The sequence below is a fragment of the Lentzea xinjiangensis genome, from assembly GCF_900110955.1.
GTDB classification, from domain to species: Bacteria; Actinomycetota; Actinomycetes; order Mycobacteriales; family Pseudonocardiaceae; genus Lentzea; species Lentzea xinjiangensis.
Window position 1 is genome coordinate 14671 of sequence record NZ_FOFR01000026.1, and the last position, 57671, is coordinate 72341.

47 protein-coding genes and 3 pseudogenes (1 of these 50 running past the window's edge) are annotated in these 57671 nt (G+C 71.8%); 22 read left to right on the forward strand and 28 right to left on the reverse strand.

Annotation, left to right across the window (positions count from 1 at the left end):
• Window positions 1-186 precede the first annotated feature (186 nt).
• From BMW88_RS35705 to BMW88_RS35730, 6 genes are all read right to left on the reverse strand, one after another.
• The gene (locus BMW88_RS35705; protein WP_245778283.1) at window positions 187-2097 is read right to left on the reverse strand and encodes an immunoglobulin-like domain-containing protein; all 1911 of its coding nucleotides are present in this window, start codon (window positions 2095-2097) and stop codon (window positions 187-189) included.
• A 66-nt stretch (window positions 2098-2163) separates the two neighbouring features.
• Window positions 2164-3378 (reverse strand): multiple monosaccharide ABC transporter permease, encoded by a 1215-nt coding sequence (gene mmsB / locus BMW88_RS35710; RefSeq protein ID WP_089959859.1) that lies wholly within the window; start codon window positions 3376-3378, stop codon window positions 2164-2166.
• Window positions 3375-4880, reverse strand: a complete 1506-nt coding sequence (gene mmsA, locus BMW88_RS35715) for a multiple monosaccharide ABC transporter ATP-binding protein (RefSeq protein ID WP_089960108.1) — start codon at window positions 4878-4880, stop codon at window positions 3375-3377. Before mmsA ends, mmsB begins: the two co-directional genes overlap by 4 nt.
• Window positions 4881-4906: 26 nt before the next feature.
• Window positions 4907-5992, reverse strand: coding sequence for a multiple monosaccharide ABC transporter substrate-binding protein (gene chvE, locus BMW88_RS35720; RefSeq protein ID WP_089959860.1), 1086 nt, complete (start codon window positions 5990-5992; stop codon window positions 4907-4909).
• A 201-nt stretch (window positions 5993-6193) separates the two neighbouring features.
• Complete coding sequence (locus tag BMW88_RS35725) at window positions 6194-8782, reverse strand: glycoside hydrolase family 9 protein (protein WP_177221580.1); 2589 nt, start codon at window positions 8780-8782, stop codon at window positions 6194-6196.
• A gap of 184 nt (window positions 8783-8966) precedes the next feature.
• Window positions 8967-9566, reverse strand: coding sequence for a TetR/AcrR family transcriptional regulator (locus tag BMW88_RS35730; protein WP_089959863.1), 600 nt, complete (start codon window positions 9564-9566; stop codon window positions 8967-8969).
• Window positions 9567-9655: 89 nt separating this feature from the next.
• Between BMW88_RS35730 and BMW88_RS35735 the strand changes: the two genes are divergently transcribed.
• Window positions 9656-10213: an NADPH-dependent FMN reductase gene (locus tag BMW88_RS35735; RefSeq protein WP_089959866.1), complete on the forward strand. Its 558-nt coding sequence runs from the start codon at window positions 9656-9658 to the stop codon at window positions 10211-10213.
• Window positions 10214-10285: 72 nt separating this feature from the next.
• Here the strand turns inward: BMW88_RS35735 and BMW88_RS35740 are convergent, their stop codons facing one another.
• From BMW88_RS35740 to BMW88_RS35770, 7 genes are all read right to left on the reverse strand, one after another.
• Window positions 10286-11305, reverse strand: a complete 1020-nt coding sequence (locus BMW88_RS35740) for a LacI family DNA-binding transcriptional regulator (RefSeq protein WP_089959869.1) — start codon at window positions 11303-11305, stop codon at window positions 10286-10288.
• The gene (locus BMW88_RS35745) at window positions 11302-12681 is read right to left on the reverse strand and encodes a GH1 family beta-glucosidase (protein ID WP_089959871.1); all 1380 of its coding nucleotides are present in this window, start codon (window positions 12679-12681) and stop codon (window positions 11302-11304) included. Before BMW88_RS35745 ends, BMW88_RS35740 begins: the two co-directional genes overlap by 4 nt.
• A 2-nt stretch (window positions 12682-12683) precedes the next feature.
• A complete protein-coding gene (locus tag BMW88_RS35750; protein WP_089959874.1) occupies window positions 12684-13499 on the reverse strand; it encodes a carbohydrate ABC transporter permease in 816 nt (271 codons plus the stop codon).
• Complete coding sequence (locus BMW88_RS35755; protein ID WP_245778285.1) at window positions 13496-14434, reverse strand: carbohydrate ABC transporter permease; 939 nt, start codon at window positions 14432-14434, stop codon at window positions 13496-13498. The genes BMW88_RS35750 and BMW88_RS35755 overlap by 4 nt, the downstream gene beginning before the upstream one ends.
• Before the next feature lie 20 nt (window positions 14435-14454).
• Window positions 14455-15735 (reverse strand): ABC transporter substrate-binding protein, encoded by a 1281-nt coding sequence (locus tag BMW88_RS35760; RefSeq protein ID WP_089959879.1) that lies wholly within the window; start codon window positions 15733-15735, stop codon window positions 14455-14457.
• A gap of 239 nt (window positions 15736-15974) precedes the next feature.
• A complete protein-coding gene (locus tag BMW88_RS35765) occupies window positions 15975-16997 on the reverse strand; it encodes a LacI family DNA-binding transcriptional regulator (protein WP_425434723.1) in 1023 nt (340 codons plus the stop codon).
• A gap of 179 nt (window positions 16998-17176) precedes the next feature.
• On the reverse strand, window positions 17177-19807 hold the full coding sequence (locus tag BMW88_RS35770) for a glycoside hydrolase family 9 protein (RefSeq protein WP_245778286.1): 2631 nt from the start codon (window positions 19805-19807) through the stop codon (window positions 17177-17179).
• A gap of 452 nt (window positions 19808-20259) precedes the next feature.
• On the opposite strand from BMW88_RS35770, the gene BMW88_RS35775 reads away from it, so the two are divergent.
• A complete protein-coding gene (locus BMW88_RS35775; protein ID WP_089959884.1) occupies window positions 20260-22317 on the forward strand; it encodes a cellulase family glycosylhydrolase in 2058 nt (685 codons plus the stop codon).
• Here the strand turns inward: BMW88_RS35775 and BMW88_RS35780 are convergent.
• On the reverse strand, window positions 22301-23260 hold the full coding sequence (locus tag BMW88_RS35780) for an alpha/beta hydrolase (protein WP_089959887.1): 960 nt from the start codon (window positions 23258-23260) through the stop codon (window positions 22301-22303). The genes BMW88_RS35775 and BMW88_RS35780 overlap by 17 nt on opposite strands.
• A gap of 138 nt (window positions 23261-23398) precedes the next feature.
• On the opposite strand from BMW88_RS35780, the gene BMW88_RS35785 reads away from it, so the two are divergent.
• Complete coding sequence (locus BMW88_RS35785; protein WP_089960118.1) at window positions 23399-24397, forward strand: helix-turn-helix domain-containing protein; 999 nt, start codon at window positions 23399-23401, stop codon at window positions 24395-24397.
• 58 nt (window positions 24398-24455) lie between these two features.
• On the opposite strand, the gene BMW88_RS35790 is transcribed toward BMW88_RS35785, so the two are convergent.
• The gene (locus BMW88_RS35790) at window positions 24456-25121 is read right to left on the reverse strand and encodes a TetR/AcrR family transcriptional regulator (protein ID WP_089959891.1); all 666 of its coding nucleotides are present in this window, start codon (window positions 25119-25121) and stop codon (window positions 24456-24458) included.
• Between the two features lie 161 nt (window positions 25122-25282).
• On the opposite strand from BMW88_RS35790, the gene BMW88_RS35795 reads away from it, so the two are divergent.
• Window positions 25283-26596, forward strand: coding sequence for an MFS transporter (locus BMW88_RS35795; protein WP_089960120.1), 1314 nt, complete (start codon window positions 25283-25285; stop codon window positions 26594-26596).
• A gap of 31 nt (window positions 26597-26627) precedes the next feature.
• On the opposite strand, the gene BMW88_RS35800 is transcribed toward BMW88_RS35795, so the two are convergent.
• The 6 genes and pseudogenes from BMW88_RS35800 to BMW88_RS44380 form a co-directional block, all read right to left on the reverse strand.
• Window positions 26628-27101, reverse strand: coding sequence for a GNAT family N-acetyltransferase (locus BMW88_RS35800; RefSeq protein ID WP_089959894.1), 474 nt, complete (start codon window positions 27099-27101; stop codon window positions 26628-26630).
• Window positions 27098-27949 carry an NAD(+)/NADH kinase gene (locus BMW88_RS35805; protein ID WP_089959897.1) on the reverse strand — a complete coding sequence of 284 codons (852 nt, stop codon included), beginning with the start codon at window positions 27947-27949 and terminating at the stop codon, window positions 27098-27100. The genes BMW88_RS35800 and BMW88_RS35805 overlap by 4 nt, the downstream gene beginning before the upstream one ends.
• A gap of 1 nt (window position 27950) precedes the next feature.
• Window positions 27951-28262: pseudogene (locus BMW88_RS44545) on the reverse strand (M20/M25/M40 family metallo-hydrolase); the annotation flags it as partial.
• A 52-nt stretch (window positions 28263-28314) separates the two neighbouring features.
• Window positions 28315-28416 (reverse strand): annotated as a pseudogene (locus BMW88_RS44550) (M20/M25/M40 family metallo-hydrolase); the annotation flags it as partial.
• A gap of 253 nt (window positions 28417-28669) precedes the next feature.
• A pseudogene (locus tag BMW88_RS44555) lies at window positions 28670-28855 on the reverse strand (PLP-dependent lyase/thiolase); the annotation flags it as partial.
• Window positions 28840-29535 carry a pyridoxal-phosphate dependent enzyme gene (locus tag BMW88_RS44380; RefSeq protein WP_342715326.1) on the reverse strand — a complete coding sequence of 232 codons (696 nt, stop codon included), beginning with the start codon at window positions 29533-29535 and terminating at the stop codon, window positions 28840-28842. The gene BMW88_RS44380 and the pseudogene BMW88_RS44555, both read right to left, overlap by 16 nt.
• Before the next feature lie 97 nt (window positions 29536-29632).
• Here BMW88_RS44380 and BMW88_RS35815 point away from each other — a divergent pair, with 97 nt between their 5' ends.
• From BMW88_RS35815 to BMW88_RS35825, 3 genes are all read left to right on the forward strand, one after another.
• Window positions 29633-29863 carry a hypothetical protein gene (locus tag BMW88_RS35815; RefSeq protein WP_089960123.1) on the forward strand — a complete coding sequence of 77 codons (231 nt, stop codon included), beginning with the start codon at window positions 29633-29635 and terminating at the stop codon, window positions 29861-29863.
• Window positions 29864-29968: 105 nt separating this feature from the next.
• Window positions 29969-31963: an NAD-dependent DNA ligase LigA gene (gene ligA, locus BMW88_RS35820; protein ID WP_089959899.1), complete on the forward strand. Its 1995-nt coding sequence runs from the start codon at window positions 29969-29971 to the stop codon at window positions 31961-31963.
• Window positions 31964-32700: 737 nt separating this feature from the next.
• On the forward strand, window positions 32701-32865 hold the full coding sequence (locus BMW88_RS35825) for a zinc-binding dehydrogenase (protein WP_089959902.1): 165 nt from the start codon (window positions 32701-32703) through the stop codon (window positions 32863-32865).
• 361 nt (window positions 32866-33226) lie between these two features.
• On the opposite strand, the gene BMW88_RS35830 is transcribed toward BMW88_RS35825, so the two are convergent.
• Together BMW88_RS35830 and BMW88_RS35835 are read right to left on the reverse strand one after the other, a co-directional pair.
• Entirely contained in the window at window positions 33227-33892 is a 666-nt protein-coding gene (locus BMW88_RS35830; RefSeq protein ID WP_089959906.1) for a response regulator, read from the reverse strand.
• Window positions 33889-34971, reverse strand: a complete 1083-nt coding sequence (locus BMW88_RS35835) for a sensor histidine kinase (RefSeq protein WP_089959908.1) — start codon at window positions 34969-34971, stop codon at window positions 33889-33891. Before BMW88_RS35835 ends, BMW88_RS35830 begins: the two co-directional genes overlap by 4 nt.
• Before the next feature lie 133 nt (window positions 34972-35104).
• On the opposite strand from BMW88_RS35835, the gene BMW88_RS35840 reads away from it, so the two are divergent.
• On the forward strand, window positions 35105-35416 hold the full coding sequence (locus BMW88_RS35840; protein WP_089959911.1) for a DUF6223 family protein: 312 nt from the start codon (window positions 35105-35107) through the stop codon (window positions 35414-35416).
• Here the strand turns inward: BMW88_RS35840 and BMW88_RS35845 are convergent.
• The 4 genes from BMW88_RS35845 to BMW88_RS35860 all read right to left on the reverse strand — a co-directional run bounded on the left by BMW88_RS35845 (window position 35349) and on the right by BMW88_RS35860 (window position 40440).
• Window positions 35349-36512 carry an ROK family protein gene (locus tag BMW88_RS35845; protein ID WP_089959914.1) on the reverse strand — a complete coding sequence of 388 codons (1164 nt, stop codon included), beginning with the start codon at window positions 36510-36512 and terminating at the stop codon, window positions 35349-35351. The two genes, BMW88_RS35840 and BMW88_RS35845, sit on opposite strands and share 68 nt — an antisense overlap.
• 730 nt (window positions 36513-37242) lie before the next feature.
• Entirely contained in the window at window positions 37243-38622 is a 1380-nt protein-coding gene (xylB, locus tag BMW88_RS35850) for a xylulokinase (RefSeq protein ID WP_089959917.1), read from the reverse strand.
• Between the two features lies 1 nt (window position 38623).
• Window positions 38624-39775 (reverse strand): xylose isomerase, encoded by a 1152-nt coding sequence (gene xylA, locus BMW88_RS35855; RefSeq protein WP_089960125.1) that lies wholly within the window; start codon window positions 39773-39775, stop codon window positions 38624-38626.
• A gap of 68 nt (window positions 39776-39843) precedes the next feature.
• The gene (locus BMW88_RS35860) at window positions 39844-40440 is read right to left on the reverse strand and encodes an SGNH/GDSL hydrolase family protein (protein WP_089959919.1); all 597 of its coding nucleotides are present in this window, start codon (window positions 40438-40440) and stop codon (window positions 39844-39846) included.
• A gap of 295 nt (window positions 40441-40735) precedes the next feature.
• On the opposite strand from BMW88_RS35860, the gene fusA reads away from it, so the two are divergent.
• The 10 genes from fusA (at window position 40736) to BMW88_RS35910 (ending at window position 53703) form a co-directional block, all read left to right on the forward strand.
• Entirely contained in the window at window positions 40736-42715 is a 1980-nt protein-coding gene (fusA, locus tag BMW88_RS35865; protein ID WP_089959922.1) for an elongation factor G, read from the forward strand.
• Between the two features lie 121 nt (window positions 42716-42836).
• On the forward strand, window positions 42837-43604 hold the full coding sequence (locus BMW88_RS35870) for an endonuclease/exonuclease/phosphatase family protein (RefSeq protein ID WP_245778288.1): 768 nt from the start codon (window positions 42837-42839) through the stop codon (window positions 43602-43604).
• A gap of 56 nt (window positions 43605-43660) precedes the next feature.
• The gene (locus tag BMW88_RS35875) at window positions 43661-44269 is read left to right on the forward strand and encodes a hypothetical protein (protein WP_245778289.1); all 609 of its coding nucleotides are present in this window, start codon (window positions 43661-43663) and stop codon (window positions 44267-44269) included.
• A gap of 21 nt (window positions 44270-44290) precedes the next feature.
• Window positions 44291-46576 carry a GH92 family glycosyl hydrolase gene (locus BMW88_RS35880; RefSeq protein ID WP_218148337.1) on the forward strand — a complete coding sequence of 762 codons (2286 nt, stop codon included), beginning with the start codon at window positions 44291-44293 and terminating at the stop codon, window positions 46574-46576.
• Between the two features lie 520 nt (window positions 46577-47096).
• Window positions 47097-48230: a zinc-dependent alcohol dehydrogenase gene (locus BMW88_RS35885; protein WP_089959931.1), complete on the forward strand. Its 1134-nt coding sequence runs from the start codon at window positions 47097-47099 to the stop codon at window positions 48228-48230.
• On the forward strand, window positions 48220-49137 hold the full coding sequence (locus tag BMW88_RS35890) for a UDP-glucuronic acid decarboxylase family protein (protein ID WP_089959934.1): 918 nt from the start codon (window positions 48220-48222) through the stop codon (window positions 49135-49137). The genes BMW88_RS35885 and BMW88_RS35890 overlap by 11 nt, the downstream gene beginning before the upstream one ends.
• 9 nt (window positions 49138-49146) lie before the next feature.
• A complete protein-coding gene (locus BMW88_RS35895) occupies window positions 49147-50742 on the forward strand; it encodes a carbamoyltransferase family protein (protein WP_089959937.1) in 1596 nt (531 codons plus the stop codon).
• Window positions 50739-51638: a glycosyltransferase family 2 protein gene (locus BMW88_RS35900; RefSeq protein WP_089959940.1), complete on the forward strand. Its 900-nt coding sequence runs from the start codon at window positions 50739-50741 to the stop codon at window positions 51636-51638. Before BMW88_RS35895 ends, BMW88_RS35900 begins: the two co-directional genes overlap by 4 nt.
• Window positions 51635-52525 carry a glycosyltransferase family 9 protein gene (locus BMW88_RS35905; protein WP_218148338.1) on the forward strand — a complete coding sequence of 297 codons (891 nt, stop codon included), beginning with the start codon at window positions 51635-51637 and terminating at the stop codon, window positions 52523-52525. Before BMW88_RS35900 ends, BMW88_RS35905 begins: the two co-directional genes overlap by 4 nt.
• Window positions 52486-53703, forward strand: coding sequence for a UDP-glucose dehydrogenase family protein (locus BMW88_RS35910; protein ID WP_089959943.1), 1218 nt, complete (start codon window positions 52486-52488; stop codon window positions 53701-53703). The genes BMW88_RS35905 and BMW88_RS35910 overlap by 40 nt, the downstream gene beginning before the upstream one ends.
• Here the strand turns inward: BMW88_RS35910 and BMW88_RS35915 are convergent.
• Window positions 53687-55039: an aldehyde dehydrogenase family protein gene (locus BMW88_RS35915; protein ID WP_089959946.1), complete on the reverse strand. Its 1353-nt coding sequence runs from the start codon at window positions 55037-55039 to the stop codon at window positions 53687-53689. The two genes, BMW88_RS35910 and BMW88_RS35915, sit on opposite strands and share 17 nt — an antisense overlap.
• Window positions 55040-55087: 48 nt before the next feature.
• Here BMW88_RS35915 and BMW88_RS35920 point away from each other — a divergent pair, with 48 nt between their 5' ends.
• The 4 genes in view from BMW88_RS35920 to BMW88_RS35935 are tightly spaced (at most 52 nt apart) and all read left to right on the forward strand, a layout consistent with a single transcriptional unit that may run on beyond the window.
• A complete protein-coding gene (locus BMW88_RS35920) occupies window positions 55088-55483 on the forward strand; it encodes a ChaB family protein (RefSeq protein ID WP_089959949.1) in 396 nt (131 codons plus the stop codon).
• Window positions 55480-56472 carry an NAD-dependent epimerase/dehydratase family protein gene (locus BMW88_RS35925; RefSeq protein WP_089959955.1) on the forward strand — a complete coding sequence of 331 codons (993 nt, stop codon included), beginning with the start codon at window positions 55480-55482 and terminating at the stop codon, window positions 56470-56472. The genes BMW88_RS35920 and BMW88_RS35925 overlap by 4 nt, the downstream gene beginning before the upstream one ends.
• 52 nt (window positions 56473-56524) lie before the next feature.
• Window positions 56525-57040: a D-glycero-alpha-D-manno-heptose-1,7-bisphosphate 7-phosphatase gene (locus BMW88_RS35930; protein WP_089959958.1), complete on the forward strand. Its 516-nt coding sequence runs from the start codon at window positions 56525-56527 to the stop codon at window positions 57038-57040.
• Window positions 57037-57671, forward strand: the 5' portion of a protein-coding gene (locus tag BMW88_RS35935; protein ID WP_089959962.1) for a glycosyltransferase family 9 protein. The gene runs 349 nt beyond the window's last position; 635 of the gene's 984 nt are visible here — the first part of the coding sequence; the start codon lies at window positions 57037-57039; the stop codon falls past the right edge of the window. Before BMW88_RS35930 ends, BMW88_RS35935 begins: the two co-directional genes overlap by 4 nt.

A 57671-nucleotide genomic window follows, 5' to 3' on the forward strand; every position in this document is an offset into this window, starting at 1 on the left:
GACCGCGGGTTCCCGGCCGCCCGTGGCGGGATGGGGGAGTGGCGGTGCGCGAGATGCCGGCCACGGGTTCCCGGCCGCTCGCGCCGGGGTTGGCGGAGTGCCGGTGCGCGAGGCCCCGCCCACGGGTTCCCACCCACCCGCGGCGTCCCGCTCCGACCGTCCACTCGCGACCGGTGCATCCCGGCCTCATCGCGGACCTGCGGTGCCGCTCAGCGCCGCCACCTCGGCGCCGGAGAGCGCGCGGTTGTGGAGGCGGACGTTCTTCATCCTGCCCAGGAACGGCTTGTCCGCCGCGTAGACCGATCTGCCGAGCTGGTTGGCCGTGGTGATGCCGCCGCCGAGGTCGGACGGCTTGGTGGTGACGCCGGTCTTGCGGGCGACCTCCACGCCGTCGAGGTAGAGCACCTCCACGCCGTTGCCGAGGGTCAGCGCCACGTTCTTCCAGACGCCGCGGGGCAGCGCACGGCCGGAGTTCACGCCCTGCTCGGTCGCCCAGTTGCCGGTGGCTATCGCGCCGCGGTAGCTGTCGCCGGTGCTGAACAGGTAGCCGTCGCCCGTCCCGTCCGGCGCGGTGTTGCCGAAACCGTAGAGGAAGTACGGCGTCTGCTGGCCGGGATCCACCAGCACGTCGGCGGAGACGGTGGCGGCCGCGGCGCCGGTCAGCAGGTTGTTCGGAAGCTGGACGTGCCCGCCCCGCAACAACAGCGATCCGTCGGACCACGTGGCGTTGCCGGCGAGCGCGCCGTCGTAGCCGTGACCGGTCGCGTCGGCCGCGGAACCGTTGAGCGGCCAGTGCGCGACGAGTCCCCGGCTGTCCGCCCTGACCGGCGCAGGAGGGGCGGTGAGGCGGTTCAGCTCGGCCTGGGTCACCGGGAGGACCGTGCCGTGCCTCGGTGAGGCGGGCAGCCTGGCGCCGGTCGACATCGTCCACTTCCCGGAGGCGAGGTCGGTGGTCTCGAACGGCACGTAGCCGCGGCCGCCGTACTCGTCGATGAACAGGTACCACTTGTTCTCGGTGTTGGACTTGAACCCGGTCGGGCCCTCGCCCGCGGAGAGGCCGGGGCTGGTCGAGGTGCCCTTGCCGATGCACTCGGCGACGAAGTCGTAGTCCGGGTCGAGCAGGTCGGTCGACTTCTCCGCCGTGATGAACTTGCTGCACGGCGAGGTCGACGAGTTGTTCCGCTCGTCCTTGGTGTAGCGGTAGTAGGTGCCGTTGTGCTCGATCACCGTCGAGTCGATGACCGAGTAGCCCGGGTCGATCCACACCTTCGCCGGGCTGAACGTCACGAAGTCACGCGTGGTCGCGTACATCATCCGGTTGTAGCTGTTGCCGGTGTGGCCGGGATCGTTCTCCGCGTACAGCTTCGATGCCCAGTACACGACGTAGCTGCCGCGCTTCGCGTCCCAGAAGGCCTCCGGGGCCCAGGTGTTGCCCGCCGTCGGAGGTGACACCTGGACGCTGCGCTGGCGCGACCAGTTCCTCAGGTCGGCCGACTCCCACACCATGATCGACCGGCTGCCGGTGCGCTGCGCCGCGTCCCAGCCCCGGCCGCCGTTGATCTTGAGATCGGTGGCGAGCAGGTAGAACCTGTCGCCGCCGGGGGACCGCAGGATGAACGGGTCGCGCACGCCCAGCTCGCCGAGGCTGGACCTGAGGATCGGGCGGCCGTTGTTGACCTCGGAGAAGTCCAGCGGGTTGTCGCCGTTGCTCGCGGCGGCGTAGATCTGCTCGCCGATCGCGCTGCTCTCACCGGTGAAGTAGAAGAAGCCGTAGCCCGCCAAGGGTTCCTCGACGGGCAACGGGGCGACGGTCGCGACGAACGCGCGGGTGGTGCTCCGGTGCCCGCGGCTCACCTCGGCCGTCAGCACGACCTTGGCGGGCTTGCCGCCCGCGGGCGGGCGGCTCACCTCACCGGTGGGGGTGATCACGTGGCTGTCGGAGGACCGCCACGTGATCGTCGTGCCGTTCTCGCCGGCGGTGGGCAGGGTGAGGTGGCCGCGGACGTCGCCGATGTTCGGCACGACCACCGCGTTCGCCGCGGTCCGCACGAGCGGTTCGGCGGCGGCAGGGGGAACTGGGAGCAGGGTGGCCGTCACGGCCAGGACGACACCGACAGCACGCAGGGATGGCAACACCGTTGTCCGCCTTCCGGGTGGGAGACCTCAGGCGCGTCGCTTGGTCCAGACGTCGTACGCGACCGCCGCGAGCAGGACGAGACCCTTCACGAGCATCACGCGTTCGCTGGGCGCGCCGATCAACGACATGCCGTTGTTGATCACGCCCATGATCAGGCCACCGGTGATGGCGCCGACCACCTTGCCGACCCCGCCCTGCACCGCGGCACCGCCGATGAACGCGGCCGCGATGGCGTCGAGCTCGAAGGCCGTGCCCGCGGTCGGACCCGCCTGGTTGAGCCGCCCGGCGAAGATCACGCCGGCCAGGCCGGCCAGCACGCCCATGTTGACGAAGACCCAGAACGTGACGGCCTTGACCTTCACACCGGATAGCGTGGCGGCCTGCAGGTTGCCGCCGATCGAGTAGATGTGCCGTCCGAACACGGAGTTGTTCGCCATCAGCGAGTAGCCGAGCGCGAGCGCCGCGAGCAGCACGAGCACCCACGGCAGGTTGCGGAACCGGGCGAGCTGCACCACGACCGCCATCACGACGACGGCCACACCCACGATCTTCAGCACGAAGACGGGCATCGGGTCGACGGTCTGGCCGTAGCCGAGCCGGGCAGCGCGCTTGCGCCACTGCGAGAGCCCGAACCCGGCCACGCACGCGACCCCGGCGAGCAGGCTCACCAGGTCGGCGCCACCGAGCGGGCCGAGGCCGATGTTGCCGAGGTAGCCGCCCGTGAACCCGTTCGACAGCGATCGGATCTCCTCGGGGAACGGCCCGATGCCCTGGTTGCCCAGCGTGGTGAGGGTGAGCGCCCGGAACACCAGCATGCCGGCCAGCGTCACGATGAACGCCGGGATGCCGAAGTAGGCGATCCAGTAGCCCTGCGCCGCACCGATGAGCGCGCCCGAGAGCAGCGTCAGCAGCACGGCCACCGGCCAGGGCAGTCCCCATTGGACGGTCAGCACCGCGCAGATGGCGCCGGTCAGCGCCACGGTCGAGCCGACCGAGAGGTCGATGTGCCCGCCGATGATCACCAGGATCATGCCGATCGCGAGGATCAGCACGTAGGAGTTCTGCACGATGATGTTGGAGATGTTCTGCGGCTGCAGCAGGGCGCCGTCGGTCAGCACCGTGAACAGCACGACGATCAGCGCGAACGCGACGTAGATGCCCGACTGCCGCATGTTGATCGAGAACCGTCGGGACGGAGCCGGGGGAGCGGCGGCCGGGGCTGGCGCGGTCTTCGTGGTCATGAGCTCTGTCCTCGCGTCATGTATTGCATCAAGCGTTCCTGCGTGGCCTCTGCACGGCTCACCTCGCCGGTGATGCGGCCTTCCGACAGCGCGTACACGCGGTCGCACAGGCCGAGGAGCTCCGGCAGCTCGGAGGAGATGACCAGCACGGCCCTGCCCTGGGCGGCGAGCTCGTTGATGATCGAGTAGATCTCGTACTTGGCGCCGACGTCGATGCCGCGCGTCGGCTCGTCGAGGATCAGCACGTCGGGGTCGGTGAACATCCACTTCGCCAGCACGACCTTCTGCTGGTTGCCGCCCGAGAGCGTGCCGGTCGGCGTCGACACGGTGGAGGTCCTGATGCCCATCGAGCGCCGGAACCGCTCCGCGACGGTGTACTCCTCGTTCTCGTTGACCCAGCCGCGGGTGGAGAGCTTGCCCAGCGCCGCCGCGGAGACGTTGCGCTGCACCCCCTCGATCAGGTTGAGCCCGTACCGCTTGCGGTCCTCGCTCACGTACGCGAGTCCGTTGCGGATCGCGGCGCGCACCGAGCGCGTGTCGATCTCCCGGCCGTCCTTGACCACCCGCCCGGAGATGCCGACGCCGTAGGAGCGGCCGAACACGCTCATCGCGAGCTCCGTGCGGCCGGCGCCCATCAGCCCGGCGAGACCGACGATCTCCCCGCGCCGCAACGACAGCGTGGCGTTGTCGACGACCTTGCGGTCCGGCTGGGCCGGGCTGTGCACGGTCCAGCCCTCGATGCGCAGCACCTCGTCGCCGATGTCGGGCGTGCGCGGCGGGAACCGGTGTTCCAGGTCGCGCCCGACCATGCCGGCGATGATGCGTTCCTCGCTGAGCCCGCGCGCGGGCAGCGTCTCGATCGTCTTGCCGTCGCGCAGCACCGTGACGGTGTCGGCGATCCTGGTGACCTCGCCCAGCTTGTGGGAGATGATCACCGAGGTGATGCCCTCCGCGCGCAGGCCGTCGAGCAGGTCGAGCAGGTGCTGCGAGTCGTCGTCGTTGAGCGCGGCCGTCGGCTCGTCCAGGATCAGGAGGCTGACCTCCTTGGACAACGCCTTGGCGATCTCGACGAGCTGCTGCTTGCCGACGCCGAGGTCGTCGACGGGGGTCGTCGGGTTCTCGCGCAGCCCCACGCGGTCGAGCAGCGCCTGGGCCTCGTGGTTCGTGCGGTTCCAGTCGATGAACCCGCGCCGCGCCCGCTCGTTGCCCAGGAACAGGTTCTCCGCGATGGAGAGCTGGCCGCACAGCGCCAGCTCCTGGTGGATGATCACGATGCCGCGCCGCTCGCTGTCGCGCACACCGTGGAACACGCACGGCTCGCCCTCGAAGAGGATCTCGCCGTCGTACGTGCCGTGCGGGTGCACCCCGGACAGCACCTTCATCAGCGTGGACTTGCCCGCGCCGTTCTCGCCGCAGATCGCGTGGATCTCACCGCGCCGCACGGTCAACGAGACCTCGTGCAGCGCGGTGACACCCGCGAACCTCTTGGTGATGCCGCGCATCACCAGGACGTCGTCGGACACCGGGCCTACCTGAGCTGGTCGGCGGTGTAGTAGCCGGAGTCGACCAGTTCCTTCTGGTAGTTCGACTTGTCCACGGTGACCGGCTGGAGCAGGAACGCCGGCACGACCTTGTTGCCGTTGTCGTAGTCCTTGGTGTTGTTGACCTCGGGCTTGCCGCCCTTGAGCACCGCGTCGGCCATCTTCACGGTGACCTCGGCGAGCTGGCGGGTGTCCTTGTGGATCGTGGAGTACTGCTCACCGGCGATGATCGACTTCACCGAGGCGACCTCGGCGTCCTGACCGGTCACGATCGGGTAGGCCTGGGCGGGGGTGCCGTAGCCGCTGCTCTTGAGCGCGGACAGGATGCCGATCGACAGGCCGTCGTAGGGGGAGAGGACTCCGTCGACCTTGGTGCCGCCGTAGGTCGAGGTGAGCAGGTCCTCCATCCGCTTCTGCGCGGTCGCCGGGTCCCAGCGCAGGATCGCGACGGTCCGGAAGTCCTTCTGGCCCGACTTCACCACGAGCTTGCCCTGGTCGATCAGCGGCTGCAGCACCGACATCGCGCCGTTGAAGAAGAAGGTGGCGTTGTTGTCGTCCGGCGACCCGGCGAACAGCTCGATGTTGAACGGGCCCTCGCCGCGCGTCTTCAGCCCGGCCAGCAGCGAGTTCGCCTGCTCCACGCCGACCTTGAAGTTGTCGAACGTCGCGTAGTAGTCGACGTTCGGGCTCTTGCGGATCAGGCGGTCGTAGGCGATCACCGGGATCTTCGCGTCGGCGGCCTGCTGGAGCTGCGAGGTGATCGCGGTGCCGTCGATCGAGGCGACGATCAGCAGCTTGGCGCCCCTGGTGATCTGGTTCTCGATCTGGTTGGCCTGGGTCGGGATGTCGTTCTCCGCGTACTGGAGGTCGACCTTGTAGCCCTTGCCCTCGAGCGCCTTCTTGATGTTGTCGCCGTCGTGGATCCAGCGCTCCGACGACCGGGTCGGCATGGTGACACCCACGACCGCGCCCTCGCTCGAACTGGTCTGCTGGTCGACCGTCTTCTCCGCCGAACCGCAGGCGGCGAGGGTGACGGCGAGTGCGGTGGTGACCGCGATCCGGGCAAGCCTCATCAGTTCTCCTCGATGTCACCGACAGGCAACAGTGCTGTAGGCGGCGAGTGTTATCGCTAACAACTTTCGCGTCAAGTTTCATCTGGATAACGCCAGGTAGTTCCTGTTAGCGCTCACAGGTCGAGGTCGGCGAGGCCGGAACGCAGGAGCGCCCGCCGCCACTGTCGTGGCGGCGGGCGCATCCCTGGTGCGGCCGGGTGGTCAGCCGGTCTTGCAGGTCCTGCCGTTCACGGTGAAGGCGGTCGGGTCGGTCCCGGCGCCGGAGGCGTTGAATCCGATGTAGACGGACTTGCCCGCCCCGACCTCGCTGTTCCAGGACGCGCTGGCCGCCGTCACGTCCTGCCCGGTCTGGCTCCAGGTCGCCGACCAGCCGGAGGTGACCCGCTGGGTGCCGGGCAGCGCGAACGCGAGCTTCCACGCGGGCCACGCGGCCGTGCCGGTGTTGGTGATCTTCACCTGCGCCGACATCCCGTTCTGCCACCGGTTGGCGGTGAAGCCGACCTGGCAGTCCGAGGCCGGGACGGAGGTCCCCGACTTCTCCGCGGCCCAGCCGGAGACCCACGCGAGAGCGGAGTTCCAGTTGATCGCCACCTCGTTCAGCGAGTAGGCGCCGATGTCGTCCACCCAGCACTTCTGCTGCGGGCAGCCGGCGAGCAGGCGCTGGGCCACCGGGTCCTGCAGGGCGCTGTTCGGGCCGCCGGACAGCGATCCGGGCGGCGCGATCGGCAGGGACGGGTCGTTCTGGTTCGCCCAGAACCGGTGGTGGGCGTTGCGCATCGCCTGCTCGCCGTAACCCGCCACGTACGAGGTGCTGAGCGGGTTGCGGCCGAGCACGTAGTGCAACGCCTCGAACACGCCGTCGCGGTACTTCGCCGCACCGGTGAAGTCGTGGGCGAGGGCGAGCACCTGCGCGTTGTTGAGGACCGCGGAGTTCGATCCCCAGACGTACCCGTCGACGCTGTTGTCGTACGGCGCCGCGTAGCCCATCTGCCCCATGGCCGCGAGGTGCTGGTCCGCGACCGTGGCGAACGCCGACTTGATCGCCGCCACGTCCGCCGCGGGCAGGCCGTTGGGCGCCAGGGCGAGCGTGATGTCACCCAGCGGCGCCGTGCCGCCCCAGTAGAAGCCGGCCCGGCTCAGCCCGGCCGCCCGGTAGTGCGGCGAGGCGGTCACGTCGGTCCGGTAGGCGGTGTCGCCGGTGGTCGCGTACAGCTCCGCCGCGGCCCAGTAGAACTCGTCGCTGACGGTGTTGTCGCTGTAGGCGCCACCGCCGGTGCCGTCGTTCGGGTCGGCGAGCTTGGCCGGGTTCGCCTTGGCCGCCGCGTACGCCTTGCGGGCCGCGGTGAGCAGCGTCGCGGAGTACGTGGCGTCGATGCCCTGCCACAGCCGCGAGGCCTGCGCGGCGACCGCGGCCAGGTTCAGCGTCGCGGCGGTGCTGGTCGCGGACAGCCGGCGCGGCTGGTCGTCCAGCTCGGGGCGGGTGGGCAGGGCCGTCCAGTTGGCATCGTGGATCTTGTGGTGGGCCATGCCGTCCGGCGCCTGCATCTTGAGCAGGAAGTCGGCCTCCCAGCGCGCCTCGTCGAGGAGGTCCGGCACGCCGTTGGCCTTCTCCGGGATGTTCATCGTGCCGTCGGCGAACGCCGACGCGTCACCGATCCGGACGGCGCGCTCGTAGGCGTTGAGGAGCTGCCACGTCGCGATGCCGCCGTTCACCACGTATTTGCCGTGGTCGCCGGCGTCGTACCAGCCGCCGCGCACGTCGAGCGTGTAGCCGCAGGCGAGGTCGGCCCGGCACGGCACGTTGTTGTCACCCTGGTTGGGCGCGACGTTGACGTGGCCGGCGGGACGCGCGTACTCGTCCCCGACGTACCGCGCCTCGATCGGCGTGCCGCTGCGCTGGTGGTAGAAGAACGCGAGCGAGTCGTAGCGCAGCCGCTTGACCGGGTCCGCGGAGATGTCGAACGGGAAGCTGCTGTCCTCGCCGACCGACAGCGTGTACCCGGTACCGGCCGTGTCGTACGACGAGAAGTCGATCAGGTGCACCGAGTCGCCGGACGTCGCGTCCGCGCCCTTGGGCGTGGTCTGCCCGGTGGCCACCGCGGCGCCCGCCGAGTTCTTGAGCGTCCACTGCTGCGGCGTCGTGGCCGTGGAGACGAGCGTCGCCCGCTTGGGCAGGCCCGGCACGTAGGCCGCCAGGTCGACCTGGACCTTCCTGGTGGGGTTGGGGTTCACGCCGCCGGGCGGCTTCACGCCGCCGACCAGCGAGACGTTGTCCACGCAGATCGTGTTGTCGAACGACTGGCCGCCGAGCTGGAAGGCCACCTGGCCGTTGCCCGCGTCCGGGAAGTCCAAAGTGGACGTGAAGGTGAACGTGAAGCGCTGCTTGGCGGGGGAGAGCGTGAACGTCTGGCTCGCGATCCCGCGGTACGGGCTGACGCTCTCGCCCGCCGCGGCCGTGACGGGCTGCGCCGTCGTGGCGTGGGCGTCGAACGAGAAGGTGTAGGACTGCCCGCTCTCGAACGGGACACCGTTCTGCCCGATCAGGGCGTCCCAGGGGTTCGCGGTGCCGCCGGTGACCGACGCGCAGAGCTCGCCGCCGGTGACCCGGTTCGTCACTCCGGCGCCGCTCCACCAGGGGTCGGCGGACCCGGTGTCGAACGCTCCGTTGAGCACGCGTTCGTACTCGGCCGCCGCCACCGCGGGCGCGGCGAGCGGGGACGCGGCGAGCGGGGACGCGGTGAGCGCCACGAGCAGGCTCGCGGCGAGCAGGCGTGGGGGTTGCGATCTCATGGTGATGAGGTTCTCCGTCCTCGTCGACGGTCGTTCTGGGAGCGCTCCCAGGGACCGTAAGGCGAGTCCGGCGACGGCTACAAGACCCGTTCGGTCACCGGTGCCGTTCGATGGTCGATTCGACTCGATTCGGCGGTGCCGGCGTGCTTTTCCTTGTCCCGCAGGACTTCGCTCCGCCGGGTGGTCAGGCCAGGAGCCGGTCGAGCAGGCCGTGCCACGCCGCCTCCACCCGTGCCGGGGACACGCCGTGGCCGCGGGCGAGGTGGTCGACCAGGACGACGTCCACCGACGACAGCAGCGTGTGCGCCAGCAGTTCGGCGTCGGCGTCCGGGAGGACGGCCGCCACCAGCACGGCCACGTGCCGGTGGCGCACCTGCCTGGCCGGGACCGCGAACCGGCGGGCGGCCGAGGGCTCTGCCGCCAGGTACAGGTCGTGGTGGGCGTGCTCGTGGCGCAGCAGCGCCGGGCCGAACGCCCGGAGCCTCGCCGCGGCCGTGGCGCCGGGCCCCAGCGGTGGCGGTCCGCTGAGGAACGACTCCTGGAACCGCCGCTCCGAGTGGTCCAGCAGGGCTTGCAACAGCCCGTTGCGGTCGCCGAAGCGGCGCGACACCGTGCCCTTGCCGACCCCGGCCGCCGCGGCCACCGCCTCCATCGTGATCGCCGCCGCGCCGCGTTCCTCCGCCAGCCGGGCCGCGGCCTCCAGCAGCAGCGCCCGGTTGCGCACCGCGTCCGCACGCAGGTGTTTCTCCGGCTCCGCGAGCGGCAGAGGTGTGCTCTCGATCACCTGGCCAGCCTAACCGGAAGATAACCGGGCCGCGTCCCGTTTACGTGGGGGATTGTTCCGCCACAGTCACGACACCAGGAGTCGCTCTCATGGCCGTCCGCATCCTCACCCTCGTCGGCAGCCTCCGTTCCGGATCGCACAACCGCAGGCTTGCTGAGGCCGCCGTCCACATCGCGCCGGAGCACGTCGAGGTGAGCCTGTTCGAAGGTCTGGACACCGTGCCGTTCTACAACGAGGACATCGACGCCGAGGGCAGCGTCCCGGCCGCCGCGGCGAGGCTGCGGGAGGCCACCGCCGAGGCCGACGCCCTGCTGCTGGTCTCGCCCGAGTACAACGGCACCATCCCCGCCGTGCTGAAGAACGCCATCGACTGGCTGTCGCGCCCCTACGGCGCCGGCGCCCTCAACGGCAAGCCGGTGGCCGTCGTCGGCACCGCGTTCGGCCAGTACGGCGGCGTGTGGGCGCAGGACGAGGCCCGCAAGGCCGTCCGGATCGCCGGTGCCGAGGTCGCCGAGGACCTGACCCTCTCGATCCCGAGCTCCGTGGTGCGCTTCGCCGAGCTCCACCCGGTCGACGACCCCGAGGTCACCGAGAAGCTGTCCGGTGTGCTCGAGGGCCTGGCCTCCCGCGCCGCCGCCACGGTCTGATCCGCAGTCCTCTCCGCCGCGTCTGACCCACCGGCCGCCGCGAGCGGCCGCGCGGGTCGGCGCGGCGGCGGCTCACGCGCTCGACCGGCGCACGAACGACGTGGGCAGCAGCATCGACAGCGGCAGCTTGTCCTCGCCGGCGAGCTCGGCGAGCAGGCGCCAGGTCATCGTGCGGCCGAGCTGCTCGACGTCCTGCCGCACCGTGGTGAGGGGCGGGGTGGCGGTCGACGCGAGCACGGAGTCGTCGAACCCCACCACCGCGACGTCGTCGGGGATCCGGTGACCCTGCTGCTGGAGCACCCGCAGCGCGCCGAGCGCCATGATGTCCGCGGCGACGAAGACCGCGTCGAGATCGGGCGCCCTGCGCAGCAGCTCCTCCATCGCGAGCGCGCCGCTCTCGGGCGTGAAGTCGCTGTGCACCACCAGGTCCACGGGCATGCCGTGCTCGGCGAGCCCGCACCGCCAGCCGCTGAGCCGGTCCATGCCGACCGCCATGTCGCGCGGACCGGCGATCGTGGCGATCTTCTCGCGGCCGAGCGAGATGAGGAACCGCACGGCTCCCAGCGCGCCGTTGAAGTTGTCGGAGTCGACGAACGGGACGGCGCCGCCCGCGAGCGGACGGCCGCCCACCACGATGGGCAGCCCCGTCTCGTGCAACGTCCTGGGCAGCGGGTCCTCGCCGTGCAGGCTCACCACGAGCGCGCCGTCGACGTGCCCGCCGGTCAGGTAGGCGACCTGGTGCTCGCCGTCGAGCGGCTGGTTCATCATCAGCAGGAGCTGGACGTGCCGCCCGGCCAGCTCGGCGTGCACCCCGCGCAGCACGCCGGCGAAGAACGGGTCGGCGAGCACCCGGCTGCCCTGCTCGGAGATCACCAGCGCGATGGCGTTCGCCTTGCTGCCCGCCAGGGTGCGCGCGGCGTGGTTCGGGCTGTACCCGAGCATCGCGATGGCCCGGTGCACCGACTGGCGGGACCGGTCGCTCACGTACTTCTCGCCGTTGATCACCCTGGAGACCGTGGACTTCGACACCCCGGCCACGCGCGCGACCTCCTCGATGCGCGGGCCGGGGCGTCGACTCCTGCCTTCCGTCATGAGGTGGCGACCAGCGCGTTGTCACGCGCCACCCTGCTGAACCACCTCGCACTCATCTTCGGCGTGCGGATCTGGGTGGCGTAGTCGACGTGGACGATGCCGAACCTCTTCGCGTACCCCTCGGCCCACTCGAAGTTGTCCAGCAGCGACCAGCAGAAGTAGCCGCGCAGGTCGACGCCCGCCTCGATCGCCGCGTGGGCGGCGCGCAGGTGCGAGGCGATGTAGCCGGTGCGGTCGACGTCGTCGATCGCACCGGAGCCGGTGAAGTCGTCGCGGAACGCGGCGCCGTTCTCGGTGATGTAGAGCGGGAGCCGCGGGTAGTCGTGGTGCACCCGCAGCAGCACGGCGGTGAGCCCGTCCGGCCGGACCTCCCAGTCCATGTCGGTCCTGGGGGCGTCACGGCGGGGGAACGAGGCGTGCTGCACGCCGACCCACGGCGACGGGCCCGGCTCGCTGCCGTTCGGCGACGAGCTGACGTAGTGCTCGGTGTAGTAGTTGACGCCGAGCATGTCCATCGGCCCCGAGATGATGTCGAGGTCGCCGTCGTGCACGTGCTCGCTGAACCCGAACGGCTCCAGGTCCGCCACGATGTCGGCCGGGTACTCGCCGCGCAGCAGCGGGTCCAGGAAGATCCGCTGCTGCAGCCCGTCGAGCCTGCGCGCGACGTCGAGGTCCGCCGGGTTGCCGGGGTCCACCGGGATGATCGGGTACATGTTGAGCGTGATGCCCACCTTGGCGTCCGGCTTCGCGGCGCGGATGGTGTCGGCCGCGAGGCCGTGCCCGAGCAGCAGGTGGTGCACCGCGGCGACGGCGGCCTTGGGCTCCGTGCGGCCGGGCGCGTGGACACCGGCCGCGTAGCCGAGGAACGCCGAGCACCACGGCTCGTTCAACGTCGTCCAGGTGCCGACCCGGTCACCGAGCGCCTCGACGGTGGCGGCCGCGTACTCGGCGAACCGGAACGCGGTGTCGCGCGACGCCCAGCCGCCCGCCTCCTCCAGCTTCTGCGGCAGGTCCCAGTGGTACAGCGTCGGCCACGGCACGATGTCGTGCGCCAGCAACGTGTCGATGAGCCGCTTGTAGAAGTCGAGCCCCGCCTGGTTCACCTCACCGCCGTCCGGCCGCACCCGCGGCCAGGCGATCGAGAACCGGTAGGCCTTGAGCCCGAGGTCCGCCATCATGGCGACGTCCTGCTCGAACCGCCGGTAGTGGTCGGCAGCGGGTTCGCCGCAGTCGCCGCCGACGACCTTGCCGGGCACCCGGCAGAACGCGTCCCAGATGGAGTCGGTGCGGCCGTCCACGCCGGTCGCACCTTCCACCTGGAACGCCGCGGTCGCGGCTCCCCACAGAAATCCCTGCGGGAAAACAATGTTCTCCATTTTCACCCCTTGACGGCGCCCTGCATCACACCGGCGACGATCTGCCGCCCGAGCACGAGGAAGACGATGAGCACCGGAACCGTCGCGAGCGTGGTTCCGGCGAGGACGAGCGAGTAGTCGACGTAGTAACCGCTCTGGAGCTTCTCCAGCGCGACCTGCAACGTCGGGTTGTCGGCGTTGAGCACGACCAGCGGCCACAGGAAGTCGTTCCAGGACTGCATGAAGGTGAACACGCCCAGCATCGCGGCGGCCGGCCGGGCGGCGGGCAGGGCGACGTGCCAGAACGCGCGCCACAGGCTGCACCCGTCCATGCGCGCGGCCTCGACGAGCTCGTCGGGGATGGCGTCGACGAGGTACTGCCGCATCCAGAACACGCCGAACGCCGTGACGAGGTTCGGCACGATCACGGCTTCCAGCTCGCCGGCCCAGCCGAACTCGGCCATCGCCATGTACAGCGGGATGATGCCGAGCTGGGTCGGCACCGCGAGCGTCGCCACCACGAAGAGGAACAGCACCCCACGGCCGCGGAACTTCAGCTTGGCGAACGCGAAGCCGGCGAGCGTCGACAGCAGCACCACCGAGAACGTCACGGTGCCGGACACGATGAAGCTGTTGGCCAGCGCCTTCCAGAACGGGACCGTGTCGAAGACCCGCGCCGCGTTGGCGAAGAAGTTGCCGCCGGGAACCAGCGTGAAGTCGCCGGTCAGCACCGAGTTGTCGCGGCTCGCGACGAGGAACGACCAGTAGAACGGGAAGGCGGAGCCGAGCACGAACGCGGCGAGGATGCCGTAGATCGCGAAGGACGGTCGTTTCATCATCGGACGGCCCTCCTGGTGAGGAAGAAGTTGAGGACCGCGACACCGATCACGACCAGGAACAGCACCCACGCGATGGCGGAGGCGTAGCCGAGGTCGAGACCCTGGAAGGCGGACTGGTAGAGGTAGAGCACGACGGTCTGGTACTGGTGCTCCGACCCACCGCCGCTGCCGCCGGAGGGCTCGAACAGCTTCGGCTCGGTGAAGATCTGCAGGCCGCCGATCGTCGAGGTGACGATCACGAAGATCAGCGTGGGCTTGAGCATCGGGAGCGTGATGCTGAAGAACCGCCGCAACGGGCTCGCGCCGTCCACCAGCGCCGCCTCGTACACGTCGCGCGGGATGGCCTGCATCGCGGCGAGGATGATCAGCGCGTTGTAGCCGGTCCACCGCCAGTTGACCATCGACGCGATGGCGACGTGGCTGCCGAAGGTGCTGGCCTGCCAGTCGATCGGGTCGATGCCGATCAGGCCGAGCACGTCGTTGACGAGGCCGTACTGCGGGCCGAACAGGTTGCCGAAGATGATCGTCAACGCCACGAGGCTCGCGACGTAGGGCAGCAGGACACCCATCCGCCAGCCGGTGCGGGCGCGCAGGTTGGCGTTCAGCAGCGCGGCGATCACCACCGCCACGATGATCTGCGGGACGCTCGAGAGCAGGAAGATGCTGAACGTGTTGAACAGCGCGTTCCAGAACTGGTCGTCCTCGAACAGCGTCCGGTAGTTCTCCAGGCCGATGAAGGCCGGGTCGTCCGCCCCGACCTCCCAGTCGAAGAGCGAGACGTAGGCCGTGTAGAGCAACGGGAACAGCCCGATCGCGCCGAACAGCACGAAGAACGGCGCGACGAACAGGTACGGCGAGACCTTGGCGTCCACGTTGGACAGCAGGTACCGCCGCGGAGGCCGCGGGCGAGCTTCGGGTGCTCGCCCGCGGTCCACCTTGGAGAGAGTGGCCGTCACTACTTGGCAGCCTTCTGAGCGCCCTCGACAGCGGCCTTCCAGGCTTCCTCGGAGTTCTTGCCCTGCTCGACCGACTGCAGCGCCGGGCTGAACACCGTCTCCTGGATCTGACCGTCGGCCGGGCCCTTGTACTGCGCGGCCTTGATCTTCTTGGCCTGCGTGGAGAACAGCGCGCCGGCCTTCACGTCACCGAAGTAGGCGTTGGTCTGCTCCAGCAGCTCCGGCGCGTCGAGCGCCTTGACCTGGCTGGGGAAGGTGCCCTTGGCCTTGAACGCCTTGATCTGCTGCTCCGGCGCGGTCAGCCAGGCGGCGAGCTCGGCGGCCTTCTTCGCGTTCTTGCTCTGCTTCGGCACGGTCAGGTACGAGCCGCCCCAGTTGCCGCCACCGTTCGGGAACGCGTCGGTGACCGCCCACTTGCCCTTGTTCTCGGGACCGGCCTGGGTCTCGACCACGCCGAGCATCCACGACGGACAGGTCTTGGTGGCGAACTTGCCGAGCTTGAAGCCGGTGTTCCACTCGGGGCTGAAGGCCGAGAGCCGCGCCGACTGTCCCTTGCCGACCGCGGCGGTCACCGCGTTCCAGTCCTTCTTGATGTCGGCGTTGGTGTCCACGACCAGCTTGTCGGACTCGTCGTAGTAGCCCGTCGCGAGCTGGTTGTGCATGGCGTTGTAGACCTGGGCCGCGCTGTCGAACCACGCCACGCCGGGAACCTTCGCGACGAACTGGTCACCGGCGGCGAAGTAGCTGTCCCACGTCGCGAAGAGCGCCTTCACGCCCTCCGGGTCGGACGGCAGGCCGGCCTGCGCGAAGAGGTCCTTGCGGTAGCACATGGCCAGCGGACCGATGTCGGTGCCGTAGCCGATCAGCTTGCCGTCCTTCGAGGTGATCGCGTCGGTCTTCCACTGCAGCCAGCGGTTGTCCTCGATCTTCGGGCCGATCTCCTTGAGATCGTTGAACTGCCCGGACTTCGACATCACCTGGCTGAGGTAGCCCTCTTCGACGCCCTCGATGTCCGCGAGACCGGAGCCCGCGCCCAGCTTGGTGAACAGGTTCTGGTGGTGCGGCTGGCCCTGCCCGGTCTTGCGCTGCGTGATCTTGACGTCCGGGTGAGCCGCCTCGTACTCCTTGAACAGCTCTTCGTAGCCGAACTCGTTGAACGTGGCGATCGTCAGCTCGGTCTTTCCGTCTGCGGACTGGCTGGCCCCGCCTGATCCGCACGCTGTGGTGGCGGCGGCGGACACGGCGGCACAGATCAGCACGCTGATCCAACGGTGTCGCACGGGAGAACTCCTCTGGTCTCGGCGGCGGGTTCTGGGAGCGCTCCCAGATGCAGGGGAGTGTCGTACTGGCTTCGAGAGTGTGTCAAGACACACCCCGCCGGGTACCCAGGGCTTTTGGGGGTCGTCGAACCCAGTGACCTCGCGATTTGCGGCTCAGGTCACAGTTGGGACAACTGGGAGCGTTCCCGGAATTGTGTCCTTTGGGTTAACACTGCGTGCTGCCTCCGGCACGGACAGCGCTAGGCGCTGGCGCGCCGGACCAGGGAGGTGGGCAGCAGCAACGACGGCGGCAAACCGGTCTCGCCGGCCAACTCGCCCAGCAGCCGCCAGGTCATCGTGCGGCCGAGCTGTTCGATGTCCTGCCGAACCGTGGTGAGCGGCGGGGTCGCGGTCGAGGCGAGTAGCGAGTCGTCGAACCCGACGACGGCCACGTCCTCGGGGACCTGCTTGCCGCGGGCGTGCAGCACCTGCAGCACCCCCACGGCGGTGATGTCGGCGGCGACGAACACGGCGTCGACGTCGGGGGCGCGGTCGAGCAGCTCGGTCATCGCGCGGGCGCCGCTCTCCGGCGTGAAGTCGGCCTCCGCCACGAGGTCGTCGGGCAGCTCCGCCTCGGCGAGGCCCCGCCGCCAGCCGCTGAGCCGGTCGATGCCCGCCGCCATGTCGCGCGGGCCGGTGACGGTCGCGATCCTGGTGCGGCCGAGTGAGACCAGGTGCCGCACGGCGTCGAGGCCGCCGGTGAAGTTGTCCGAGTCCACGAACGGCACGGCGCTGGCGCCGAGCGGACGGCCGCAGGCCACGACCGGAAGGCCGATCTCGTGCAACCGGCGCGGCAACGGGTCGTCGCCGTGCAGGCTCACCAGCAGCGCGCCGTCGGCGTGACCGCTCGCCAGGTAGGACAGCAGGTCGTCGTGGTCGCGGGGCTGGCTCAGCACGAGCAGCAGCTGGACGTGCCGCCCGGCCAGTTCCGCGTGCACCCCGCGCAGCATCCCGGCGAAGAACGGGTCGCCCAGCACCCTGCTGCCCTGCTCGGAGACGATCAGCGCGATGGCGTTCGCCTTGCTCCCCGCGAGGGAGCGGGCCGCCTGGTTCGGGCTGTACCTGAGGTGGGTGATCGCGGTGTGCACGGCGTCGCGGGCCTTGGCGCTCACGTACTGCTCGCCGTTGATCACCCTGGAGACCGTCGACTTGGACACCCCGGCGAGTCGAGCCACCTCCTCGATCCGCGGGCCGGGCCGTCGCTGCCGGTCAATCTCCGTCATGCCGCTCATCGTAGGAGTCAGCGAGCGTCAGACCGTACGTGCGGAACGACACGTGCCATTCCGTGAGAGCGCGTCCCCGGCACGCCGCTGTGCCGGGGACGCGGCAGGAGCCGGCCACTGGCCGGTGCTGGTTCGGCGCGGGACGCCTGAGCGCGCAGAACGTCCCGCCCCGATGTCTGTCAGGGCTCCGCGCCCCACGCGAGGGTGCCGCCGGTGTGGGCGGTGACCCGGTCGAAGTCGGTGAGGGCGTCGTTCACCCGGTAGCTGTGGTCGTCGGCCTGGTTGAAGGCGGACCAGTCGGACTTCGCGGCCCTGACCTGGATGTCGCCCGTGCTCGCCCCCGCGGCGAGGCTGCCGGAGGTGAAGGACACCTCCAGGTAGGCGTCCGCTCCGGGACGGGCGGTGGGCAGCCTGACCACCTTGGTCTGCACGGTGGCGCACCCGATCCGGGCCCAGTCGCACCACACCTGGTAGCCCGCCTGCGGCGCGTCGCCGGTGAACCAGTACCTGATCGTCGTCGTGGCGAGGCTGACCGGTGTCGTGCCGCCGTTGGTCAGCTGGAGCGTGGCACCGATCTGGCTCGACGTGGCCGCGCCGCTGCCCCTGTGCTGCACCGAGAGCGTGCTCGCGGGACCGGGCAACGTCCGGGTGGTGACCGGTGTGCCGGCGGCGGAGACGTTGCCCGCCGCGTCCCTCGCGCGCACCGAGAACGAGTACTGCGTGTCCGGGGTGAGGCCAGTGAGCCGCAGGCTGGTCGTCGTCGTCGACTCGGCGACGGTGGTCCCGGAGAGGACGTCGTACCCGGTGACGCCGAGGTTGTCGGCCGAGGCGGCCCAGCTCAGCGTGACGCTGGTGCTGCCGGTACCGGCGACGGTCAGTCCGGTGGGGACGGTCGGCGGCTCGCTGTCCTCGGCGCCGCCGGACGGCTCGGCGCCCCACAGGGTCTTCCCGTCCTGGCGCAGGACGATCCGGTCGGTCTGCAGGACGGTGTTGCCGCTGCCGAGGCCGGTGTGCGACCAGTCGTTGGACGGGTCCCAGGTGCCGGCGCTGGTGATCCGGAACTGGACCTCTTTGCGGTGGGCGGACTGCCCGGCCGGGGCCACACCGGGACACGGGATGTCCACGTAGTACACGGAGCCGCTGTGCTGCACCGGCGCGCTCGCCGCACCGCACTGGTTGTAGTTCGTGGTGACGGTGATCTGGCTCGGCGTGGTGGCGCCGTCGAGCGTGAAGTAGTAGCGCAACGAGCCGTTGAAGGTCCGCGCCGGCCAGGCGGTCTTGTTGAGCACGAACGCCTTGACCTCGGTGAACTGGGCGGCGCTCTGGTTCACCGACGCCTGGACGGTGAGCTCGGGACCGTCCGGGACCTCCGCCGGGGGGAAGCTCGCCAGCGGTGTGCCGCTGAACTCCCGGTAGAGCCGGGCGAGGGCGCCGGTGAAGCCGGCGTTGTAGTCGAGCGCGACCTCGTTCATCACGTAGTCGCTGCGGTTGTCGGTGTAGGCGTCGTTGTTGGTGCTGGGGCCGCCGACCAACGCGCCGTAGAGGACGTGCCGGCTGACAGCGGGCTCCTGGATGGTGTCGGCCCACGAGCCGTGCGCGGTGCGGTGGTGCGGGTTGCGCGGAGGGTTGGCGCCGAATCCGACGACGTAGCTCGAGTTGCGGGGGTTGTCGCCGAGGGCGTAGTTGATCTGCCGCACGCCGAAGTCGTGGTAGGTCCTGGCGCGTGCGCTGTCGCGTGTGGACAGCCAGTCCGAGTAGGTCAGCGCGGCGAACGCGGTGTTGGCGGCGTACCGCAGCGATCCCCAGCTGTCGAGCACCGCTTGGCCCCCGGGGGAGTAACGCACCCGGTTGCCGTTGTACCCGGTCGTCCAGAAGTCCAGCCAGCGGTTGGCATCGGTGATGTAGGTCTGCTCGCCGGTGAGCTGGGCCATCAGGACGTAGGCGCCGTAGGACTTGTCGTCCCAGGCGATGGTCCACCTGTAAGAGCGTTCCGCGCTCTGCGGTTCGGTGCCGAGCTTCTGGTACTCCGCCTTGGCCTTGTCCAGGTAGCTCGCGTCACCGGTGGCGCGGTGCAGCCAGATCGCGCCCCACACCAGCTCGTCCTGGTAGCCGCTCCACGAGTTGTAGAAGCTCGCGGCGTCGGTGATGCACGAGCTGTACTTGCCGCGGTAGGTGTCCGCGAAGGCGTAGAGCTGCTTGGCGTGCGTGAGCAGGGTGGCCGCGTAGGCGGGGTCGGTGTCCTTGAAGACCATCGAGGCCGACGCCGTCGCCGCCGCGTACTCGCCCGCCAGGTCCGAGCCGGGGCAGGAGGCGTCCACCTTGTACGACGGACGTGCCATCGGCATGACCTCCGCCGAGCCCCACCAGGCGTGGTCGGGGTTGCCCGCGCCGACCTGGCCGTAGACGACGTTCGGGGACGGGTGCGCCTTGATGATCCAGTCCGTGCCGTGCTTCAGGTTCGCCAGGAGGTGCGGGAGCTGGCCGGAGCTCGCGTACGCGTCCCGGTTCGCCACTGCGCCCCAGGCGAGCATCGACATGCTGAACGCGAAGGGCAGGCCGAACTTCACGTGGTCGCCGGCGTCGTAGAAGCCACCGGAGAGGTCGAGCCCGGCGTCGGCGCCGTCGCGCAGCGCGGAGTCGCCCCGCCAGCTCACGCGGTTGCCCGCCGGCAGCGCCCCCGACCGCTGGGCGTCATAGAACCAGATGGACTTCTGCAGCGCCTCCGCGTAGTTGAACGCGGGCGCGGCCGCCGAGGGTGACACCAGTGGGCCGGCCGTCGCCGCGAGCACGGCGGCGAGAGTGGCGGTCACAGCTCTGCGCAGGCGACTGTGCACGTGAGCCTCCGATGACGGGTAGGTGAACTGGGAGCGCTCCCAGAACCGGGACTGTAACGGTCACGAAACCCGTCCGACAGGGGGACGGCCGAATATGGCCGCAAATTCTGCTGTGAGGCAGCCGTTCGGCGGAATTTCCACGCCTGCTCACCGGGAGGCGGTTCCGGTGAGTGCTTGCAGTCATCGCTGAAATGTCGTACCCGTTCGAATGTTCGATGCACAGGTCGTGGTCAGGGCATGTGCGGTTCCGTGCCGACGTTGGGCGAAAAGCGTGAACTGGAACGATTCTCGGTGCTTACCGGCAGTGCAATGTGAGGTTCGCTCCGAAATCGACCACAGTTCGACAGTCGCTTTTCCGGATCATCGCCCGCTGGTTACAGTCCGCCGCGAAAGCTGGGAGCGTTCCCAGCTTCTCGGGAGGTGTGCTCATGACGGGTCGGCGCATTGGCGCGGTGGTGGCGGCTCTCGTCTCGATGGCCGCGAGCGTCGGCCTGGCGGTCGTGGCTCCCGCGGCTGCGGCACCGGGGTGCCGGGTCGACTACGCGGTGCCCAGCCAGTGGCAGGGCGGCTTCACCGCGGCCGTCACCGTGACCAACGTCGGGGAGCGGATCGACGGCTGGCGCCTGACCTGGACGTGGCCGTCCGGTCAGCGGGTGAGCCAGGCGTGGAACGCCACCGTCACGTCGTCCGGCGACCAGGTCACGGCGGTGAACGCGGGCTACAACGCGGTGATCGAGCCGAACGCCACCGTGTCGTTCGGCTTCAACGCGAGCTGGTCCGGCACGAACACCGCCCCGCAGTCGTTCGCCCTCAACGGGACCACCTGCACCGGCGATCCCGGCACGCCTCCGACGACGACCACGACGACCACCACCACGACGGGCAACCCGGTGCCGGGCGACGCGATGGCGCGGGTGGCGGCGATGCAGCCGGGGTGGAACCTCGGCAACACGCTGGACTCGACCGGTGCCGACGAGACGTCGTGGGGCAACCCGCGCGTCACGGAGGCGTTGCTGGACAACGTGAAGGCGCAGGGGTTCAAGAGCATCCGCATTCCCGTGACGTGGGGTCAGCACCAGGGCCCGGCGCCGGGTCACACCATCGAGGCCGCGTACCTGGCCCGGGTCAAGGAGGTCGTCGGCTGGGCCCTGGCGGACGGCTTCCAGGTGATGATCAACATCCACCACGACTCCTGGCAGTGGATCGCGGCCATGCCGTCGGACCGCGCCGGCGTGCTCGCCCGCTACAACGCGATCTGGACGCAGCTCGCGACCGCGTTCAAGGACTCGCCGGCGGAGCTCGTCTTCGAGAGCGTGAACGAGCCGCAGTTCACCGGTAGCTCAGGAGACGCCCAGAACGCGCAACTGCTGCACGAGCTGAACGCGTCGTTCCGCGACATCGTGCGGCGCTCGGGCGGCAACAACGCTCATCGCCTGCTCGTGCTGCCCACCCTGCACACGTCGTCCGACCAGGCGCGGCTCGACGAGCTGGCGACGTCGATCAGGGGCTTCGGCGATCCCCACCTCGCCGCGACCGTGCACTACTACGGCTACTGGCCGTTCAGCGTGAACGTCGCCGGTGGCACGCGGTACGACGCGACCGCGCAGAAGGACCTGACCGACTCGTTCGACCGCGTGCACAACACCTTCGTCGCGCGGGGCGTGCCGGTGGTCCTGGGGGAGTACGGGTTGCTCGGGTTCGACCGCCACACGGGCACGATCCAGCAGGGCGAGAAGCTGAAGTTCTTCGAGCACCTCGGCCATTACGCGCGGCTGAAGAACATCACCACCATGTTGTGGGACAACGGTCAGCACCTCGGCCGCACGTCGTTCCAGTGGAGCGACCCCGAGCTCGCCGCGCAGATCAGGTCGAGCTGGACCACCCGCTCCGGCACGGCGTCGAGCGACCAGGTGTTCAGCGCGCGGTCGAGCGCCGTCACCGCGAAGACCATCACGTTGAACACCAACGGAACCACGTTCACCGGCCTGCGCCACGGTGCCACCCAACTGGTCCGCGGCACCGACTACACCGTCCAGGGCGACCAGCTCACCCTGACCGCGCCGGCGCTGACCCGGCTGAGCGGGTCGCGCGACTACGGCACGAACGCCGTGCTCACGGCCCACTTCTCCGCGGGGGTGCCGTGGCGGATCAACCTCATCACCCACGACACCCCGCTGCTGACCGGTGCCACCGGCACGACGAGCTCGTTCGCGATCCCGACCGCCTTCCGCGGTGACCTGCTCGCCACGATGGAGGCGAAGTACGCGGACGGCTCGAACGCGGGCCCGCACAACTGGACCTCCTTCAAGGAGTTCGACCGGGCGTTCGCGCCGGACCACGCCACCGGCGTCACGAGGCTCACGCCCGAGTTCTTCGCCGAGGTCAACGACAACGCGCGGGTGACGCTGACGTTCCACTACTGGAGCGGCGCCACGGTCACCTACCACGTCACGAAGTCGGGCACCTCGGTCACGGGGACGGCGTGATCCGCAGCCCGCGGCGCAGGGCGTCCACCTCGTCGGCGAACATCCGGCGCGAGATCGCCGCGCTCTCGACGAGCGAGGAGCCGTGGAACGTGCCGGGGTAGAGCCGCAGCTCGGCGTGCACCCCGGCGTGCGAGAGCCGTTGCGCGTACTGGATCCCCTCGTCCCGCAGCGGATCGAACTGGCAGGTCGTCACGAAGGCGGGAGGCAGCCCGGCCAGGTCGGTGGCCCTGGCGGGCGCGGCGTACGGCGACACGTCGCCACCCGGCTCGGCGCCCAGGTAGCTGGTCCAGCTGAAAACGGCGTTGGGCCGGTTCCACAACGGCGTGTCGACGTACTCGCGCATCGACGGGGTGTCGAGCCGGTCGTCGAGCTCGGGGATTCCGAGGAACTGGAAGCAGAGCCGTGGCCCGCCGCGGTCGCGGGCGAGCAGCGCCACCGCCGCCGCGAGCCCACCGCCCGCGCTCTCCCCCGCCACGCCGAGCCGCTCCGGGTCGATGCCGAGGTCGCCGGCGCCGGCCGCGGTCCACAGCAGTGCCGCGTAGCAGTCCTCGACCGGCGCGGGGAACGGGTGCTCGGGCGCGAGCCGGTAGTCCACCGACACGACGACCACGCCGAGCTCGTCGACCAGCCGGACCACGTGCGCGTGGACCATGTCCAGGTCCCCCAGGACGAACCCGCCGCCGTGGACGTACAGCAGTCCGGGCACCGGGTTCCGCCGGCCGGCGGGGGAGTAGATCCGCACGGGCACGTCGGGAGCACCGGCGGGACCGGGGACCGCCGTGTCGCGGACGTCGACGGGACCGGTCGGCTCGTAGACCGGCACCAGGCCAGCCAGCTCCGCCTGCCGGGCCCGGGTGGCGAGCAGGCTTTCGCGGCCGGACAGGGACACCGCGGGCACCAGGTCGAGCCAGGGCAGGAGTTCGGGGTCGATGGCGTAGCTCATGAGGTGATCCTCCGGCCGGGGCGTGGCGGCGGGCACCCGACAGGTGGCGGGAAGTCCGGGGGTCGCGCTCGCCAGGTGGCGGACCGGCGGGGCGTTCGCGTGCCGGGACCGCCCTCCGCCGACGGCTATCGTGACGTCATGAAGGGCCTGCTGCTACGCCTGTCCGGTCTGGACGCCGACGCCAAGAACGCCGTCCGGGTGATCGGGTTCTTCGACCGCATGATCACGCAGCGCGCCGGCCTGGACGCCCTGGTGCGCAGCACGGCCGAGCTGGCCGGCTGTCCGGCCGGTCTGCACGTCCCCGGCCAGGGCCTGTCGCTGCGGGCCGCCGCGGGGACCGCCGTGACGGCGGGCCCGGTGCCCGCGCGGGCGAAGGTCCGCTCGACCGGGGGTGGCGTGGACGTCTGGATCGCGCGCGACGGCGCACCGGCCCCGTTGGACGACATGCTGCTGGAACGCTTCGCGATCGCCGCCGCCGTGCTGCTCGGCCATTCCAGCGTGCCGTTGCCGGAACTGGGCGACCCGGCGCTGGTCGAGCTCGTGCTCTCGGAGAGCGTCGGCGCGGCGGAACGGTCGCGTGCGCTGCACCTGCTCGGCATCGGCGCCACGACACCGCTGCGGGTGCTGGCGGCCACCGGTCAGGTCGCCGGGCGCTCCGCGGTGGTGGGCAACCTGCGGGCGGTGCTGGCGACGGAGGTCCCGGACCGCGTCGACGGGCGCCTCGGCGTCGGTCCGCTGCTGCCCGCCGTCGACGCGGCGGCGTCCTGGCGCGCGGCCCGCGCCGCGCTCCTGTGCACATCGGACAGCGAGCCGGTGGTCTGGCACGAGAGGCTCGGCGGGCTGGCGCTGATCGCGGACCAGCTCGACCACGCGACCGCGGGCGCGCTCCCGGACGTCCGGGCGCTGGACCGGCTGGCCGCGGAGCCGGACATGATCACGACACTGGACGCGCTGTGCGCGGAGGGGTCGGTGCGCAAGGCCGCCGCCGCGTTGCACCGCCACCACAGCACGATGCCCGCGCGTCTCGCGCGGGCGGAGGCGGTGCTCGGGTTCGGGATCGACTCGGCGCCCGGACGGCTCCGGCTGCACCTCGCGCTGATGCTGCGGCGGATGCGCGACAACGTGCTCCAGGGCTGATGTCCGCAACGACGACCAGCCGGGTGAAGCGGCTCCCGGACACCACGTCCAGCCAGTCCTACCGCCGGCGGGACTGGCTGACGGGGGCGAGCCACAGCCCGGTCAGGGCGTCGACGAGGCCGTCCGCCGCGTCGTGCCAGCTCGCCCGCGGGGTCGGGGTGTTCTCGGCGAGCGCGCGCTCGCGTTCGGCGATCATGTGCACGAGCAGCTGCCTGGCCATGTCGTGGCGCTCGGCGCGCACCTCGTCGGGCAGGCCGGCCAGGCACTCGTTCAGCCCGGCCAGGATCCGCACCTGCGACGGCGACGACCGCGTCTCCTCGACGATGATCGGGCGCAGGGTCGGGTCGGTCATCACCTGGGCGCCGAAGCGCGCGAACCAGGTGGGGCTGCCGGCCTGGGCGAGGTGCTCGGTCAGCGGCCGCACCAGGCAGTCCAGCCAGTCGCGGAGGTCGGGGGCGTCGCCGAGGTCCGCGACCATCCGCTGCCGGATCTCCTCGATCCCCGCCAGGTGCTTGCGGGCGATGGCGCGGACCAGGTCGGCCTTCGTGCCGAAGTGGTAGCCGACAGCCGTGTTGTTGCCCTGCCCGGCGGCTTCGCCGACCTGCCGGTTCGACACGGCCAGCACGCCGTGCTCGGCGAACAGGCGTTCCGCGGCGGTCAGGATCAGCTCGCGGGTGGCGTGCGCCCGGCCGGTCCTGGACGGGGTGGTGCCGACCTCGGTCATCGTCTTTCCCGGCGGTGGTGCGGTGACATCGGACATCGAGGACGTTCTACACCATGTCCACCCCGATGGTTTAAGTCAACTGACTGACTTAGACTCGCCGGGTGCTCCTCGGAGAAACGCGGCCCGTGACGCGGCCGAACGCCGTCGTGGCCGTGCTGGCGATGGGCGGCATCGTCGTCTCGCTGATGCACACGCTGGTCATCCCGCTCGTGCCGCGGTTTCCGCAGCTCCTCGGCTCGTCACCCGCCGACACGGCCTGGGTGGTCACGTCGACCCTGCTGGCCGGCGCCGTCGCGACCCCCGTCGTCGGACGGCTCGGCGACATGTACGGCAAGCGCCGCATGCTCGTCGTCAGCCTCGCGATGGTGGTGGCGGGATCGGTGGTCGCGGCGCTCAGCGGCTCGCTGGTGCCGCTGGTCGCCGGACGGGCGGTGCAGGGGCTGGCGGTCGGCGTCATCCCGCTCGGCATCAGCATCATGCGCGACGAGCTGCCCGCGGAACGGCTGGCGTCGGCGACCGCGCTGATGAGCGCCTCGCTCGGCGTCGGCGGCGCGCTCGGCCTGCCCGCGGCGGCGTTGCTGGTCGAGCGGAGCGACTGGCACCTGCTGTTCTGGACGTCGGCGGCGGCCGGGGCGATCGTGCTGGTCGCGGTCCTGGTCGTCGTGCCGGAGTCGCCGGTCCGCAGCGGTGGCCGGTTCGACCTCCTCGGCGCGGTCGGGCTCTCGGTCGCCCTGGTCTGCCTGCTGCTCGGCGTGTCGAAGGCGTCCGCGTGGAGCGGCGGCACCGTCGCGGGGCTGTTCGTGGCGGCGGCGGTGGTCCTCGTGCTCTGGGGCTGGTGGGAGCTGCGGTCGTCCCGGCCGCTGGTGGACCTGCGCACCACGGCGCGGCGCCAGGTGCTGCTGACCAACATCGCGTCGCTGGCGTTCGCGTTCGCCCTGTTCGCGCAGTCGCTGGTGCTGCCGCAGGTCCTGCAGCTACCGGCTGCCACGGGGCACGGCCTGGGGCAGTCGCTGCTCGTCACCGGTCTCGTGCTGGTGCCGTCCGGCCTGGTGATGATGGCGATGGCGCCGGTGTCCGCGCGGATCTCGAACGCGCGGGGCCCTCGGGTCACCTTGGTCCTGGGCGCGCTCGTGGTCGCGATCGGGTACGGCGCCGGTGTGGTCATGCTGTCCGCGATCTGGCAGCTCGTCGTCATCTCCGCCGTGATCGGCGCCGGCATCGGCCTGGGCTACGGCGCGATGCCGGCGCTGATCATGTCGGCCGTGCCGATGTCGGAGACGGCGGCCGCCAACAGCCTCAACACGCTGATGCGCGCGATCGGCACCTCGACCTCCAGCGCGGTGGCCGGTGTGGTGCTCACCGGGGTGGCGACCCCGGTCAGCTTCCAGCTGATCATGGGCCTGGGTGCCGCGACCGCGCTGCTGGCGTGCGTGATCGCGGGCTTCCTCCCCGCGGTCGGCCGGAGGAGCGCCTGATCGCGCGGGCGGCGGTGTCCGACGCCGGCCTTCAGCGGACGAGGCGGTAGGCGACAGTCGGCCAGACCGCGCCCTTGACGACGCGGTCCTCGTCGCGGTCCGGGTCGCGGACGAAGCCGGCGCGTTCGGCGACCTTGCGGGAGGCGGTGTTGTCGCGGTGCGTCCACAGCCTCAGCTCGCCGGCGAGGTGGTTGTCGAAGATCCACGCGACGAGCTCGGTGAGCGCCCTGGTCGCCAGGCCTCTGCCGCGGGCGTTGGCCGCGATCAGGTACGACACGTGGCCGACGCCGTCCTCGACCTCGACGGCGACGTTGCCGCAGCGCTCACCCGCGTCCTCGACGCAGAACGACGCGGCGGCCGGGTTGGCGGGCAGGGCCCTGATCGCGTCGGCGACCTGTTCCGCGGTGAGCGTGGGCGGGTCGGTGGTGTAGCGCTGGACCTCCGGGTCCCTGGTGGCTCCGGCGTACCAGGCGGCGTCCTCGACGGTCCACTCGCGCAGCCTCACCCGAGCTCCGCCGAGTCCGTCAGCCGCAGCTTGCGGCGGGCGCGCTGGTAGAACGTCGTCATCCCGAGCCGCACCACGCGGGCCGCGGCGGGACGGCCCCTCAGCGAGACCCGGTCGCCCGCCTCGACGTAGCCCGCGACCATGCCGTCCACCTCGACGGCGAGGCGGCCGCTCGAGGGCAGCAGGTCGAGCTCGACGTGGTCGTGGACCGACAGCACCACCCCGCGGCTGTACGCCGAGTGCGGTGCGGCCGGCGTGACCAGCAGGGCCTCGACGGACGGGCTGGTGATCGGGCCGCCAGCGGAGAAGCTGTACGCGGTCGAGCCGGTCGGGGTGGCGACGATGACGGCGTCGGAGGCGTAGCTGACGAACGGCTGGCCGGCGACCCTGACCGCCACCCTGGCGCTGCCCTCGCCGGGGATGCGGACGACGGCGATGTCGTTGAACGCGGTGACCTCCTGGTCGTGGAAGACCGCGTCGACGGCGAGGCGGGGCTCGACGGTGAAGTCGTGGGCGTCGATCGCGGACAGCGCCGCGGGCAGGTCGGGCACGTCGACCTCCGCCAGGAAGCCCAGCTTGCCGAGGTTGACGCCGAGGACGGACGCGCGCTCGCCGTCGGCGAGCCGCATGGCGCGCAGCATCGTGCCGTCGCCGCCGAGGCTCACGACCAGGTCGGCTCGCCGGCCCAGCTCCTCGGCCGTGACCGGGGTGGCCGCGCAGCGCAGGCGCTGGATCTCGTCCTTGATGCCGAGGATCTCGACGCCGCGGTTGGCCGCCCAGCCGAGCACGGCCTCGACGGCGGCGGCGGAGTCCCGTTGCGGGTGCAGCACCAGTCCGGCGGCGTGCACGTCAGTTCGTCCTCTGTCGGGTCACGACGCCAGTCTGCCCAATCGCGGCGGGTCGTGTGCGACGGGGCCAGCCGCAGAAGTCGGTGATCGTGCCGGTCAGGACGTCGGTGAGCCGGTCGGGGGAGGCCAGGTCGACGTGCTCGGTGGCCGCGTGGGCGCCCGCGCCGTCGACGCCGAACAGCAGGCACGGGATGCCGGCCCGGTCCAGCAGCGCGCAGTCGGTCCAGAACGGCTCCGCCCGGACGACGGGCGGTTCGCCGAGGTTCGCGACGAGCGTGCGGACGATCTCCGCGTCCGGGTCGGCCTCGAACGGGTCCCTGGCGAGGCCGCGGGTGAGCGTGGCGCGGAAGTCGGCTCTTCATGTCGAACGCGCCGCGGCCGTACATCCTGCCGTCCCTGATCCCGGGTTCCAGCGGGTCGCCGGCGTAGTTGGCGGTGCCGACCGTGTCGATGTGCCCGTTGAGCATCAACGACTTCCCGCCGCCGCTGCCCTTCCGCACGGCGACGAGCGAAGGACGGCCCGGTCGTCGCTCCAGGCGGTGGACCTCGAAGCCGTGAGCGGTGAACCAGGTGGCGCAGTGGTCGGCGACGGCGCTTTCGCCGTTGCCGCCGGGGACGAGGCCGGGGTTGACCGAGTCGATGGCGATCAACCCGGCCGAAATCGTCGCGGACGGCGCGAAGCCCGGCGAGCGACGCCGCGCCGCACGGTCCGGAGTGGACGTTGAGCGCGTGGAGGTCCGCCATCGCCTTCGCGCATTCCGCGTCGCTGACGGACACGGCGGCGTCGAGGCCGTTCCGCAGGAACGGCCAGGCGGGGGCGGACGGTGTGCCGCAGTTGAGCCCGGCCATGATCGTGTCGCCCGTGGGGATGGTCCTGAGCTCGTCCGCCTTCAGGCTTTCCAGCACGCAGGCCGCGGTGTCGGGCTCGACCGCGAGCAGCGCCGCGCGGAGCCGCGGCCGCGGTGGTGGGTGACGACGGCCTGGGCGAACGAGCCGACGCCGACTGGGATGACGACGAGGCCCGCCTCGGCCGGGAGCTGGTCGTCGACCTCGTGGCACAGCGTGCTGCAGCCCTCGACGATCCAGGCCGGGACCTCCTCGTAGCCGGGCCGGCCCACGTCCTGCACGAGGATCCCGTCCGCCTCGACGGCCAGCCGGACGGCGTCGTCGTAGGTGCCGTCCACGACGGTGACCTCGGCCTGTTCGTCCCTGATGGCGTCAACGGCGTGCTGCGGCACTGCGTTCGGAACGAAGACGTGCGCGCGTTGACCGTGCAAGTGCGCCATGCGGGCTACCGCACGGCCGTGGTTGCCATCGGTGGCGGTGGTGAGGGTGACCGGTCCGGGGTGTTCGCGCAGGACCCGGTGAACGGCCCACGATGCGCCGAGGGCCTTGAAAGCGGGCAGGCCGAGCCGGGAGGATTCGTCCTTGGCGAACAACCGGCCGAGCCCGAGCTCCGCCGCGAGGGCGGGGAGCTCCGCCAGCGGGGTGGGAGCGTAGCCGGGCAGGGTCCGGTGGAAGTCCCGAGCCCCGGTGGACGCGGGCGGACAGCTCCAGGTGCGGGCGTCCGGGCGGATGAACTTCATGTCGGACAGCGTGCGGTGGCGCCGATCACCGGTCCAGCGCGCGTTCCCGACGCGTACCGGTGGGAGAATCCTCCCGGTCGACCGGGAGGAGGTGGCCGTGACCGACGAGGAGCTGGTCGTCGAGTTCGCGCTGACCCGTCTCGACCACCCCGGCCTCGACCTGGAGGAGGTGGCCGGGCTCGTGGTGCGCCGGGTGGGGCCCGACCGCATGGTCGAGTTCGCCGGGGCCACGCTCGCGCACCGCGACGAGCTGCGCGGAGCGGTGTTCCCGGCCGCCGTCGAACACGTCCTGAGGGTGGTCCTGACGCTGCGCGGGCCGCGGGACTAGAACACCGCGGACCAGAACACTGTGGACGGTGTCCAGCACACGGCTTGAGCAGCACTCGATCGCAACTGCACGCGATTGTCAGGGGTGCCCGGTAACGTCCTGCCCATGAATGCTGCCGGGGACCGTGTTCAGGAGCTCGCCGCGCGGATCGTCGAGCTGCGCGCCGCGTACTACCAGGGCGAACCGCTCGTCGCGGACGCCGAGTACGACGCGATCGAGGACGAGTTCCGCGCGCTGGTGACCGAGCATCCGGAGCTCACGCCGGAGGACAACCCGCTGGACCACGTGGGCGCGCCGTCGGTGCTCCACGCGCCGGTGCGGCACTCGCGGCCGATGCTGTCGCTGGAGAAGGCGAACAAGCCCGAGCAGGTCGAGGCGTTCTTCGCCCGGTTCCCCGGTCAGCCGGTGGTCGTCATGCCGAAGCTCGACGGCCTGTCGCTCGCGCTGGTGTACGAGAACGGCCGCCTGGCGCGTGCCGTCACCCGTGGCGACGGCACGACGGGCGACGACGTCACGTTCCTCACCCGCGCGTTGTGCGACGGCGTGCCGGAGAAGGTCGACGCGCCGGGCCGCGTCGAGGTGCGCGGCGAGTGCGTGATGCTGCGCTCGACGTTCGACGCGTACAACAAGAAGAACCCGGACAAGCCGTTGATCAACCCGCGCAACGCGGCCGCGGGCACGCTGCGCGCCAAGGACCCGAAGGCGGTCGAGGGCCGGCGCATGCAGTTCTTCGCGTTCGACCTCACGACCGAGCCGGAGAGCGCCGACTCCGACCTGGACGCGGGTCTGCGCAAGCTCGGCTTCAGCGTGGCCGAGATGCGGCACTGCTCGTCCGCCGCCGAGGCGCAGGAGCTGATCAGCGGCATCGAGCAGGCCCGCAACGAGCTCGACTACGACCTGGACGGCGCGGTGCTGCGCCTGGCCAACCGCGACGCGTTCGCCGCCGCGGGCACCAGGTCGTCGTCCCCGCGCGGCGCCATCGCCTACAAGTTCGCCGCCGAGGAGAAGACGACGGTCCTGATGGACGTCGTCTGGGACGTGGGCAAGACCGGCAAGATCGCCCCGGTCGCCTGGCTGGAGCCGGTGTTCGTCGGCGGCACCACCGTCACCCGCGCCACCCTGGCCAACCAGGAGGTCATCCGCTCGCGCGGCATCAAGATCGGCGACACGGTCCTGGTCCGCCGCGCGGGCGACGTGATCCCGTTCGTCGCGGGCGTGCTGGACGAGTCGAAGCGCACCGGCGCCGAACGCGAGATCGTCGCGCCCTCGGCGTGCCCGTCCTGCTCCCAGCCGCTCACCGAGCAGGGCAACAGCCGGGAGCTGTTCTGCACCAACTCGGCCTGCCCGGCCCAGACCGTGCGCCGCCTGATCCACTGGTCCTCCCGCGCGGCCGCCGACATCGACGCGATCGGCCAGGTGTGGATCGAGCGCCTGGCGGAGACCGGCGACCTGGTGAACCCGTCGGACTTCTACACGCTCACCAAGGAACGCCTCCTCGAGTTCGACCGCGTGGGCGAGGTCTCCGCGACCCGCATGATCGAGTCCATCGACCGCAGCCGCTCCGTGGGCCTGCGCCGCGCGTTGATCGGCCTCTCCATCCCGATGGCCTCCGAGGGCACCGCGGCCCGCCTGTGCCGCGCGGGCTTCAGGTCCCTGGAGGAGGTGGCCGACGCGGGCGTGGAGAAGCTGGTGGCCGTCGAGGACATCGGCCAGAAGGTCGCCGAGTCCCTGAACAACCACCTGGCGCGCCTGCGCCCGGAGATCGAACGCCTGCGGGAGCGCGGCGTCTCGCTGGAGGTCCGCGAGGAGGACCTGCCACCGGTGGTCGTGGCCGGCGCGCCCCTGGAGGGCAAGTCCGTGGTGATCACGGGCTCGATCAGCGACCCGCGCTCCGGCGAGAAGGTCACCCGCCCGACGTTCCAGAAGATGTGCGAACGCGCCGGCGCCACCGCCGCGTCGTCGGTGTCGGCGACCACGGACATGCTGATCACCGGCGAGGGCGTGGGCGCGAGCAAGCTGACGAAGGCGGAGAAGCTCGGCGTCGAGGTCGTCGACCAGGGCGAGATCTGGGCGAAGCTGATCGCCGCGGGCGTGGCCTGACGTCACGGGGCCCGCAGAGCGGGGAAGCCCCCACGCTGCCTGGGGGAGGACGGCAGCGTGAGGGCGAGTTCGGTGGTCGCGTTGTGCCCGACGTGGCAACGGTGTCGGGCTCGGGGTGGGAAGGCCCTCAAGCCGTCTGGGGGTGGGGCGGCTTGAGGGCGTGGTGTGTGGTCGGTGCGGTGGTCGCCTCTCGGCGGTGTGCTCGACGCGGTTCCGGTTGAGCGGTGTTCCGCGAAGGCGATGAGGTGGGGCCCAGGGACTCGGTCCGCACCGACTGTCTTGTTCAACGCTGTGGGGATGCGTTGTGTTTCTTGGTGGTTTGTGCGTTCGCTCACCGGTGGGGGTTGTGTATCCCTTGCTGTTGAGCGGTTTGCCGGGGTGGGAAGGCCCTCAAGCCGTCTGGGGGGTGGGGCGGCTTGAGGGCGTGGTGTGTGGTCGGTGCGGTGGTCGCCTCTCGGCGGTGTGCTCGACGCGGTTCCAGCCGGACGGTGTTCCGCGAAGGCGATGAGGTGGGGCCCGGGGACTCGGTCCGCACCGACTGTCTTGTTCAACGGTGCGGGGATGCGTTGTGTTTCCTGGTGATCTGTGTGCTCGCTCACCGGTGCAACACGCGCATCCCCGGCTGCTGAACGGTTTCAGGCGGTCGTCGCGGCGAAGTCAGCGGACCGGCGGTGTGACCGCCTCGAACAGTTCGGCGGCGCTCTGGGCGGACCACCCAGGTCGACCTGCCCTTCGCGATGCTGCAGGAGTTCGCGCGGCTGGCCGGCGCAGGCGTCCTGGTCGTGCCGGTGGCCCGCACCTACCCGCTCGACCGGATCCGGGAAGCGGCCGCGCTCAGCCAGCCCCGCCGGCCTGGCGGCAAGCTCGTGCTCGTCCCGCCGACCGGTCGGAGCGAGCGCTGACGGAGAACGCGCGGTGGAGGTTGCCGACGCGGGATCCGTTGTGTCTCAGACCTTTGCGCAGCGTTTCGCGGGACGAGGACGCCCCCAGGCCGTCTGTCGGGGGGAGTATGACGACCTGGGGGCGAGCTGGGGAACGGCCGGTGCGGCGGTCGCCTCTCGGCGAGGTGCACGACGCGGTACCAGCCGAACGGTCTTCCGCGAAGGCGATGAGGTGAGGCCCGGGGGACACGGACCGCACCGACCACTCTGTACAACGGCATGGGAAGCGCCGGTGTTTCCGGGTGACCTGTGTGGTGTCTCACCGCCGGCGGGAGCAACCTCGGCGCCTCACCGCGGGCTCGCCCTGCGGCGGAACCGAGACCTACCCGCGGTCGGTGGCCCGCGGCACGACCAGGCCCGACTCGTAGGCGATGACCACGAGCTGGGCGCGGTCGCGGGCGTGCAGCTTGGTCATGGCGCGGTTGACGTGGGTCTTCGCGGTGAGCGGGCTGATCACCATGCTCGCGGCGATCTCGTCGTTCGACAGGCCTTTCGCCACCAGGACCACGGCTTCGCGTTCGCGGTTGGTGAGCCGGCCGAGCTGTGCGCCCGGCCGCAGCGGCTGGCTCACGTACCGGTCGATCAGCCTGCGGGTGATCGACGGGGCGAGCAGCGCGTCGCCGCGGGCCGCCACCCGGACGGCGTGCAGGAAGTCCTCCGGCTGCACGTCCTTGACGAGGAACCCCGCCGCACCGGCCTTGAGGGCGTGGAAGACGTGCTCGTCGAGGCCGTAGTTGGTGAGGATCACGACGTGCGTGCCGGCGAGGGCCGGGTCCCCGGCGATGCGCCTGGTCGCCTCGATGCCGTCCACCCCCGGCATCTGGATGTCGACGAGGGCGATGTCCGGCGCGTGCAGCCGGGCTTTCTCGAGCCCTTCCTCCCCGTTCGCCGCTTCGGCGACGACCTCGATGTCGTCCTCGGCGTCGAGGAGGGCGCGAAAACCGCTGCGGATCAGCGGCTGGTCGTCGACCAGCAGAACGCGGATCACGGCTGCGCCACCGGGAGCTCGGCCCGGACGGAGAAACCGCCCTCGCCGCGCGGCGCCGCCTGGAGGCTGCCGCCGAGCGCGGTGACCCGTTCGCGCATGCCGAGCAGCCCGACGCCCTCCGCCGACGTCTTGGGGGTCGCCGTGCCGTCGTCGTCCACGCTGATGAGCAGCGCGTCCGGCCGGTAGTCGATGCGGATCCGCGCGGTGGCCGCGGCGGCGTGCCGGGCGATGTTGGTGAGCGACTCCTGCACGATCCGGTACGCGGTCCGTTCCACCGCGGCCGGGACGTCGTCGTTGTGGCCCTCGATGGTGAGCTGCGCGTCGAGGCCCGTGGCCCTGGCTCGCCGGACCAGCTCCGGGACGTCGCCGATGCCGTGCTTGGGGTGGTCGCCGTCGTCCCGCAGCGCTTCGAGCGTCGCGCGCAGCTCCCTGGTGGCTTCCCGGCCGGCATCGCGGATCGCGAGCAACGCCTCGGGCACCTCCTCACCCCGCTTCCGCGCCAGGTGCACCGCGACCTCGGCCTGCAGCTTGATCACGGAGATCTGGTGGGTGAGCGAGTCGTGCAGCTCGCGGGCGATGTGCAGGCGTTCCTCGTCGGCGCGCCGGCGCGCGGTCTCCTCGCGGGTGCGCTCGGCCTCGTCGGCCCTGCGCTCGGCCTGCCGGAGCGCCTCACCGGCGGCCGCGGCGGCGATGAGCCACGCGATCTGCAGGACGTCGCGGGTCTGCGCGAACGCCTCGAAGGTGGTGAGGTCGCGCGGCGAGGCGAGCGCGGCGAGGGGCAGCGTGGCGATCAGCAGGAGCGAACCGGCCGCGGTGACGACGCGGTGGCCCGCTCGCATCGTCGAGTAGACGGCGAAGAGGAACGCGATCACCGGCACGTCGGCGCCTGTCGCCTGGTAACCCAGCGCGAGGAGTCCCGTCGCGGCGAGCACGGCGACCGGTGCCGTCCGGCGGGCCGCGAGGACCAGGCCGCTCGCGGCCAGCAGCACCTGGCCGAGGACGGTGGCGGGATGCCCGGCCACCACCAGGATCGCCGCGACCCCGGCGGCGATCACCCAGTCCAGCCGGTGCCTGCTCATGCGTTGCACCTTAAACCGACGCCGACGCCGGGAGATCGTCCGCCGGGAGGAGGTCGAACCTGCTGCGCCGGCAGTAGTCGCTGTCTGCGCTCGCACGACGACCTCCGGTGCCCGCCGGGACAGGCTTGGTGCCATGACACTCGTTGCTGCTGCTTATGAGATGACCGCCGGACGCCTGTGGTCGCTGGTGGCCGGCGCGCTCGGCGTCGCCGGCATCGCCGTACTGGTGCTGACGCGGGGACGTGGCGCCCTGGTGGCCGTGGTCACCGGTGGGATCGGGGCGGTGATCGGCGCGCTGGTCGTCGTCATGGCGCAAGGCGGCCCCGGCACCGGGTACGGCATCGTCGGCGGATACATCACGCTGGTGCTCGGCGTGGTCACGGCCGGTCTGGGCGTGGCGGCTGGGCGAAGAGGCGCTCGGGCTGCTGCACGGCGCGACGGGTGATGAGCCCGGCCGCTCCCCGCACGACCGCGAACTCGCCGAGCGGCGAGGCGATCAGCCTGGTGTGCCGCTCACCGCCCGCGAGCACCCTTCTGTCCATTTCGGACTGAACGGCGACGCTGAGGTGCTCGTGCAGCACGGCGTAGCTGCCGCCGAGCACGACCGTGGGCACGTCGAAGAGGTTCATCAGCGTGGCCAGCCCGACACCGAGGGCCTGCCCGGCCTGCCGCACGGACGTGAGGGCGCGTTCGTCCTGCGCTGCCAAGGCTTTGTGCAGCGAGTCGAGCCGGCGGCGCCCGGCCTGGCGGAGGATCACGTCGAGCCCCGCGTACCGCTCCACGCACCCGCGGCTGCCGCACGTGCAACGGACGCCGTCCCGTTCGATCACCACGTGCCCGAGCTCGCCCGCGAACCCGCTGACACCGCGGTAGACCTCGCCGTTGAGCACGACACCGGCGCCGATGCCGACGTCCGCGGACACGTGCACGAAGTCCTCGCCCGCGAGGTGCCGCGGCCAGAGGTGGGCGAGGGCGGCGAGGTTGGCCTCGTTGTCGAGCTCGACGTCGAGCGCGAGCCGGCGGCTGAGGCCGTCGGCGAGCGGGACGCCGACCAGGTGCGGCAGGTTCGGCGCCCGGACGACGACGCCGTCGTGCACGACACCGGGCACCGCGAGCCCGGCGCCGAGCAGCGGGCGGTCGCCGGTGATCTCGCGGATCAGGCCGGCGACGCGGTCGAGGACGTCGTCGGCCGAGGCCTTGCGGATGTCGGCGGGCACCAGGTGGCGGCGGATGGTCTCGCCGTCCAGGCCGAGGATCTCGACGGCCAGGTGGCTGACGTTGATCTCGGCGCCGACCGCGACCGGTCCGCCGGGGTGGAAGCGCAGGGGTTTGGACGGTCGGCCGAGGCCCGCGAGGGTGGCCGGTTCCTCGACGAGGATCCCGTTGGCCAGCAACGGTTCGGTGAGGTTGGAGAGGGTGGCCTTGGTGAGGCCGGTCCGTGCCGCGAGGTCGGCTCTCGAGCCCGGGCGGTCGACCAGGGCGAGCAGGACGGTGCGCAGGTTGCCCAGGCGGACCTGGCGCAGGTGGTCGACGGTGGTCATCGCACCCAGTATCGCCGCGGGGTGGAGGCGGGCCGCGCGTGGATCCGCGGTGCGGCCCGGAGGTGAGTGGCCGCGGGGAGAGTGGCTGCCGGGGGAGTGGCTGCCGGGGGAGTGGCTGCCGGGGGAGTGGCTGCCGGGTGGACGGCTGCCTGGTGGGTGGCCGCGGGGTGGATGGCTGCCGGGTGGGCGGTCGTGGGGTGAGTGGCCGTGGGGTGGGTGGCCGTGGGGAGAGTGGCTGCCGGGTGGACGGCTGCCAGGTGAGTGGCTGCCAGGTGAGTGGCTGCAGGGTGGACGGCTGCCGGGAGGGTGGCTGCCGGGAGGGTGGCTGCCGGGAGGGTGGCTGCCGGGAGGGTGGCTGCCGGGAGGGTGGCTGCAGGGTGGACGGCTGCCGGGAGGGTGGCTGCCGGGAGGGCGGTCGCGGAGAGGGTGGCCGCCGGGAGAGTGGCCGCCGGGTGGGCGGTCGCCGGACAGGTGGCCGCGGAGTGGGTAGCCGCGGGACAGCTGCGGGCCTGGGGCGTGCTGCGCGCGGCCCCAGTCGCCACCGCGATCGATCGCCTGGCTGTTGGCGACTGCGGCACCGCCTGGCCGCCCACGAACCCGATGGGCTGCCAGGTGGTCGGCGCCGCCGCCCAGGGGCCAGGGCGGGCGCGAGCCCTCGGCACGAGCGGTCGTGAAGTTGCCTCCACGACCACCGCGCCGCGTCCTCGCGCCACGCCCGGCCCCCGGCCGGTCATCGGTTCAGGTACTTCTGCGCCGCGTCCGCGTACCGGGCGCGGATCTCCGGCACCGCCACCGCCTCGTACCGCCGGCTCGCCGCGCCGCTCCACTCCGGCGGCGTCGCCGACCGCGTGAGCGCCCAGGCGGCCTGCCGTGCGGCGCCGTCGGCGACGTACTCGCCCGGCTCTGGCACCGTCACCGGCACCCCGAACATGGCCGGGGCGATCTCCCGGACCGCCGGGGAGGCCGCCGCGCCGCCGACGAGCCGGACGCCGCTGACGTCCGCGCCCTGTTCGGCCAGTGCGTCGAGTCCTACCGCGAGACCGCACAGCATGCCTTCGACGGCCGCGCGCGCGATGTTGGCCGGTGTGGCGTTGGTCAGGGTCAGGCCGTGCAGGGCGCCGGTCGCGTCGGGCAGGTTCGGGGTCCGTTCGCCTTCCAGGTACGGCACCATCACCACACCTTCCGCGCCGGGCGGTGCCGACAGGGCCAGGTCACTCAGCTTCGCGAGGTCGACGCCCAGCACGCGGGCGGTCGCGTCGAGCACGCGGGCCGCGTTCAGCGTGCACGCCAGCGGCAGGTACCGGCCCGTGGCGTCGGCGAAACCGGCCACGATGCCCGACGGGTCCACCGCCCGCACGTCGCTGGTGGCCGTCACGACGCCGGACGTGCCGAGTGACACCACCACGTCGTCACCGCCGACGCCGAGCATCGCCGCCGCGTTGTCGCCGGCTCCCGCGCCGAGGACCAGTGCGCCCTCGACGGACTCGGTGGGGCCCAGCACCCGTGGCAGGGCCACGTCGGCGCGGCCGAGCCCGAGCGAGAGCAGCTCCGGCACGTAGGCGTTCGCCGCCGAGTCGAAGTAGCCGGTGCCCGACGCGTCGGACCTGTCGGTCACCAGGTCGGCGAGGTCGCCGGTGCCGCGCAGCCGCCACGTCAGCCAGTCGTGCGGGAGGCAGACGGCGGCGGTGCGCGCGGCGTTGGCGGGTTCGTGCTCGGCGAGCCAGCGCAGCTTGGTGATCGTGAACGACGCGACCGGCACCAGGCCGATCCTCGCCGCCCACTCGGCCGCGCCCAGCTCGGCCACCAGGTCCGCCGCCGCGGCGGCGGACCTGGTGTCGTTCCACAGCAACGCTTCCCGCACGACGGCGCCGGCCTCGTCGAGGCAGACCATGCCGTGCTGCTGGCCGGCGACGCTCACGGCCGCGACGTCGTCGAGGCCGCCGGCGTCCGACAGCGCGGCCTGTAGCGCGTCCCACCAGTGCGACGGGTGCACCTCGGTGCCGTCCGGGTGCGTGGCGCGACCTTCCCGGACGAGCTCGCCGCTCTCCGCGTCGCGGATCACGACCTTGCAGGACTGCGTCGAGGAGTCGACGCCCGCGACGAGCGTCATGTCAGCGCGCCCCGGTGAGGTGCTCGAGCGCGAGCTGGTTGAGCCGGACGAAGCCGAAGCCGCGCTCGGCCGCCTTCTCCGGGTCGAAGCTGTCGTCGTTGATCAGGTCGTCGTAGGACTCGCCGCTGCCGAGGGTCGGCTTCTTGAGCTCGTCGACGCCCGCGATCCGGAGCGCCTCCTGCACCTCGGGGTCGGCGCGGAACGCGAGGGCGCGCTCCTTGAGCAGCAGGTACGTCGCCATGTTGGCCTTGGCGGAGTCCCAGACGCCCTGGATGTCCTCGGTGCGCGACGGCTTGTAGTCGAAGTGCCGCGGGCCGTCGTAGCCGGCCGCCTCCAGCAGGTCGACCAGCGCGAACGCGTTCATCAGGTCGCCGTGCCCGAAGACCAGGTCCTGGTCGTACTTGATGCTGCGCTGCCCGTTGAGGTCGATGTGGAACAGCTTGTCGTGCCACAACGCCTGCGCGATGCCGTGCACGAAGTTCAGCCCGGCCATCTGCTCGTGCCCGACCTCGGGGTTGAGACCGACCATCTCGGGCTTGTCGAGCGACGAGATGAACGCGAGCGCGTGGCCGACCGTGGGCAGCAGGATGTCGCCGCGCGGCTCGTTCGGCTTGGGCTCGAGCGCGAACCGCAGGTCGTAGCCCCGGTCCGTGACGAACTGCGTCAACAGGTTCATGGCCTCGCGGTACCGGTCGAGCGCGGCCCGCACGTCCTTGGCCACGTCGTACTCGGAGCCTTCCCGCCCGCCCCACAGCACGAAGGTCTTCGCGCCGAGCTCGGCCGCGAGCTCGATGTTGCGCAGCACCTTCTTCAGCGCGAACCGGCGCACCGCGCGGTCGTTGCTCGTGAAGCCGCCGTCCTTGAAGACGGGGTGGCTGAACAGGTTCGTCGTGACCATCGGGATGACCATCCCGGTGTCCTCCAGAGCAGCCTGCAGCCTGCTGATCTGCTGGTCCCGGTTCGTCGCCGCGAACCCGAACAGGTCGTCGTCGTGGAACGTGAGACCGTACGCGCCCAGTTCGGCGAGCCGGTTCACCGCCTCGACCACGTCCAGCTCGGGCCGCGTGGCGTCGCCGAACGGGTCACGACCCGACCAGCCGACGGTCCAGAGACCGAAGGAGAACTTGTCCGCCGGAGTGGGCGCAACCATGATCCACCTCATTCGTTCAATGCTTGAACTTAGTGCGGACAGTACGACGCGCGGGCCTTGATCGCAATCGGTCAGGCCTGGCGGGCGGCGGCGGCCTCCTCGACGGCGGGCGCGAGCGCCGCCGCGATCTCGCGGTAGCCGGCGGCGGACGGGTGGAAGCGGTCGGCGGCGAAGAGCGAGGGGTCCGCGGCGAACCGCGGCGTGACGACGCGCTCGACGTGGGCGACGACGCCGCCCGCCCGGATGACGGCCTGCTGCTGCACGCGGGCGTAGTCCCGGCTCACCGCCGACACCACGTCGCGCAACGCGGGCGGCACGTGCGTGACGACGCTCATGTCCGGCGCCGTGGCGACGACGACCCCGGCGCCCGCCCGGCGCAGGTCCGCGACCGCGTCGTGCAGCAGTTGAGCGCCGACCTGAGCGGGGACGAACCTCGTCAGGTCGTTGGCCCCGATGACCACCACGGCGATGTCCACACCGCCCGCGACCGCGGTGCCGACCTGGGCGCGCAGGTCGGCGGAACGGGCACCCGAGACCGCGTGCACTCTCAGATCGACCTCGTGTCCCTTCGCGCGGAGGTGGGCGGCGAGCAGCGGGCCGAGGGTGTCCTCCCGGCGGGTGCTCCCGACGCCCGCGGCAATCGAGTCGCCGAGCAAGCAAAGGCGCATGACAGGTTCAACGGCCGGCGTTGTGGCGGTGTTCCAAGGGAAAACCGGTTTCACCGTGGCGCTGGTCTCTCTACGATTCACGATCAACACCACCGAGTGACGAGGGGAGACCGGCCGTGCGCACCGCCGCCGTCGTCGTCGTTCCCTCGTCCCGTTTCGACGTGATCCTCGTGTCCCCGCACCCCGGTCGCCCGCTGCGCGCCGGGCACCGGAGTGCCTGACGAACCCGAGACCGGGCTTCGTCGGGTCATCGCGCTGACCTGTGGTCCCTTTCGCACCGAAAAGGCACTGAACCATGCGCACGACCACGTTGAACGCCATCCGCAACCTCGGCATCCTCGCCCACGTCGACGCGGGCAAGACCACGCTCACCGAACGAATCCTGTTCGCCACCGGCACCACCCACAGGCGCGGCGAGGTCCACGACGGCACCACCGTCACCGACTTCGACCCGCAGGAGCGCGACCGCGGCATCACGATCTTCGCCGCGGCCGTGGGCTGCACGTGGGACGGGCATCGGATCAACCTCATCGACACGCCGGGCCACGTCGACTTCTCCGACGAGGTCGAGCGGTCCCTGCGCGTGCTGGACGGGGCTGTCGCGGTGTTCGACGGCGTCGCCGGTGTCGAGCCGCAGAGCGAGGCGGTGTGGCGGCAGGCCGATCGGCACGGCGTGCCGCGGATCGCGTTCGTCAACAAGCTCGACCGGGCGGGCGCGGACCTCGACGCGGCCGTCGAGTCGATCAGGACGCGGCTGGACGCGGTGCCGCTCGTCGTGCAGCTCCCGATGGGTGCCGAGGACGGGTTCACCGGCGTGGTCGACCTCGTCCGGATGCGGGCGTTGACCTGGCAGGACGAGCTGGAGGAAGGGCCGGTGCCCCACGGGCTGCTGGCCGAGGCACGACGACGGCGCCGCCTGCTCGAGGAGGCGGTGGCGGAGCTGCACCCGGACGTGCTGGAGGAGTTCTTCGAGCACGGCCTGTCCGATGAGACGCTGGAAGGCGCGTTGAGGGAGCTGACGATCCGTGGAACGGCGACCGTGGTGCTGTGCGGCTCGGCGTACCGGAACCGGGGCCTCGAACCGCTGCTGGACGCCGTGGTCGCGTACCTGCCGTCCCCTGTGGACGTTCCTCCGGTGCGCGGTGCCGGTGGTGAGGAGCGACCGCCCGACCCGGCCGCGCCGTTCGCGGCACTGGTGTTCAAGCTCAACGCCACCGCCACGGGACGGCTGGCCTGCGCGCGGGTCTACTCTGGCACCGTCCACAAGGGAGACACGATCCTGGTGGCGGGCAGGAGCGAGCGCGTCGGGCGGATCCTCCGGGTGCAGGCCGATCGGCACACGCCGGTCGAGTGGGCGGTCGCGGGCGACATCGTGGCGCTGGTCGGGCTGAAGTCGGCCCGGACCGGGACGACGCTGTGCGCCCCGGCGGCTCCGCTGCTGCTCGAACCGCCGGTGTCGGCCGACCCGGTCGTGTCGGTGGCGGTCGAACCGAGGACCGGTGCCGACCACGGGCGGCTCGCCGAGGCGCTCGCGCACCTGGCCGACGAGGACCCGTCGCTGCGGGTCAGGACGGACCCCGAGACCGGGCAGACGGTGTTGTCCGGCTTGGGCGAGCTGCACCTGGAGGTGGCGGTGGCGCGGTTGCGCCAGCGCGTCGAGATCACCGCGGGACGGCCGAGGGTGGCCTACCGCGAGACGGTGACCAGCGGTGTGACGGGGTTCGTCCACCGGCACGTCAAGCAGGACGGAGGTCAGGGGCAGTTCGCGCACGTGGTCATCGACACGGAACCGCTGGAGACCGGTTTCGAGTTCCGCTCGGCGGTCACCGGAGGGCGGGTGCCGCCGGAGTTCATCCGCGCGGTCGAGCAGGGCTGCCGGGACGCGCTGGCCGAGGGGCCGCTCGGCCACCCGGTGACCGGGCTGCTGGTGACGCTGACCGACGGGTCCACGCACGTCAAGGACTCCTCGGAGATGGCGTTCCGGACGGCGGGACGGCTGGGGCTCCGCGCGGCGCTCGCGGCCGGCTCGACGGCGTTGCTCGAACCGGTCGCCGAGGTCGAGGTCGTCGTGCCGGACTCGTGCCTCGGCGGGGTGGTCGGTGACCTGGCCGCCCGCCGCGGCCGGGTCGAGGGGTCGGTGGCCAGGGCCGGCACGACGGTGGTGACGGCGATCGTGCCGTTGGCGGAGATGTTCGGGTACGTGACGAGGTTGCGCAGCCGGACGCAAGGCCGCGGCACGTTCACCAGCCGTCCGGCCGGTTACGCGCCGGCGTAGAGCGCGCGGGCCCGCCGGAGCGGGCCAGGGGACCGGTCGAGCCGGCGAACGGGTGCCGGCTCGACCGGTCCCGCTGTGTCCGATCGGCGGAGACGGGGTGGGCCGTGCCATGATCAGTGGGGTGTCGACCTTGAACGTGATGTCGTTCAACCTGCGCTACGCCTCCGCCGCCGAGCCGAACTCGTGGGCGGCGAGACGACCGGCGGTGGCGCAGCTCCTGCTCACCGAGCGCCCGGCGGTGCTGGGCACCCAGGAGGGCCTCTACGGGCAGCTGCTGGACGTCGAGCACGACCTGCCTGACCACTACGACTGGATCGGGCTCGGCAGAGCCGGCGGCAGCCACGACGAGTTCATGGCGATCTTCTTCGACACCCTGAGGGTGCAGCCGCTCGAGTTCGACCACCACTGGCTGTCGGACACGCCGAACGTCATGGGCTCGCGGTCGTGGGGCAACAACGTGGTCCGCATGGTCACGTGGGTCCGGTTCGCCGACCGGGCGACGGGCAGGCAGTTCGTGGTCGTCAACACCCACTTCGACCACGAGTCGGAGAACGCCCGCCTGCGCAGCGCCGAACTCGTGCGCGACCGGATCAGCGGCCTGGCGCTGCCGGTCGTGGTCACCGGCGACTTCAACGACGTGCCCCTCTCACCCACCTACAAGACCCTGACCGACGGCGCGGGTCTCGCCGACTCGTGGCTGGCGGGCCCGCAGACGACGCCGGCGTACGGCACGTTCCACGGGTTCGGGCCGCTGGTCCCGGACGGTCCGCGCATCGACTGGATCCTCACCCGCGGCGCGACCGTCGAGGCCGCGGCGATCAACACCTACCAGCGGGACGGCCAGTTCCCGTCCGACCACCTGCCGATCCAGGCGTTGATCAGGATCTAGGTCGCGTCAACCGTGAACGGCAATGGTTCATACCAATTTCCGCTACGGTCCACGGGATGCGCCTGAATTCGACGCCCGGCCGCGTCGCGGTGATCGCGTGCGCGTTGCTGTTCACGTTCGGCTCCACGGCCGTCGCGAACGCCTCGCCCGGCCGTGAGTGCGACACCCCGTCCATCGACCGGTTGCAGCAGTGGCTCGCCAGCGGCGAGGGTGCCACCGAACCCGCGACCGGCAGCATCCTCGTCCCCCGCGGACGGCACGACTACACGGCGAAGATCAAGTTCCTGTCGAACGACTGGCACGTCATGGTCGTGTGGCTGGCCAACCGGTTCGAGGCCGAGGCGGACCTGACGGACTCGCGCGGGTTCTGGCTGACCTACCGCGCCACCGACGACCTGCACGTCCAGCTCCGACCGGCGTCGGACTGGAGCGGCGGGGCCAAGTGGGTCACCCGGATCCCGTCGACCGGCGGTGAGCTCGTCAAGCGGTTCTTCAGCTTCCGGCCCGACCGGTGGACCACCCTGCCGGAGCTGGGCGCGCCCGCCTACCCCCTCGACGAGGCGCTCGACGACGCCCGCGGCCTGGTCTTCGTCGGCAAGACGCCGAACGACCTCGAGTTCCGGGGACTGCGGATCGACGGTCACCGGCCACCCTGCGTTCACTGATCCCGGCTAGTGTGCCGGACCGTGAGAGCGCTCCCGGTACTCCTGGTCCCCGTCCTCGCCGCCGCGCTGGTGACTCCCGCGAGCGCGGCGGTGAGGGACGACACGAGGTACGTCGACCCGCTGATCGGCTCGGCGGGCGGTGGGAACACCTACCCAGGCGCCGTCCGGCCGTTCGGGATGATCTCGTGGAGCCCGACGTCGACGCGCGGCGACCAGACGAACACGGGTGCCGCCAACGGCTACGCCTACGACGCCACCAGGGTGCGCGGCTTCAGCCTCACGCACGTCAACGGCGCCGGCTGCCACCCCGGTGCCGCGGGGGACGTGCCGATCATGCCGCACGTCGGCGAGATCACCTCGTCGCCCACCGCCGACACCCGGGACGAGGTCTTCGCCAGCGACTTCTCGCACGCCGACGAGGTCGCCGAGCCCGGCCGCTACCGGGTCGGTCTCGCCTCCGGCGCCACGGCCGACCTGTCCGTGACGACGCGCGCGGGCATCGGCGAGTTCACCTTCCCGGTCAACGGTTCGCTGCTCTTCCGCACCTCGAACTCGCTCAACGGCAGCGAGGACGCGGAGGTCACCATCGACCCCGAAGCCGGCACGGTCACGGGTTCGGTGCTCACCGGCGCGTTCTGCGGCCGGCGCGCGAACGGTGGTGTGAACAACCAGAAGACGTACTACCGCCTGTACTTCACCGCGTCGTTCGACCGCCCCATCGCGGCGTACGGCACATGGGTCAACAGCGAGCTGCGGCCGGGCACCACCACCGTCACCGGTGGCGAGGGCTACCTGACCGGAAGTGCGCGCGCGGGCAAGGGCTCCGGCGGCTACGTGTCCTTCGCGGACGACCGGGTGCGGATGCGCGTCGGCATCTCCTACACCAGCCTCGACGCGGCCAGGCGCAACCTCGCGGCGGAGATCCCGAGGCGCGCCACCGTCGCCGACGTCGCCGCGGAAGCCCGCGAGCAGTGGGCGAGGCAGCTCCGCGCCGTCGAGATCGACGGCGGCACCGCCGACGAGCGCACGATCTTCTACACCGCGCTCTACCACGCCTTCCTGCAGCCGAACGTGACCAGTGACGTCGAGGGCACCTACCTCGGCAGCGACCGGCGGGTCCACCGGCTCGAACCCGGCCAGCGGGTCCAGTACGGCAACTTCTCCGGCTGGGACCAGTACCGCGCCCACACGCAGCTGCTGGCCCTGCTGGAACCCCGCGTCGCGGGCGACTACGCCCAGTCGTTGCTCAACCTCTCCCGCCAGAACGGCGGTGTCTGGGACCGCTGGGTGCACGTCAACGGCCCAACGCACGTCATGACCGGTGACCCGTCCGCACCGGCCATCGCGGGCATGCACGCCATGGGAGCCGGGAACTTCGACGTCCGGGCGGCGTTCGACTCGCTGCTGCGCCAGGCGACCGTCCCGCACCAGGACGGCCTGTCCGACAAGGGCTGCCCCGGCCAGTGCGAGGGCCAGCGCCCGAACCTCGCCGAGTACCTGCGCCTCGGCTACGCCCCGCACGACACGTGCCACTGCTGGGGCGGCGCGGCCGAGACGCTGGAGGACGCGGTCGCGGACCAGGCGCTCGCGGACCTGGCGCGCAGGCTCGGCCGTCCCGCCGACGCGCTGCGCGAGCGCGCGGGCTGGTGGCGCAACACCTTCAACCCCGCGACCGGCCACCAGCAGGCGCGCAAGGCCGACGGCACCTGGGTGACGCCGTTCAGCCCCGCGTCGGACCTGGGTTTCGCCCAGGGCAGCAGCGCCACCTACACGTGGATGGTGCCGCACGACGTGCCGGGGCTCGCGGAGGTCATGGGCGGCAACGACATCGCGGCGAGCAGGCTCGACGCGTTCTTCCACCGCGCGGACGGCTCGTGGGCGACGGGCGGCGACCCGCTGCGGTACGACCCGACGAACGAGCCCGGCATCCACACCCCCTGGATCTACAACGAGCTCGGCCAGCCGCGGAAGACCCAGGAGACCGTGCGGGCGATGGCCCGGCTGGTCTACCGCACGGGCCCGTCCGGCCTGCCCGGCAACGACGACCTCGGCACGATGTCGGCCTGGTACGTCTTCGCCGCGCTCGGGCTGTACCCGCGCACGCCGAGCAGCGCCGAGCTGCACCTGTCCAGCCCCCTGTTCCCGAAGGCCCGCATCTCCGGCCGGGGCATCACGATCCTCGCGCCCGGCGCTCCGGGGACCTACCTGCGGGAGACGCGGTGGAACGGCCGGAAGGTCGACCGGCCGTGGCTGCCGGAGGAGTTCGTCGCCCGCGGGGGAGTGCTGGTCTCACGCCTCGAAGGGTGACCCGGCGCGGCCGCGCCGGCCGGGGTGAGCCGCTCGCAGCGGCCGAGGGTCGTTCGCGTGCCGTGGGCCGGCTGTCCGGCACCCCGTCGGCCTCCAGGTCCTCGGCGTGAGGGCGGTGCGGTCGAAGGGGCCGCCGTGTGCCGCCGCGCGGGTGACGGCGTCGTCGGCTTGGCCGAGGTCGAACCGGGTCCTCGGGCCCGGCTCCCCGGTGCCGCCATGCCGGCGGTCACCGCGGTCATGCGGTCGATCACCTCGACCACCCTGCCGAGTCGACGACACGCCCGCGGGTACGGCCGGCTTTCGCCATCGGTGAGCCGGCCTGCTCGGTGCGGAGGAGGTGCGCGGAACGCGGACCGGCCGCGCCCAGCGGTCCACATCGGACTCGCGACGCGGCCACGATCGGTTCCCGGGAAGGCGGTTCGCCCGTTCTGCCGGCAGTTGCCCGGACGCCCTTTCCGGTGGACACGTGTTTGCGCCGGCCGTGCAGGGGAACCAGCCTGCAAACGGGAGGAGCGGAAACGTGAAGGCTGTCGTGTGGCACGGGAAGGGCGACATCCGGCTGGACGAGGTGGAGGACCCGCACGTCCAGGAGCCGACCGACGCCGTCATCCGGATCACCCGCAGCGCGATCTGCGGCACGGACCTGCACATGGTCCGCGGCACGATGCCGGACATGGTCGAGGGCACCGTTCTCGGGCACGAAGCCGTCGGCGTGGTCGAAGAGGTCGGTTCGGCGGTGCGCGGGTTCACGCCCGGCGACCGCGTGGTGGTGACCTCGACGATCGGCTGCGGCACGTGCTCCTACTGCCGCGCCGGGTACTTCGCCCAGTGCGACACCGCCAACCCGAACGGTCCCTCGGCCGGCACCTGCTTCTTCGGTGGCCCGAAGCCGACCGGGCCGGTCAACGGGCTGCAGGCGGAGTACGCGCGGATCCCGCACGCGATGACGACGCTGGTCCGCGTTCCGGACGAGGTCTCCGACGACCAGGCCATCCTGGTCTCCGACATCTTCCCGACGTCCTGGTTCGGCGCGCGGCTCGCCGAGGTGGGCGACGGCGACACCGTGCTGGTGCTGGGCGCCGGTGTGGTGGGCCAGTTCGCGATCGCCTCGGCCAAGCGCCAGGGCGCCGGACGGGTGATCGTCGTGGACGGCGTCGCGTCCCGGCTGGACATCGCCCGCGCGCAGAACGCCGAGACCGTGAACTTCAACGAGGAGGACCCGGTCGAGGTGGTCAGGGAGCTGACCGGCGGGATCGGGGCCGACCGCGTGATCGAGGCGGTCGGCATCGACGCCGAGAAGCCCGGCGAGCGGACCGGCGAGCAGTGGAAGCCCGGCGACGCGCCGCAGCTCGCGCTGGACTGGGCGGTCGAGCTCGTCGCGAAGGCCGGCACGATCGGCATCATCGGCGTCTACCCGCCGGGGTTCGACGACTTCCCGATCGGTGCGGCGATGAACAAGAACCTCACCCTGCGGATGGGCAACTGCAACCACCGCCGGTACGTGCCCCGCCTGCTGGACCTCGTGCTGACCGGCTCGGTGGACCCGCTCGCGTTCATCACCCAGCGCGAGACGCCGGAGGCCGCCGTCGACGCCTACAAGTCGTTCGACCTGCGGGAGGACGGGTGGCTGAAGACGGTGCTCGATGTCCGCTGACCGGGTGGTGGTGACCGGCGGCGCGGGGTTCCTGGGCTCGCACGTCTGCGAAGCGCTGCTGGCCGAGGGCGCGCAGGTCGTGTGCGTGGACTCGTTCCGCACCGGCTCGCGGGAGAACGTGCCCGACGGGGTGAACGTGGTCACCGCCGACGTGGCCCGCCCGCTCGACCTGCCCGGCCGCGTCGACCTGGTCCTGCACCTGGCCTGCCCCGCGTCACCGGCGGACTACCTGCGCATGCCCGTGGACACCCTGCGGACGGGCGGGTTCGGCACGTACCACGTGCTGGACCTGGCCCGCCGCAAGGGAGCCAGGGTCGTCGTCGCGTCCACCAGCGAGGTGTACGGCGATCCGGAGGAGCACCCGCAGCGGGAGTCCTACTGGGGTCACGTCAACCCGATCGGGCCGCGCAGCGTCTACGACGAGGCGAAGCGGTTCGGCGAGGCGATGACCGTGGCGTTCCGCGCCGAGCACGGGGTGAACACCGGGATCGTGCGGATCTTCAACACCTACGGGCCGCGGATGCGCGCGCACGACGGCCGGATGATCCCCACGTTCCTGCGGCAGGCCTTGGCGGGCGAGCCGCTCACCGTCCACGGCGACGGCCTGCAGACCCGGTCGCTGTGCTACGTGGACGACCTGGTGCGCGGGCTGCTCGCGATGGCGCGCAGCGACCACCCCGGCCCGATCAACCTCGGCAACCCGGCGGAGGTCACCGTGCTCGACGTCGCCCGGCGGACGATCGAGGTGACCGGTAGCTCGTCGGGCGTCCGGCACGTCGAGGCGATGACCGACGACCCCCGGCGCCGGCGGCCGGACATCACCCTGGCGCGCGAGGTCCTCGGCTGGCAGCCGCGGGTTCCGCTGGAGGAGGGCCTCCGGTCGTTTGCCCGGCATTTCGCCGGGTAGCCGCATTTCATGCGAGTTCTCGGAATCAACGCGATCTTTCACGACCCGGCCGCCGCACTGGTGGTCGACGGCGCTGTCGTCGCGGCGGCCGAGGAGGAACGGTTCTCCCGCCGCAAGCACGGCAAACGGCCGGTGCCGTTCTCCGCGTGGGAGTTGCCGGAGCTGTCCGCGCGCTGGTGCCTCGAGCAGGCCGGGCTCACCGCCGCGGACCTCGACGCGGTGGCGTACTCGTACGACCCCAGCCTCGTGGACGCCGAGTACGCGCCCTGGGAGGAGCTGCGCACGACCTACGCCCGGCGTGCGCCGGAGTTCCTCGCCACCGCCCTGCCCGGCCTCGACCCCGCCATCGTGCGGTTCGTGCCGCACCACGTCGCGCACGCCGCGTCGACGGGCCTCGCCGCCCCGTTCGGCGGGAACTGCGCGGTGCTGGTGGCGGACGGCCGCGGCGAGTGCGGCTCGCACCTCGCCGGGCGGTACGTCGACCAGGAGCTCACCACGTTCGCCTCGCAGCGGCTGCCGCACTCGCTCGGCCTGATGTACGAGGACCTCACCGAGCACCTGGGCTTCCTGCGCTCCAGCGACGAGTACAAGGTGATGGCGCTGGCCTCGCACGCGAAGCCGGTGCACCTGGACCTGATGCGCGAGCACGTGGTGGTGCGCGACGGCGGGTTCGAGATCCGGCCGCTCGACTGGAACACGCTGGCCAAGCGGCGCGCGAAGGACGAGGAGCTGACCGGGGAGCACGCGGAGCTGGCGGCGAGCGTGCAGGTGCGGCTCGAGGAGGTGCTGCTGGAGCTGGTGCGGTGGCTGCACGAGCGCACCGGCGAGTCCCGGCTGACGATGGCGGGCGGCGTGGCGCTGAACTGCGTGGCCAACACCAGGATCTTCGCCGAGGGACCGTTCGACGAGGTCTGGGTCCAGCCCGCCGCGGGGGACGCCGGCACGGCGCTGGGCGCGGCGCTGCACGCGAGCACGGACGTCGTCTCCCCGATGCCGGGCGCCGACCTCGGCCGGGGCTTCTCCGACGAGGAGATCGAGTCGGTGCTGCGCGTCGCCGCGGTGCCGTACACCAGGCCCGCGGACGTCGCGGCGGAAGTCGCCGAGGCGCTCGCCGCGAACAAGATCGTCGCGTGGTTCCAGGGCCGCAGCGAGTACGGTCCGCGCGCTCTGGGCCGCCGCTCGCTGCTCGCGAACCCCTGCTACGCCGAGAACCTCACCCGGCTCAACGACGTCAAGGGGCGCGAGCAGTTCCGGCCGGTGGCGCCGATGGTGCTCGCCGACCGCGCCGCCGAGGTGTTCACCCGCGGTCCGATCCCCAGCCCCTACATGCTCTTCGTGCACGACGTCCGTCCGGAGTGGACCGACCGCATCCCGGCGGTCGTGCACGTCGACGGCACCGCGCGCGCCCAGACCGTCGCGGACGACCCGTTGCTGGAGCGGATGCTGCGGTCGTTCGAGGCGCTCACCGGGGTGCCGGTCGTGGTCAACACCAGCCTCAACACGGCAGGCCGGCCCATGGTCGACACCCCGCGCGACGCGCTGGAGTGCTTCGGGTCCTCGCCGGTCGACCTGCTCGCGATCGGCCCGTTCGTGGTGCGCCGATGAAGTACTCCGTCGTGATCCCGACCGTGGGCCGGCCCAACCTGGACGTCCTGCTCAAGGCGCTGGTCGAGGGCGAGGGCCCGGAACCGTGCGAGATCCTGGTGGTGGACGACAGCGAGACGGGCCTGGGACCGGCGGCGGCGCGCAACACCGGCTGGCGGGAGGCGCGCGGCGACTGGGTGGCGTTCCTCGACGACGACGTCGTGCTCGCCCCCGACTGGAAGGCCCGGTTGTGCGCGGACCTCGAGGACCTGCCGGACGACGTCGGGGCGAGCCAGGCGCGGATCGTCGTGCCGTTGCCCGGCGACCGCAAGCCGACCGACGCCGAGCGCGGCACGGCCGGTCTCGCCACCGCCCGCTGGATCACCGCCGACATGGCCTACCGGCGTGAGGCGCTGGCCCGGTCAGGGGGCTTCGACGAGCGGTTCCGCCGCGCCTACCGGGAGGACGCCGAACTGGCGTTGCGCGTGCAGGACCTCGGATACCGGATCGTGCAGGGCGACCGGGTCACCACGCACCCGGTGAAGCCCGCGACCTTCCTGACGAGCGTGCAGCAACAGCGCGGCAACGCCGACGACGCGTTGATGCGCCGACTGGTGGGGCCGCGGTGGCGCGCCCGCATCGGCGGGCAGCGCGGGTGGTTCCGCTCGCACGTGGCGACCACCGCCGCCGGCGTCCTGTCCGTCCTCTGCGGCCTGGCCGGTCGGCGGCGGCTCGGTGGCGCCCTCGCCGCCGTCTGGGTGGGGCGCACCGCGTGGTTCGCGGTGGTGCGGATCGCGCCGGGCCCGAAGACGTGGGAGGAGATCGTGCGGATGGTGGTGACCAGCGCGCTGATCCCTCCCGCCGCCTGCCTGCACCGCGTGCTGGGCGAGGTGCGGTACCGGCGGGTGCGGTCGTGAGGGTGCTGGTGCTGCGGGCGCTCGGGCTGGGCGACCTGCTGACGGCCGTGCCCACGTTGCGCGGGCTGCGCGGGGCGTTCCCCGGTGCGGAGATCACGCTGGCCGCGCCGGCGTGGCTCGCCGACGCCGTGGCGCGGATCGACGCGGTGGACCGGCTGCTGCCGACCGGTGAGCTGGAGCCGATCGCGTTCGAGGAACCGGATCTCGCGGTCAACCTGCACGGCAGAGGACCGCGGAGCACCGAGCTGCTGGAGGCGACGCGGCCGCGGCGGATGATCAGCTATGCGCCGGAGGAGTGGCCTGCCGACCGGCACGAGGTCCTGCGGTGGTGCGACCTGCTGGAACGCGACGGGATCCGGTGCGATCCGGACGACCTCCTGCTGCCGGAGGCCGGCGGCCGGACCAACCGGATCGTGATCCACCCCGGCGCGAGCACCGGTGCGCGCAGGTGGCCGGCGGAGAGGTACGCGGCCGTGGCCGAGGCGTTGCGGCGCGACGGCGGGGAAGAGCTCGACGTCGTGGTCACGGCGGGACCGGGCGAGCTCGACCTGGCCCGTCGGATCACGCCGGAGCCCGTGGCCGGCTCGCTCGCCGAGCTGCTGGACCTCGTCGCCACCGCCCGGCTCGTGATCTGCGGCGACACCGGTGTGGCGCACGTGGCCACCGCCTACGGCACCCCCTCGGTGCTGCTGTTCGGCCCCATGTCCCCGCGGCTCTGGGGTCCGCGCACGGGCCCGCACCGGGTCATCTGGCACGGCCGGACCGGCGACACGTTCGCTGACGAACCGGACATCGGACTGCTCCGCATCACGGTCGGAGAGGTCCTCGACGCGGTGGGAGGTGTTCTGTGCGGATCGGTGTCATCGGCGCGGGTTACGTCGGCCTGACGACGGCGGCGTGCTTCGCCCACCTCGGGCACCACGTGGTGTGCGCTGACGTGGACGAGGCGAAGATCGAGGCGTTGACCGCGGGTGAGGTGACCCTGCACGAGCCGGGCCTGCGGGAGCTGGTCGCGCAGGGCCTGGCCGGTGGCGGGCTCGTGTTCGTGCCGGGCAGCGAGCTGTCCGATGTGGACTTCACCTTCGTCTGCGTGCCGACGCCCACCGGGGCCGACGGCGAGGCGGACCTGTCCGCCGTCGAGGAGGTGCTGGGCCGGTCGCCGCAGGGCGTGGTGGTGCTCAAGTCTACGGTGCCCGTGGGAACCGCCGCCCGCTACCCCGGCGTGGTGTCGAACCCGGAGTTCCTGCGCGAGGGCCACGCCGTCGAGGACTTCCTGCGGCCGCAACGGGTCGTGGTCGGTGCCCGCGACGAACGGCAGGCGCACGCGGTGGCGGAGCTCTACGCGCCGACCGGCGCGCCGACGGTGATCACCGACAACACGAGCGCCGAACTGGTGAAGTACGCCAGCAACTGCTTCCTGGCGCTCAAGCTCTCCTACGTCAACACGGTGGCGGAGCTGTGCGAGAACCTCGGCGCCGACATCGACGGCGTCACCGAGGGGATGCGGCTCGACGACCGGATCGGGGCGTCGTGCCTCGCACCGGGACCGGGGTGGGGCGGCTCGTGCCTGCCCAAGGACACCCTCGCCCTGCTGGCCACCGCGAAGGCCGCCGGGGTGGAGTTCCCGACCCTCGACGGGGCGATCACCACCAACCGGCACCAGCCGCGGCGTGTCGCCGACCGGATCCGCGCCGAGATCGGGTCGCTCGACGGCGCCCGCATCGGCCTGCTGGGGCTCACCTTCAAGGCGGGCACCAACGACCTGCGGGACTCGCCCGCGCTCGCCGTCGCGGAGGTCCTCGCCCGGGAGGGCGCCGAGCTGAAGGCCTTCGACCCGTGCGTGCGGGAGGACCGCCCCGGAATCGCCGTGGTGGAGACGGCGGCCGAGGCGGCGGACGGCGTGGACGTGCTCGTCGTGCTGACCGAGTGGCCGGAGTTCGCCGAGCTGGACTGGCCGGAGCTGGCGAGGCACGCCGGCACGCCGCTGATCTTCGACACCCGCAACGTCCTGCCGCGGGACAAGGTGACCGAGGCGGGGTTCCGCCTGATCACGACCGGACGTTAGGAACGCCGAGGTGGACCACCTTCGTGGTGGTCATCTCGTCGAGCAGCTCGGGGCCGTACCCGTACCCGGTGCCGGAGGCGCCCCGCGGCTGCGCGGCACCGCCCGGCGCGCCCCCGAACACGGCGTTGACCTTCACCGTGCCGACCGGCAGCGCCCGCCACGCGCGCTGGGCGTGCTCCATCGAGCCCGTCAGCACGGTGGCGGCCAGGCCGTAGTCGCCGGAACAGGCCTCGGCGAGGCCTTCGTCGAACGACGACACGAGCTGCACGGGCGCGACCGGGCCGAACGTCTCCTCGCACATCACCTTCATCGCCCCTGAGCAGTCCGCCAGCACGGTCGCGGGGTAGTAGGCGCCGGGGCCGTCCGGGATCGAACCGCCGACCAGCGCGGACGCGCCCGCTCCCACGGCGTCGGCCACCTGGGCGTGCACGAACTCGCGGTGCCGGGTGTCGACCAGCGGCTGCGGATCGGCGTTCCACGTGCGGGCCTGCTCGCACAGCGCCTCGATGAACGGCGTGGCGATCGCCTTGTGCAGGTAGATCCGCTCGACCGAGGTGCACAGCTGGCCCGCGTTCGTGAACGCCCCCAGCGCCGCCTGCTGCGCCGCCCACACCGGGTCCACGTCGTCGTCGACGAGCAGCGGGTCGTTGCCCCCGTTCTCCAGCAACAGCTTCGCGGTGGACGAGCCGGCGATGGCCCGGCCCGTCGCGGTGCTGCCGACGTGGGCGACGAGGTCGGCCTCGGCGGAGCTGACCAGCGCGGCGCCGATCTCACCGTCACCGACCAGCGTCTGCAGCACGCCGTCGGGGAAGCAGGACCGCAGCACGGTGGCCAGCAGCAGCCCGGTGTGCGGGCAGCGCTCGCTCGGCTTGTGCACCACCACGTTGCCGGTGACCAGGGCCGCGCCGAGCAGCCCGCACGCCACGGCGATCGGGTCGTTCCACGGCGTCAGCGCCACCACGACACCGCGCGGCTCCGGGACCATGAAGTCCACCGCCGAGCCGAGCAGCGACCGTCCACGGTGGACCGGACCGAGCTCGGCGTACTGCTCCAGCGTCGAGGCGCCCGCGAGCACGCCCTCGCGCGCCGACGCGAACGGCCGTCCTGTCTCGGTCTCCACCACGGTCGCCAGGTCGCTCGCCCGTTCGCGCACCGCGGCGGCCGCCGCCCTGACCGCCGCTCCCCGCTCCGCGGCGGGGGTGGCGGCCCACGCCGGCTGGGCGGAGCGGGCGGTGGACATCGCGGCCGCGACCTCGGACGCGGTGGCGGCGGGGAGCCAGCCGACGAGCTGCGAGTCGCGCGGGCTGTGGACGTCGATGGCGTGCATGGTCGTCATGCCTCGCGGGTACCCGTCGACGCAGGTCGAAACCCTGGAGGGAGACCCATGCCCGGACGCGAGGAACTGCCCAGCACGGTGGCGAGGTCACCGAAGAAGGCGCAGCGGACGTGGATCAAGGCGCACGACTCGGCCGTCGAGACCTACGGCGAAGGCGAACGCGCGCACCGCACCGCGTTCTCCGCGCTCAAGCACGGCTTCGAGAAGGTCGGCGACCACTGGGAGCCCAAGCGGGAGAAGGGGCCGTCGGACGAGCAGGCGGAACGCGGCACCCCGGCGCGGGGCGGTACCGCGGGCGGTGTCGACGCGAACGCGAGCAAGCAGCACCTCTACGACATGGCCAAGAGGCTCGGGATCGAGGGCCGCTCGCGAATGAGCAAGGACGAGCTCGTCGAGGCCATCGGCAAGGCGAACGACCGCGCGACCGCGAGGGCTCGATCGTGAAGGTGGTCGTCACCGGCGCGACCGGCAACGTCGGCACCGCCCTCCTGCGCAGGCTCGCCGCCGAGCAGGACGTCGAGGTGCACGGGATCTCCCGCCGACCTCCGGCGGACGCGCCGCCGTACCGCGGCGTGAAGTGGACGCCGATCGACATCGGCCGGCCGGGCGCGGAGGAGCCGCTGGGCGTCGCGTTCGAGAACGCGGACGCCGTGGTGCACCTCGCCTGGCTCATCCAGCCCGCGCGCGACGAGCGGCTGCTGTACCGCACGAACGTGGCCGGATCCGCGCGCGTCTTCGGCGCGGCGGCGGACGCGGGCGTGCCGCACCTGGTGCACATGTCCTCCGTCGGTGCCTACTCGCCAGGCTCCAAGGACCGCCGCGTGGACGAGTCGTGGCCGGTGAGGGGCGTGTCGTCGTCCTTCTACAGCAGGCACAAGGCCGCGGTGGAGCACCTGCTCACCCAGTTCGAGTCGCGCCTGCTCATCTCGCGACCGCGTCCCGGCCTGATCCTGCAGTCCGACGCCGGGTCCGAGATCCGCGACTACTTCCTCGGCAGGCTCGTGCCGAAAGCCCTGTTCCGGCACAAGATCCCCGTTCTGCCGCTGCCGCGCGACATCGTTCTGCAGTTCGTCCACGCCGACGACGTCGCCGACGCGTTGGTGCGCATCCTGAGGCAACGAACGGGTGGTGCCTTCAACCTGGTGGCGGAACCCGTCGTCACTCCCCGTGCACTTGCGGAGGTGCTGGGAGGCCGCCATGTCGCCCTACCGGCGAAGCTGTTGCGGGAGCTGGCGAACCTGAGTTGGCACCTCCGGCTGCAACCCACGCCGCCCGGTTGGGTGGACCTGGCCCTGAAATCGCCGCTGCTGGACGCGACCCGCGCACGGGCGGAACTGGGCTGGGAGCCCAGGTACGACGCGGAGGAGGCGCTTCAGGCACTCGTGCGGGGAATCGGGGAGGGTGGTGAGGTGCCAGCCAGCCCGGTGCTGTGAAACGCTTCGCCGAGTAGCGTTTCAAGCCGCTTTTCTAGGCTAAATCTCCTATATGGACCAGTCCTTCGACGCCGTGCTGTTCGACCGCGATGGCACTCTCATCGAGGACGTGCCGTACAACGGCGATCCCGCTCGCGTCACCCCCATGCCCGGAGCTCTCGAAGTGCTCCGCGACCTGCGCGCACAGGGCCTTCGCACCGGGGTGGTGACCAACCAGTCGGGCATCGGCCGCGGACTGCTGACCGAGGCGCAGGTCACGGCGGTGAACGCGCGGGTGGAGGAGTTGCTGGGCCCCTTCGGGACCTGGCAGATCTGCCCCCACCACCCCGACGACGCCTGCGCGTGCCGCAAGCCCGCTCCCGGCATGGTGCTGGCGGCCTGCGCGGCGCTGGAGGTCAGCCCCCACCGCACCGTCTTCGTAGGCGACATCGGGGCCGACGTCGAGGCCGCGCAGGCCGCCGGGGCGGTTCCGCTGCTCGTGCCCACGGCGGTGACCAGGCCCGAGGAGGTGCGGCGGGCGCCGCGCACCGCGTCCGGCCTGCACGCCGTGCTGGAGCTGGTCCGGTGAGGACGCTCGTGGCGCGGCTGGACAGCGACGGCGACGTGCTGCTGGCCGGACCGGCGGTGCGCGCGGCCGCGGCGGCCGGTGAGGTGGTGCTGCTGTGCGGTCCCAGCGGCGTCCAGGCGGCGGAGCTGCTGCCCGGCGTCACGCGGATCGTCGAGTGGGAGTGCCCGTGGATCGTGCACCCCGCCCCGGACGTCCGGCCGGTCGACATCGAAGCGGTCACGGCACTGGTGCACGGGATTCGCGCCGACGTGGCATTGATCCTGACGTCGTTCCACCAGAGCCCGCTGCCGCTGGCCCTGATGCTGCGGCTGGCGGGCGTGCCGAAGATCGTCGCCCGCTCGACCGACTACCCGGGGTCGCTGCTGGACGTGCGGCTGCGCGACGACCCGGACGTCCCCGAGGCGCAGCGGGCGCTGGAGGTCGCGCGCGCGGCCGGGTTCGAGCTGCCGGAGGGCGACGACGGCCGGCTGGCGGTCGTCGAGCCGCCGCCCAGCGGCCTGAGCGGTCCGTACGTGGTGGTGCACCCCGGAGCGACGGTGCCGGCCCGCACCTGGTCGCCCGACCGGTGGGCGAAGGCGGTGGTCGCGCTGACCGCCGCCGGGCACCGCGTCGTCGTGACCGGGGGACCGGG

Coding starts and splice junctions, on each gene's coding strand:
- BMW88_RS35860 (WP_089959919.1), bottom strand. CDS start 40,440: ATGCGCCTTTGCTTGCTCGGCGACTCGATTGCCGCGGGCGTCGGGAGC.
- BMW88_RS35735 (WP_089959866.1), top strand. CDS start 9,656: ATGGCCGTCCGCATCCTCACCCTCGTCGGCAGCCTCCGTTCCGGATCG.
- mmsA (WP_089960108.1), bottom strand. CDS start 4,880: ATGCGCGGCATCACCAAGAGGTTCGCGGGTGTCACCGCGCTGCACGAG.
- mmsB (WP_089959859.1), bottom strand. CDS start 3,378: ATGACCACGAAGACCGCGCCAGCCCCGGCCGCCGCTCCCCCGGCTCCG.
- BMW88_RS35920 (WP_089959949.1), top strand. CDS start 55,088: ATGCCCGGACGCGAGGAACTGCCCAGCACGGTGGCGAGGTCACCGAAG.
- BMW88_RS35785 (WP_089960118.1), top strand. CDS start 23,399: ATGAAGGGCCTGCTGCTACGCCTGTCCGGTCTGGACGCCGACGCCAAG.
- BMW88_RS35835 (WP_089959908.1), bottom strand. CDS start 34,971: ATGAGCAGGCACCGGCTGGACTGGGTGATCGCCGCCGGGGTCGCGGCG.
- xylB (WP_089959917.1), bottom strand. CDS start 38,622: ATGACGCTCGTCGCGGGCGTCGACTCCTCGACGCAGTCCTGCAAGGTC.
- ligA (WP_089959899.1), top strand. CDS start 29,969: ATGAATGCTGCCGGGGACCGTGTTCAGGAGCTCGCCGCGCGGATCGTC.
- BMW88_RS35930 (WP_089959958.1), top strand. CDS start 56,525: ATGGACCAGTCCTTCGACGCCGTGCTGTTCGACCGCGATGGCACTCTC.
- BMW88_RS35890 (WP_089959934.1), top strand. CDS start 48,220: ATGTCCGCTGACCGGGTGGTGGTGACCGGCGGCGCGGGGTTCCTGGGC.
- BMW88_RS35825 (WP_089959902.1), top strand. CDS start 32,701: ATGCTGCAGGAGTTCGCGCGGCTGGCCGGCGCAGGCGTCCTGGTCGTG.
- fusA (WP_089959922.1), top strand. CDS start 40,736: ATGCGCACGACCACGTTGAACGCCATCCGCAACCTCGGCATCCTCGCC.
- BMW88_RS35895 (WP_089959937.1), top strand. CDS start 49,147: ATGCGAGTTCTCGGAATCAACGCGATCTTTCACGACCCGGCCGCCGCA.
- BMW88_RS35840 (WP_089959911.1), top strand. CDS start 35,105: ATGACACTCGTTGCTGCTGCTTATGAGATGACCGCCGGACGCCTGTGG.
- BMW88_RS35900 (WP_089959940.1), top strand. CDS start 50,739: ATGAAGTACTCCGTCGTGATCCCGACCGTGGGCCGGCCCAACCTGGAC.
- BMW88_RS35915 (WP_089959946.1), bottom strand. CDS start 55,039: ATGACGACCATGCACGCCATCGACGTCCACAGCCCGCGCGACTCGCAG.
- BMW88_RS35780 (WP_089959887.1), bottom strand. CDS start 23,260: ATGAGCTACGCCATCGACCCCGAACTCCTGCCCTGGCTCGACCTGGTG.
- BMW88_RS35875 (WP_245778289.1), top strand. CDS start 43,661: ATGCGCCTGAATTCGACGCCCGGCCGCGTCGCGGTGATCGCGTGCGCG.
- BMW88_RS35750 (WP_089959874.1), bottom strand. CDS start 13,499: ATGATGAAACGACCGTCCTTCGCGATCTACGGCATCCTCGCCGCGTTC.
- BMW88_RS35740 (WP_089959869.1), bottom strand. CDS start 11,305: ATGACGGAAGGCAGGAGTCGACGCCCCGGCCCGCGCATCGAGGAGGTC.
- BMW88_RS35765 (WP_425434723.1), bottom strand. CDS start 16,997: ATGACGGAGATTGACCGGCAGCGACGGCCCGGCCCGCGGATCGAGGAG.
- BMW88_RS35845 (WP_089959914.1), bottom strand. CDS start 36,512: ATGACCACCGTCGACCACCTGCGCCAGGTCCGCCTGGGCAACCTGCGC.
- chvE (WP_089959860.1), bottom strand. CDS start 5,992: ATGAGGCTTGCCCGGATCGCGGTCACCACCGCACTCGCCGTCACCCTC.
- BMW88_RS35775 (WP_089959884.1), top strand. CDS start 20,260: ATGACGGGTCGGCGCATTGGCGCGGTGGTGGCGGCTCTCGTCTCGATG.
- BMW88_RS35795 (WP_089960120.1), top strand. CDS start 25,283: ATGGGCGGCATCGTCGTCTCGCTGATGCACACGCTGGTCATCCCGCTC.
- BMW88_RS35790 (WP_089959891.1), bottom strand. CDS start 25,121: ATGACCGAGGTCGGCACCACCCCGTCCAGGACCGGCCGGGCGCACGCC.
- BMW88_RS44380 (WP_342715326.1), bottom strand. CDS start 29,535: ATGAAGTTCATCCGCCCGGACGCCCGCACCTGGAGCTGTCCGCCCGCG.
- BMW88_RS35725 (WP_177221580.1), bottom strand. CDS start 8,782: ATGAGATCGCAACCCCCACGCCTGCTCGCCGCGAGCCTGCTCGTGGCG.
- BMW88_RS35745 (WP_089959871.1), bottom strand. CDS start 12,681: ATGGAGAACATTGTTTTCCCGCAGGGATTTCTGTGGGGAGCCGCGACC.